Consider the following 57671-nt stretch of genomic DNA (forward strand, 5'->3'; position numbering starts at 1 on the left):
GGCAGTTCAGGCAGCGGCCCGCGGGCCGCTGCCTGACGCGCTACAGTTTGCCTTTTCTTCTTCATCGGCATATCCATGACTTTTACACCTCATGATATGCCTCGCCCACGAAATCACGGATAGGTCCCGCGACCGGAAGCCGACCACAGAAAAGCCGGAAAAAGCCCCAAAATACGGACACGGCGCCGCCGCCCCCTCACCCGGGAGGGCAAAACCAAAAACCTTCCGATAGAACCCGTCGCAATTCCGCAAGACGCTTGCGTCACCCTTACCTAAACTTGATCCTGTTGAACCCTCTTACGAAACCGAAAGGAACGACCATGACGACCTCGACCGTGACCCGCCAGACATTCGACGAAGTGATGGTGCCGGTATTTTCCCCCGCCCCGTTCGTGCCGGATCGCGCAGAGGGCTCCCGCGTGTGGGATACGGCCGGCCGCGAGTACATCGATTTCGCGTGCGGCATCGCGGTGACGTCGCTCGGCCACGGCCACCCGGAACTGCTGAAGGTGCTGGACGAACAAGGCCGCAAGCTCTGGCACATCGGCAACGGCTACACGAACGAACCGGTGCTGCGCCTCGCGAAGCGCCTCGAATCGCTGACCTTCGCCGACCGCGCATTCTTCGCGAACTCGGGCGCTGAAGCAAATGAAGCCGCACTGAAGCTCGCACGCCGCGTCGCGTTCGACCGCCACGGCGCCGACAAATATGAAATCGTGTCGTTCGTCCAGTCGTTCCACGGCCGCACGTTCTTCACGGTCAGCGTCGGCGGTCAGCCGAAGTACTCGGAAGGCTTCGGCCCGGTGCCGGAAGGCATCAAGCACCTGCCGTTCAACGACATCGAAGCCGCGAAGGCCGCGATCGGCCCGAAAACCTGCGCCGTGATCGTCGAGCCGGTGCAAGGCGAAGGCGGCGTGATCCCCGCCGATCCGGCGTTCCTGAAGGCACTGCGCGAAGCGTGCGACGCCAACGACGCCCTGCTGATCTTCGACGAAGTGCAAACGGGCGTCGGCCGCACGGGCCAGTTCTACGCGTACATGGACACGGGCGTCACGCCGGACATCCTGACGACCGCCAAGGCGCTCGGCAACGGCTTCCCGATCGGCGCGATGCTGACGACGAACGAACTGGCCGCGCACTTCAAGGTCGGCGTGCACGGCACGACGTACGGCGGCAACCCGCTCGCATCGGCGATCGCGGACAAGGTCGTCGAACTGATCGGCGACCCGGCACTGCTCGAAGGCGTGCGCGAACGCAGCGTGCGCCTGAAGGGCGCGCTGGAACGCATCAACGCACGCTTCGGCATCTTCAAGGACGTGCGCGGCAAGGGCCTGCTGGTCGGCGCGGAACTCACCGCCGCCTTCGACGGCCGCGCGAAGGACTTCGTCACCGCCGCCGCGGAGAACGGGCTGATCATGCTGATCGCCGGCCCGAACGTGCTGCGCTTCGTCCCGTCGCTGGTGATTCCGTTCGACCTGCTCGACGAAGGCGTGAAGCGCTTCGAGAAGGCAGTCGAGCAGGTGCTCGCGGCCCAGGAAGCCACCGCGCGCTGATCGGCGCGCCCATCGCAGACAGGAACGACGATGCTATTTGTTCGCCCCGGCAAACTCACGGATCTCGATGCGCTCGCGCACATGGCGCGCACCGCGCAGCCGGTCCTGCACTCGCTGCCGCACGACCGCGTGGCGCTCGAAGCGCGTGTGGCGCTCTCCGAGGATTCGTTTCGCGCGGACGTCGATTTCGCCGGCGAGGAGTTCTACCTCTTCGTGCTCGAGGATTCGTCGACCGGCAAGCTGCTCGGCACGGCGAGCATCGTGGCCGCGGCCGGCTACTCGGAACCGTTCTACGCGTTCCGCAACGACGCGCTGATCCACGCGTCGCGCGAGCTGCACGTGAACCGCAAGATCCACGCGCTCACGATGTCGCACGAGCTGACCGGCAAGAGCCGGCTCGCGGGCTTCTACGTCGATCCGTCGCTGCGCGGCGACGCGGCCGCGCACCTGATCTCGCGCGCGCGGATGATGTACATCGCCGCGAACCGCCGCCGCTTCACGCCGGAAGTGTTCACGCTGCTGCTCGGCGTGAGCGACGGCAACGGCGCATCGCCGTTCTGGGAAGCGGTGGGCCGCAAGTTCTTCGGCCGTAATTTCACCGACGTCGACATCGCCTCGGGCGGCCGCAGCCGCACGTTCATCGCGGAAGTGATGCCGGCCTATCCGCTCTACGTGCCGCTGCTGCCCGAAGCCGCGCAGCGCGTGCTCGGCGAGCCGAACGAAACGGCCTTGCTCGCGTACGACATCCATCTCGAGGAAGGCTTCGAGCCAGACCGCTTTGTCGACATCTTCGACGCGGGCCCGGTGCTGACCGCCCAGGTCGACCGCACCGCGTGCGTGAAGCAGGCGTCGGAGCGCGTCGTGCGCGAGGCCGCGCATCAGCGGGGCGACGTCGCGTACATGGTGTCGACGGGCAGCGGCGAGTCGTTCCGCTGCGTGCTGGCCGACCTGCCGGGCGACACGGCCGACGCGCGCGGCACCGACGCGCCGCTGGCCGGCGACGTGCGCGCGGCGCTCGATGTGAAGGAAGGCGATGTCGTGCGCTGCGTGCCGCTGCACCGCCGCGACGATGAAGAATTGAAGGGAGACGCAGCATGATCGTCGTTCGGGTCGTACAAACGGGCGACGTCGACGCGCTCGTGTCGCTCGCGCAGGAAACCGGGCCGGGCCTGACCACGTTCAAGCCCGACCGCGACGCGCTCGCCGCGCGCATCGAACGCTCGCGCCGCACGCTCGAGGGCAAGGCCGCACCGGGCGAGGCCGGCTACTTCTTCGTGATGGAAGAATCGAAGACGGGCGACATCGCGGGCGTGTGCGGGATCGAAACGCAGGTCGGCCTCGAGCAGCCGTTCTACAACTACCGCGTGAGCACGGTCGTGCATGCGAGCCAGGAACTCGGCGTGTGGACGCGGATGTCGGCGCTGAACATCTCGCACGACCTGACGGGCTACGCGGAAGTGTGCTCGCTGTTCCTGAGCCCGCGCTATCGCACGGGCGGCGTCGGCGGCTTGCTGTCGCGCTCGCGCTTCATGTTCATCGCGCAATTCCGCGACCGCTTTCCGGAGCGCATCTGCGCGGAACTGCGCGGCCACTTCGACGAGGACGGCACGTCGCCGTTCTGGCGTGCGGTCGGTTCGCACTTCTACCAGATCGATTTCAACGCGGCCGATTACCTCAGCTCGCACGGCCGCAAGTCGTTCCTCGCGGAACTGATGCCGCGTTACCCGGTGTACGTCGACCTGCTGCCGCAGGACGCGCAGGACGCGGTCGGCCTCACGCACCGCGATACGCTGCCGGCCCGCAAGATGCTCGAAGCGGAAGGGCTGCGTTACCAGAATCACGTCGACATCTTCGACGCGGGCCCCGTGCTCGAATGCCACGTCAACGACCTGCGCACGGTGCGCGAGAGCGTCGTCGTACCGGTCGCGATCGGTGTGCCCGACGCGCGGGACGATGCTCCCAAGTCGCTCGTGTCGAACACGTCGCTCGGCGACTTCCGCGTCGGCGTCGCGCCGGGCGTGGTCGCGAACGGCTCGTTCGTGCTGTCGGCCGACGATGCCGTCGCGCTCGACGTGAAGGCCGGCGATCCGGTCCGCGTGCTGCCGCTCAAAGTCAAACAGGGATAAACGAATCATGACGGAACTCTTCATCGACGGCGCCTGGGTCGCAGGCTCGGGCCCCGTCTTCGCTTCGCGCAACCCGGGCACCGACGCTGTGGCCTGGCAGGGCGACAGCGCATCGGCGGCCGACGTCGACCGTGCGGTCGCGAGCGCGCGCCGCGCGTTCGCCGGCTGGTCGGCGCTCGACTTCGAGGCGCGCTGCGAAATCGTCAAGCGCTTCGCCGCGTTGCTCACCGAACGCAAGGAAGCGATCGCGACCGCGATCGGCCGCGAGACGGGCAAGCCGCTGTGGGAAGCGCGCACCGAAGTCGCATCGATGGCCGCGAAGGTCGGCATCTCGATCCAGGCATATCAGGAGCGCACCGGCGAGAAGCGCCAGGACATGGCCGACGGCGTCGCGGTGCTGCGTCACCGCCCGCACGGCGTCGTCGCGGTGTTCGGCCCGTACAACTTCCCCGGCCACTTGCCGAACGGTCATATCGTGCCGGCGCTGATCGCCGGCAACACGGTCGTGTTCAAGCCGTCCGAACTTGCGCCGGGCGTCGCGCGCGCGACGGTCGAGGTGTGGCAGGCAGCCGGGTTGCCGTCCGGCGTGCTGAACCTCGTGCAGGGCGAGAAGGACACCGGCATCGCGCTCGCGAACCATCGGCAGATCGACGGGCTGTTCTTCACCGGCAGTTCGGATACCGGCACGCTGCTGCACAAGCAGTTCGGCGGCCGTCCGGAAATCGTGCTCGCGCTCGAGATGGGCGGCAACAACCCGCTCGTGATCGGCGAGGTCGAGGACGTCGACGCGGCCGTGCATCACACGATCCAGTCGGCGTTCCTGTCGGCCGGCCAGCGCTGCACGTGCGCACGCCGCATCTTCGTGCCGCAGGGCGCGTTCGGCGACCGCTTCCTCGCGCGTTTCGCCGACGTCACGTCGAAGATCACGGCCGACGTGTTCGACGCCGATCCGCAGCCGTTCATGGGCGCGGTGATCTCGGCCCGCGCGGCCGCGAAGCTGGTCGACGCGCAGTCGCGCCTCGTCGAGCGGGGCGCGAAGCCGATCATCGCGATGACGCAGCGCGATCCGCGCCTGGGCTTCGTGAATGCGGCGATCGTCGACGTGACGGGCGTCGCGAACCTGCCCGACGAAGAACATTTCGGCCCGCTCGCGCAGGTCGTCCGCTACACGAGGCTCGACGACGCGATCGAGCGCGCGAACGACACGGCGTTCGGCCTGTCCGCCGGCCTGCTGGCCGACGACCCGAAGGTGTGGGAGCACTTCCGCCGCACGATCCGCGCCGGGATCGTCAACTGGAACCGCCCGACCAACGGCGCATCGTCCGCCGCGCCGTTCGGCGGCACGGGCCGCTCCGGCAACCATCGCCCGAGCGCGTACTACGCGGCCGACTATTGCGCGTATCCGATGGCGTCGGTGGAAAGCACGCAACTGACTTTGCCCGCGAGCCTGTCGCCGGGCCTGCATTTCTGATCGAGGGAACGACGATGAACGCACAAGAAGCCAATTTCGACGGGCTCGTCGGCCCGACCCACAACTACGCCGGGCTGTCGTTCGGCAACGTGGCGTCGCTGAACAACGAGAAGTCGGCCGCGAACCCGAAGGCCGCCGCGAAGCAGGGGCTGCGCAAGATGAAGCAGCTCGCGGATCTCGGTTTCGCGCAAGGCGTGCTGCCGCCGCAGGAGCGGCCGTCGCTGCGCCTGTTGCGCGAGCTCGGCTTCTCGGGCAAGGACGCGGACGTGATCGCGAAGGCCGCGAAGCAGGCGCCCGAACTGCTCGCCGCGGCGAGCTCGGCGTCGGCGATGTGGACCGCGAACGCGGCCACCGTCAGCCCGTCGGCGGACACCAGCGACGGCCGCGTGCACTTCACGCCGGCGAACCTGTGCAGCAAGCTGCATCGCGCGATCGAGCACGAAGCGACGCGCCGCACGCTGTCGACGCTGTTTGCGGACCCCGCCCACTTCGCGGTGCATGAAGCACTGACCGGCACGCCGGCGCTCGGCGACGAAGGCGCGGCGAACCACACGCGCTTCTGCGCCGAATACGGCAAGCCGGGCATCGAATTCTTCGTGTACGGCCGTGCCGAATACCGTCGCGGCCCCGAGCCGAAGCGTTTCCCGGCCCGCCAGACCTTCGAGGCGAGCCGCGCGGTCGCGCATCGCCACGGGCTCGCGGAGGAAGCGACGGTGTACGCACAGCAGGACCCGGACGTGATCGACGCGGGCGTGTTCCACAACGACGTGATCTCGGTAGGCAACCGCGACACGCTGTTCACGCACGAACGCGCGTTCGTCAACAAGCAGGCGATCTACGATACGCTGACCGCCGCGCTCGACGCACGCGGTGCGCGCCTGAACGTGATCGAAGTGCCGGACGCGGCGGTGAGCGTGAACGACGCGGTGACGTCGTACCTGTTCAACAGCCAGCTGCTGTCGCGCGCGGACGGCTCGCAGGTACTCGTCGTGCCGCAGGAGTGCCGCGAGAACGCGAACGTCGCCGCCTATCTCGACCAGCTTGCCGCCGGCAACGGCCCGATTCACGACGTGCTCGTGTTCGACCTGCGCGAAAGCATGAAGAACGGCGGCGGCCCGGCGTGCCTGCGCCTGCGCGTCGTGCTGAACGAAGCGGAGCGCGCGGCCGTCACGTCGAACGTGTGGATCAACGACACGCTGTTCGCGTCGCTCGACGCGTGGATCGACAAGCACTATCGCGATCGCCTCGCACCGGAAGACCTCGCCGATCCGGCGCTGCTCGACGAATCGCGCACGGCGCTCGACGAGCTCACGCAGATCCTGCGCGTCGGTTCGCTGTATGACTTCCAGCGCTGAGGCACGGATGCCGGCCGCCGCGCTGCTCGACGACTTTCTCGCGTTCACGCTGGCCGGTGACGCGCCGGCCGAACAGGACGGCGCCTGCGCGGGCGGCGCGGTGCGCTGGCAATGGCTCGGCGACGGGCTGCTCGCGTTCGAACCGGCGGCGGCCGACGCCGCGGCGCGCGCGAGCGTGCTCGTGTCGGCCGGCGTGCATGGCGACGAGACGGCGCCGATCGAACTGCTGTCGATGCTGGTGCGCGATCTCGCCGCGGGTGCGCTGCCGCTCGCGTGCCGGCTGCTCGTCGTGCTCGGCAACGTGCCGGCGATGCGCGCGGGCGAACGCTATCTCGACGACGACCTGAACCGCCTGTTCAGCGGCCGTCACGCGCAGGTGCCCGCGAGCCGCGAAGCGCCGCGCGCCGCGCAGCTCGAAGCGGCCGCGGCCGCGTTCTTCGCGGCGGCGCCGGCGGGCAGCGCACGCTGGCACATCGACATGCATACGGCGATTCGCGCATCGGTGTTCGAGCAGTTCGCGCTGCTGCCGCACACGGGCACGCCTCCGACGCGCGCGATGATCGAATGGCTCGGCGATGCACGCATCGCGGCCGTGCTGCTGCACACGGCGAAGGGCAATACGTATTCGCATTTCACGGCCGAGCATTGCGGCGCGCTCGCGTGCACGCTGGAACTCGGCAAGGTGCGGCCGTTCGGCCAGAACGACCTGGCGCGCTTCGCGCCGGCCGACCGCGCGGTGCGCAAGCTCGTGTCGGGTGGGAGGGCGGAAGTCGACGCCGGTGGCGGCCATCCGTCGCTGCCGCGCGTCTTCACGGTGATCGACCAGATCACGAAGCAGAGCGACGCGCTCGAGCTGTTCGTCGCGGCCGACGTCGCGAACTTCACCGCGTTCGCGCGCGGAACGGTGCTCGCGCAGGACGGCGACTACCGCTACACGGTGACGCACGACGAGGAACGGATCGTCTTTCCGAATCCGACCGTGAAGCCGGGCCTGCGCGCGGGCCTGCTCGTGATCGATACGACACGCGAGACGATCGCCGCACTCGTCTGATCGACGCGCGATCGGCAGGCCGTGGCGACGCTCGGCTTGCGCATCGCTCCGCGGCCCGTTCATTTTTTTGCGATAACGCCCGCACGCCGCACGGCCGGCGCACGCGCCACGCTTGCGTATTTGCGACACCGTCTTGCAAGTTCGACGGGGCGCGCGGCGGCCGCCGGGCACGCAGCGCAGCATCGCGTCGCGCCGCCCGCTTTGCCATATCGGGCCGCGCGGATTGGTACAATCGCGGCCTTGCGGCTGTTGCGCCGCATCACGGCGCGGCAGCCGCATTGTCGTGGTCATCCGACCCTGCAATGATGCAAGCGCCCGTAGTTCCGGAACATTCGAGTATCGAGGAGAACACCAGATGAAGTTGGATTGGCGTAAAGTGGCCGCGCATGCGGTGGTGGCGGCATCGGCCGTGGCGGCAGGCAGCGCGTTTGCCGCGGATCTGAAGGAGATCCGGTTCGGCGTCGAGGCCTCGTACGCACCGTTCGAATACAAGACGCCCGACGGCAAGCTGACCGGCTTCGACATCGACATTGGCAACGCGGTGTGCGCGAAGCTGAAGACCAAGTGCGTGTGGGTCGAGAACGACTTCGACGGCCTGATCCCGGCGCTGCAGGCGCGCAAGTTCGACGCGATCAACTCGGACATGACGATCACCGACCAGCGCAAGCACGCGATCGCGTTCACCGATCCGATCTACACGATTCCGAACCAGCTGATCGCGAAGCAGGGCAGCGGCCTGCTGCCGACCCCGCAATCGCTGAAGGGCAAGCGCGTCGGCGTGCTGCAGGGCACGATCCAGGAAGCGTACGCGAAGAAGAAGTGGGCGCCGGCCGGCGTTGAAGTCGTGCCGTACCAGACGCAGGATCTGGCGTATGCCGACCTGAAGTCGGGCCGTCTCGACGCGACCTTCCAGGATTCGGAAGCCGGCTCGAAGGGCTTCCTGACGAAGCCGCAAGGCCAGGGTTTCGCGTTCGCGGGCGGCACGGTCAGCGACACCGAGATCCTCGGCTCGGGCGTCGGCTTCGGCCTGCGCAAGAACGACGCGGCGCTGAAGACGGCGCTCGATCAGGCGCTGAAGGAACTGAAGGCCGACGGCACGATCGACAACCTCGCGAAGAAGTACTTCAGCGTGCCCGTCACGCTCAAGTAAGCGTTGCGTTCGCGCGCATGCTGCAAAAAAACCGGCCGCTGATGCGGCCGGTTTGCTTTTGGGGAAGCGAAAACGCCGGAGGCGCGCCGGCCGTCAGCCGGCCGGCGCGGGAAAGAACCGCCCCAGTTCGCGCGCGAGTTCGTTGAGCACCGCCATCTCCTGCTGCGAGATCTTGCGCGCGGGTTGCGCGCCGGCCCAGTCGCCGTACAGCAGCGCGACGGTCGTCGTGCCGACCCGCACGGGCAGCAGCACGAACGCGCGCGTGTCGTCGAACGCGTCGAGATACCACGCGGGCAGGCGCTTCACCATCTTCGGCTCCTGCGCCTGCTCGATGAAGATGCCGACCGAGTTCGTGATCGCGAGATGAAACACGTCCGGCTCGAAGCGCTCGTCGAAGCGTAGCCGGTCGAGCGTCGTATCGACGCCGGGGCCGAAGCCGAGGCGCGCGGCGAACGTGCCGTCGTCGTGGCGCACGAACATCACGGTGCGCGTGAACGCGAGGCCGGCCAGCAGGCTTTCCGACGCGAGCGCGAGCACCGGCGTCAGCACGTGCTCGGACGGCAGCGCGCGCAGGTCGGCCAGGCCGGCTTCGAGGCAGGCCTCGGGTTCGGCCTGCGCGCGTGCGATCGCATCGGCGTTCGCACGCAGCTCGACGATTTCGCGCATCACGGTGTCGCTCGCTTCCTCGCGCGCGAGGCGCTCGGCGATCTCGACGAGCGCCTCGGATTCCATGTCCAGCTCGGCGCCGTAGTGCAGCGCGAGCGCCGCGATGCGCGCGTCGCGCTGCGGGCTGGCGGGCATGACGAGCGCGCCGGCGACGTCGGTCGAACAGCGACTGACCGCGCGCAGCCAGCGGATGCGCTCGGCCGGGCCGTCGTCGGCGGCCGGCTCCGCGTGGCGGGCGTCATCGTCTTCGTCGTCGAACGCGTCGGCGTGCGCCGCGTGATCGTCGTCGGCCATCCCGGCACGGATCACGTCGGGCAGCCGCCAGCGCGCGGCCGCCTCGAGGCCGATCTCGTCGAAACCGACGCCGAGCACGTCGACGCAGGCCGCCGATTCGTCGCCGTTCAGCTCGGCCGCGCGGCGCCGGATGCGGTCCCACTCGCTGTCGAGATAGCAGACCACCAGCAGCTTGCCGACCTGGCGCATCAGCGTGCAGACGACGGCTTCCTCGCCCGAGCGCAGTTCGGCGCGCTCGGTGAGCTTGCGCGCGACGCAGCCGGACAGCAGCGCGCGGTTCAGCTCCAGCTTCGCGTCGATGCGCCGCGGCGTGCTCTGGTGGAAATGGTCGACCAGCTTCAGCCCGACCACGAGATGGCCGACGGCGTCCATGCCGAGCACCATCAGGGCGCGGGTCACGGTGGTGATGTTGCCGCCGAACGCCATGTACATCGCGGAGTTCGCGAGCCGCAACACTTTCTGCGTGAGCGCGAAGTCCGACAGCACGACGCGCACGAGCGCGGTGAAGTCGAGGTCGTCGTTCTTCATCGCGGCCATCGTCGCGCGCAGCGATTCCGACAGCAGCGGGAAATCGCCCCGTTCGTTCATCCGGGCCCACAGCTTGTCGAGCAGCGCGGTGCGGGGCAGGTATTCGGTGGTTGACATACGGATCTGTCCGGTTCGCCGCGCGTCAGGCGGCGGCGTGCAGGTGCAGCTGCTGCGCCTCGAAGCGCCGCGCGAGCTCCTCGGACGGCAGCGCCTGGCAGACGAGCCAGCCCTGGATGTGATTGCAGCCCATCTCCGTCAGCAGCTCGCGCTGCGCCTCGGTCTCGACGCCTTCGGCGACGAGCTCGAGATCCAGTGTCTGCGCGAGGCCGACCACCGCCGACACGATCGCGCGATCGTTGCGCGACGTCAGCAGGTTCTCGACGAAACTGCGGTCGATCTTCAGCTTCGCGAGCGGGAAGCGCTGCAGATAGGCGAGGCTCGAATAGCCGGTGCCGAAATCGTCGATCGCGAAGCGGATGCCGAGATCGGTCAGCTCCTCGAGCAGCACCTTCGCGTGCGCGGGGTCGTGCATCAGCAGGCTTTCGGTGATTTCGAGCACGATGCGGCGCGGGTCGATGCCCGTCAGCGCGATCGCCTCGCGCACGCTCTGCGTGAAGCGCGGATCGCGGAACTGCTGCGGCGACACGTTGACCGCCACGTATTGCAGCGCGAGCCCCTGGCCGTCCCAGGCGACGAGCTGCATGCACGCGGCCTTGAGCACCCAGTTGCCGAGGTAGTTGATCAGGCCGATCGATTCGGCGAGCGGGATGAAGGTGGCCGGCGGCACGAGGCCGTGCACCGGATGGCGCCAGCGGATCAGCGCCTCGACGCCGACCACCGCGCCCGACTGGCTGCGCGTGATCGGCTGGAAATGGAGCGAAAACTCGCCGTTGCGCACGCCGTCGTACAGGTCGGCTTCGAGCTTGAGGCGTTCGGCGTCGGCCGGATCGTCGACGGGCGCATGGAACGCGAGCGCGTTGCCGCCCGACGCCTTCGCCTGCGAGAGCGCGTGGTCGGCGCGGCGCAGCAGCGGGCTGTGGTGCTGCGCCCGATGCGGCGCGGCACGTTCGTCGGGGTAGAGCGCGATGCCGATGCTCGCGGACAGGTGCACGGTCTGCCCGTGGTACACGTAGGGCTCGCGCACCGCGGCCTGCAGCCGGCGCGCGAGCGCGTCGGCGGCCTGGCTCGCCTGTGCGCGGTCCGGTGCGTTCAGCACGACCGCGAACTTGTCGCTCGCGACGCGCGCGAGCCGTTCGTTCGGCGTGACGAGCGCCTTCAGCCGCTGCGCGGTCTCGCGCAGCAGCGTGTCGCCCGCGTCGTAGCCGAGCGCGCGGTTGATCCGCTGGTAGTCGTCGAGGTCGAGCAGCAGCAGCGCCGCGCAGGTGCCGTGCTCGTCGGCGGTCTGCTGCGCGCGCATCAGCGCCGGCACGAGCGCGGACAGGTTGTCGAGGCCCGTCATCGGGTCGTGGTGCATTTCGTACGTGAGGCGTGCCTCGAGCGCGCGCCACGACGACACGTCGAACGCCGCGATCGCGAAGCCGTCGACGCCGTGGTGGCGGCTCTTGAACGCGCGGATCTCGACGTCCAGCGGGTAGGTGAGCGACTTGACGATGCACATCGTCGCCTTCTCGACCTGGCCGGAACGGGCGGCGCGTGCAAGCAGCCCTTCGAGCGCCGGGGTATCCTGTTCGGCGATCAGGTCGCGCAGCGTCAGCGTGTGCAGGTAGTCGCGGTGGTAGCCGATGAAGCGCAGGCTGGCGTCGGACACATACAGAAAGCGCAGCTCGCGGTCGACATGGGCGAGGAAATCCACCGTGCCGACCGTCTGTTCCAGCCAGTTGCGCACGGAATCGTCGCGGCGCGGCGCGACGGCGCGCGCGGGCATCAGCGCGCCGCCCGACCGAGCGAAGCGGCGCAGCGTATGCAAGGCGCTGCGCCAGGAGCCCTTGCGTGACGTCTGTTTCCTGTTGGCTTCCATGTTTCTCGCTGACGTGAAGGGCTGGAACCGGTTGTCCGGAAGGAATAACGGCAGACTGTCAGAAATCTTTAACGGGCCGGCCGCGCGCGGGGCTGTCGCGGTCCGGATCAACGAGGCAGGTGTTCGTCAGGCGAACGCCTGAGGGGCCTGCATCGAGGCTGACTTTATAAGAAATGAGGACGCAGATGAAGCGAAAACTGTTGCTGGGCGCCATGGCGGCGCTGATGGCCGGCCATGCGCTGCTGGCGCAGGCGGAACTGAAGCCGGGCGCCGCGGCGCCCGATTTCACGACGCAGGCGTCGCTGGGCGGCAAGACTTACACGTACTCGCTCGCGGACGCGCTGAAGCAGGGGCCGGTCGTGCTGTATTTCTATCCGGCGGCGTTCACGAAGGGTTGCACGATCGAGGCGCATGCGTTCGCGGACGCGGTCGACCGTTACAAGGCTTACGGCGCGACGGTGATCGGCGTGTCGGCCGACAACATCGACACGCTGACGAAGTTCTCGGTGAGCGAGTGCCGGAGCAAATTCCCGGTCGCGGCCGACCCGGACGCGAAGATCATCCGCGAATACGACGCGAAGCTGCCGGCGCTCGACCGGGCGAACCGCGTGTCCTACGTGATTTCGCCGGAAGGGAAGATTCTCTACGAATACACGAGCCTGTCGCCCGACAAGCATGTCGAGAACACGCTTGCCGCCGTGAAGGCGTGGGCCGACGCGCATCCGAAGCAGTAAGCGGCTGCCCCGCGCATGAAAACGGCCCGTCGTGCGGGCCGCGGGCACGGGCATGCGCCGCCTGCCGGCGGCGCGCAACGGGCCGTTATGCGCGCAACGCCTGCTCGATCGGCACGCTGCCGCCGACGAAGCCGACGATCTTGCGCGAAATGCCGAGCTTGATCGCCTCGATCGCGGCCCATGCCACGTCCTGGCGCGACACGGGCGGCGCGGGATCGAGCCACGTATCGGTCAGCGCGATCTTGCCGACGCCCGGATCGTCGGTGAGCGGGCCCGGGCGCAGGATCACGTAGTCGACGCCCGATGCGATCACGCGGTCGTCGCCTTCGCGCTTCATCTGCGAATAGTGGTGCAGCGCGTCCGGCCCCTGCTCGGGCCGGTACGCGGACAGCGAGCTGACCACCACGAGCTTCTGTGCGTTGTAGGCGAGCGCGTAGTCGGCCGCGCGGGCCACCGCGTCGCGGTCGACCTGCTCCTCTTCGGTCGCGCCGTCCGATTCGGCCGAGCCGGCCGCGTAGATCACGTGCGTGATGCCCTGGAAAGCGTGCGAGAAATCGTTCGTCAGATCGGCCTCGACGACCCGTGCGCCCGCCAGCGCATAGCCGTGCCGGCGCACGAGCGCCGTGACCTCGAACTCCGGCTGCTTGAGCAGCAGATCCGCGCAGGCCTGGCCCGTCCGGCCGGTCGCGCCAATCAGCAGTACCTTCGTCGTCATGAAACCGCTCCTTGCTCGATGCGTCATCCATCCAGATAGGGACGGACGACCGATAACTCAAGTGTAATGTCGAATTGACCCGGCGGCGGGCGCGTAATAAGGGGCGTACCGGCATCGGGCGTACCGGCGTCGGGCATACCGGCGTCGGGCATACCGGCATGCGCGGCCGGCGGTCATTCATTCACACGGATGCGGGAATGACGCGCCGACCGGCTATCATGTGCGCGATGCATTTTTCGCCGCCACGTGTGAATAACGCGGCGGCCCACCGGTTGGAGTACACATGGCATTACCCCTGGACAACGTCAGCATGGCCGTGTTCTGCGACTTCGAGAACGTCGCGCTCGGCGTGCGCGACGCGAAGTACGAGAAATTCGACATCAAGCCCGTGCTGGAGCGCCTGCTGCTCAAAGGCAGCATCGTCGTGAAGAAGGCCTATTGCGACTGGGATCGCTACAAGGGCTTCAAGGCGTCGATGCACGAAGCGAGCTTCGAGCTGATCGAGATTCCGCACGTGCGCCAGTCGGGCAAGAATTCGGCCGACATCCGGCTCGTCGTGGACGCGCTCGACCTCTGCTACACGAAGTCGCACGTCGATACGTTCGTGATCATCAGCGGCGATTCGGATTTTTCGCCGCTCGTGTCGAAGCTGCGCGAGAACGCGAAGAAGGTGATCGGCGTCGGCGTGAAGAAATCGACGTCGGACCTGCTGGTCGCGAACTGCGACGAATTCATCTTCTACGACGATCTGGTGCGCGAGCAGCAGCGTGCGCTCGCGAAGCGCGAACAGCAGCAGCGCGCGGGCAACGGCGGCGCGAAGCGGCCGGACGAGCCGTCGCGCAAGCACGACATGGACGCGCGCAAGGCCGAGGCGATCGCGCTGGCGGTCGAGACCTTCGACGCGCTCGCGTCGGAGCGCGACGACGTCGGCAAGATCTGGGCGTCGGTGCTCAAGAGCGCGATCAAGCGCCGCAAGCCGGATTTCAACGAGTCGTATTACGGGTTCCGCGCGTTCGGCAACCTGCTGGACGAGGCGCAGGCGCGCGGCCTGCTCGAAGTGGGGCGCGACGACAAGTCGGGCGCGTTCGTGTCGCGGGCCCGCCAGTCGGCGGCCGCCGAGCACGTTGCGGCGGGTGGTGAGGGCGGCGCGGCGCACCACGGCGGCCACCATGGCACACGGGCGGCGGAGCCGGTACCGGCCGGCCGCGAGGCGCGCCGTCGCGGGCAGCGGGCGGAATCGGTCGTTCACGAAAGCGCGCAGGTCGAGGCGGAAGACGCGGAGCTTGCCGAGGTCGCCGACGCGGCGCCGGCCGACACGCCCGAGACACCCGAAGCACCCGCGGTGGCCGACGCGCACGGCGACGCGAAGGATGGCCGCAAGCGCGCGCGCAAGAGCGCGGCGAAGAAGACCGGCGCGAAGAAGGGCGCGGCCGCGAAGGGCGCCGGTCGCCACGCGGCCGGCCAGCCGGACACCGCCGCGCAGGGCGACACGCCGCATGGCGGCGATGCGCACGCGCACGGCCAGCATGCGGACGAACCGCATCGCGACGCGGCGCATGACGAGCGGCACGCCGAGCCGGCGCCTCGCGCTTCCGGCGCTCGGGACGACGCCGCGCAACCGTCGCACGACGTGGCGCCGGTCGAAGCAACCGTCGACGCGACTCCCGAAGCACCGGCTGCCGCCAAGCCGAAGAAGCCGGCCCGCAAGGCGGCGCCGCGCGCGCGTCGTCCGCGCAAGACGACGGCCGCCGCCGAGTAACGGCGGCCGGGGCAGTCGTCCGGGTTTCGTCCGCAACCGGGCGACACCCGCGCCGTCCGGGCCGGCGCCATGCCGGCCTGTCGCGCTAGCCGTTCAGCACGTACGGCTGCGTCATCACTTCGAGGAAGTGACCGTCCGGGTCGTCGAAGTAGACGCCGCGTCCGCCGTTGTGGCGGTAGATGTCACCGGCTTGCCGCTTCGCCGGATCGGCCCAGTGCGGCAACCCGCGTTCGCGAAGGCGCGCGAGCACGCGATCGAAGCCGGCCTCGTCGATCAGGAACGCGTAATGCTGCGACCGGATCTCCCCCGCCTGTTCGTAAAAATCGAGCGACACGCCATTGTCGAGCGCGACGACCAGCATCGCGCCGAACGGCGTCGGCGGCGGCAATTCCAGCAGTTCGGTGAGGAAGCGGCTCGACGCATGCTTGTCGCGGCACCAGACGATCGTGTGGTTGAGCTGGACGTTCATGGCGGGTTCCCGGGAAGGGGACGGCGGTGGGCATGGACACACGATAGCCGATCGCGGCCCGTCCGCAAGCCGGGGCCGCGGCGAACCGGGCGGCACGCGCCATTCGTCGGCTGAAACGATCTGGACGAACGGCTACTTTTTCCGGAGCAAAGGTCATTGGCGCCGCTTTTTGCGCCGCCAAGAATTCCTGTCAAGCCATCGCCGTCATCCGCCGGATGACGAACGGGCGATGCGCAACAGGGAGACAGACGATGCGCTTCATGCTGAACGGCCAGCCGTTCGATTTCGACGGCGATCCCGATACGCCGCTCCTGTGGGTCATTCGCGACTCGGCCAGACTGACGGGCACCAAGTACGGCTGCGGCATCGGCGCGTGCGGCGCCTGCACCGTGCATCTCGACGGCGAAGCCGCGCGCGCGTGCGTGCTGCCGGCGGCGAGCGTCGCGGGCCGCGCGATCACGACGATCGAAGGGCTGTCGCACGACCGCTCGCATCCGGTGCAGCGCGCGTGGATCGAGAAGGACGTGCCGCAATGCGGCTATTGCCAGTCGGGGATGGTGATGGCGACGGCCGCGCTGCTCGCCCGCCACCGCAAGCCGACCGACGCGCAGATCGACGCGGCCGTCACGAACCTGTGCCGCTGCGCGACCTATCAACGCATTCGCGAGGCGATCCATGTCGCGGCCGGCTGACGCGGTGCGGGCGCAGCCCGTGCCGAACGCGGCGCGACGCGTGTTCCTGAAGGGCGGCGTCGCGCTGGCGGGCAGCCTGCTGCTGCCGCTGGCATTCGGCGAAGTCGTGCAGGCGGCCGGCGACGGCGCGCGCTTTCGCGAGATCAACGACTGGGTTCGCGTCGACGCGGACGGCCGGACGATCATCGGCTTGTCGCAGGCGGAAGTCGGGCAGGGCGTCCATACCGGGCTGCCGCAGGTGCTGGCCGACGAGATGGATGCCGACTGGCGCAGCGTGACGGTCGAGTTCGTCACGGGACGCGACGCGTACCGGATCGATGCCGCGAACGAGGCGCCGCAGCAATTCGTCGGCGCATCGATGTCGGCGACGATGTTCTATACGCGGTTGCGGATCGCGGGGGCGCAGGCGCGCTCGGCGTTCCTGCGGGCCGGCGCCGCGCGGCTCGGCGTGCGCGACACGCAGTGCGTGACGCGCGACGGCCGCGTTGTCCATCCGCCGAGCGGGCGTTCGCTGTCGTACGGCGCGCTCGTCGACGACGCGGCCAGGCTGCCGCACGATCCGCAGCCGCGCCTGAAACCGGCTTCCGCGCACACGCTGATCGGCCGTCCGCTGCACAAGCTCGACGTGCCCGCGAAGGTCGACGGCAGCGCGATCTTCGGCATCGACGTGCAGGTGCCCGACATGCTGGTCGGCGCGCTGACGATGGCGCCGACGCTGAACGGCAAGCCGAGCGGCGTGAAGAACCGCGACGCATTGCGCGCGATGCCGGGCGTGGCGGACGTCGTGGTCGCGAAGGACGCGGTGATCGTCGTCGCGCAGACCTACTGGCAGGCGAAGAAGGCGTGCGACGCGGCGGACATCGTGTGGGACGCGGGCCCGACGCCGGCATTCGACAGCACGACGATCCTCGCGCAGCGCAAGGGCGCGCTGCAGGCGGAGCACGCGGTGGTCGCGACGCAGGTCGGCGAGCCCGGGCGCCATCTCGCCGAGTCCGGCAACGTCGTCGAAGCCGACTACCACACGCCGTACATCGCTCACGCGACGATGGAGCCCGTCAATGCGACCGTGCACGTGCGGGCCGGCGAGATCGAGGTCTGGGGGCCGGTCCAGGGGCAGGACAAGGTGCGCTGGACGCTGTCGGCGCTGTTCGGCGTGCCGGCCGAGCGCGTGATCGTCAACACGACGTTTCTCGGCGGCAGCTTCGGCCGCAAGTACGTGCCCGATTTCGTCGTGCATGCGGCCGTCGCGTCGAAGGCGGTCGGGCGGCCCGTGAAGGTGATCCGCTCGCGCGAGGACGACATCCGTCACGGCTTCTACCGGCCGTGCGCGTCCGCGCGGTTTCGCGCGGCGCTCGGCCGCGACGGCCTGCCGGTCGCGCTGCATGCGCGCGTCGCCGGCCATTCGCTGTATGCGGCGATCAAGCGCGACCGCTACGACAAGGCGGGCGGCTGGGACGAGACGATGCTCGACGGCCTGTACGACCTTTGCTACGACGTGCCGAACCTGCTGGTCGATTCCGTCACGGTGATGCAGCCGATCCCGGTCAGCTTCATGCGCAGCGTCGGCAGCACGTCGACCGTGTTCTTCCTCGAAAGCTTCGTGAACGAGCTCGCGCATACGGTGCGGGCCGACCCGGTGCAATACCGGCGCGCGTTGCTGAAGCACGATGCGCTCGCGCTGCGCGTGCTCGATGCGACGGCCGCGCGCGCGAACTGGTTCGGCCGCGCGCCGGCCGGCCTGTCGCGCGGGGTCGCGTATTCGCTGTACACCGGGCGCGGCGGCGCGTTCAGCACGTACGTCGCGGCGGTCGCCGAGGTGCGCGTGACGCGCGGCAACGTGAAGCTCGAGCGGATCGTGTGCGGGATCGACTGCGGCCGCGCGATCAATCCGCTGCTGATTCGCGAGATGGTCGAGGGCGGCGTCGGCTTTGCGCTCACCAACACGTTCAGGAGCGAAATCACGTTCGAGCACGGCGCGGTCGTGCAGCGCAATTTCGCCGACTATCCGCTGCTTGGCCTGGCCGCGATGCCGAAGATCGAGGTGGTGATCGTCGACAGCGACCGCGATCCGCAGGGCTGCGGCGAGGTCGCGTTGCCGCCCGTCGCGCCGGCGGTGGCGGATGCGATCTGGCGCGCGACCGGCGAGCGGCCGCGTTCGATGCCGTTCGATACGCCGCTCGTGACCTGAACGACCCGATATCCCCCACCGGCCGGCGGCGCCCCGCGCGTCGCCGGTCAATAGCAAGCATAACTACACGATTGGTCTGGAGACTTCGATGAAAACCTTTCGCACGGCCGCGACGGCCGTCTCGTTCGCGGCCGCCGCCGCCGCATCGCCGGGCGCGCAGGCGCAGGGCAGCGTGACGCTGTACGGCATCGTCGACACCGGCGTGCAGTACTACAACCATGCGGCCGGCGGCGGCGCGGTCGCCGGCATGCCGTCGCTGACCGGCGAAGTGCCGTCGCGCTTCGGGTTGCGCGGCGTCGAGGCGCTCGGCGGCGGCTACCGCACGTTCTTCGTGCTCGAAAACGGCTTCGCGCTGAACTCGGGCGCGCTGAACTACGGCGGCCGCCTGTTCGGCCGGCAGGCGAACGTCGGCATCGATTCGCCGTACGGCACGCTCACGCTCGGGCGGCAGATGAACATGTCGATGCTCGTGCTGCTCAACGCCGACGTGATCGGCCCGTCGATTCATTCGATGGCCAGCTTCGACAGCTATCTGCCGAACGCGCGCAGCGACAGCGCGATCGGCTATCTCGGCCACTTCGGCGGCGTGACGCTCGGCGGTACGTACAGCACCGGGCGCGATGCGGCGGGCCCGGCCGGCCCGTCGGCCACGAACTGCGCGGGCAACGTGCCGGGCGACCCGGTCGCCTGCCGGCAATACACGATGATGGTCGCGTACGACGCACCGCAGTTCGGCGTGGCCGCATCGTACGACGTGATGCACGGCGGCACGGGCGCGTCGGCGCCGCTGTCGAGCCCAGGCTATACGGACACGCGCACGATCGTCGATGCGTACGTCAAGCTCGGCATCGCGAAGCTCGGCGCGGGCTGGATCCGCCGCAACACGGCGGCCGCGGCCCACGGCCAGTCGGACCTCTTTTTCGCGGGCGGCACGGTCTACGCGACGCCGGCGCTATCATTCGACGCACAGGCCGTGCGCTATCTGCTGCGCGGCCGCTACGACTCGAACCTGTTCGTCGGGCGCGCGAATTACAGCCTGTCGAAGCGCACGCTGGTCTATACGTCGGTCGGTTACATGACGAACAGCGCGTTCGGCACGTCGGCGGTGGCGGCAGGCGGCACGGTCGGCACCGGCCGCAACCAGGTCGGCGCGATGGCGGGCATCCAGCAGCGCTTCTGATGCGGCGGCGCGCTCCACGGAGACTTCGACGATGACGACCGATCTTCTCAGCGACGTGCTGACCGACCTGCGGGCCGATGCGGTCGTCACCGGACGCTTCACGCTGAGCGCGCCGTGGGCGATCCGCAAGCCGGCCGTCGCGGGCGCGCCGTTTCGCACCTGCGCGGGCAGCCCGTTCTTCCTGGCGATCGCGGGCGCCGCGCCCGTGCACGTCGAGCCGGGCGACTTCGTGCTGCTGCCGCACGGCGACGAGCACGTGATGGCGTCGTCGCTCGACGTGCCGCCCGTGCCGTTCGACACGCTGATGGCCGACAAGGGCATCCGGCCGCGCTTCGATACGCCGCTCGAGTTCGTCGCGGGCGGCGGCGGCGCGACCAGCGAGCTCTATACGGGGATCGTCGTGTATCGCGACATCGTGCGCAGCCCGCTGTTCTCGGTGTTGCCGACGCTGATCCACGTGCGCGCCAACGATGCGGCCGTCGCGCCGTGGCTCGCGAGCACGCTGCAGAGCTTCATCCAGGAATCGATGGCGTGCCAGCCGGGCTGGGCGGTCGCCGCGACGCGCCTGGCCGACGTGCTGTTCGTGCAGCTGCTGCGCGCGCATCTGCAATCGTCGGCGAATCACACGGGCTGGCTGCGTGGCCTCACCGATCCGCAGATCGGCCGCGCGATGGCGCTGATGCATCGCGACCCGCGGCGCAACTGGCAGCTCGCGAGCCTCGCGGCCGAGGCCGGCATGTCGCGTTCGCGCTTTTGCGCGCATTTCGCCGAACTCGTCGGCGAGACGCCGATCGGTCATCTGACCGCCTACCGGATGTATCTGGCGAGCGGCGAGCTCGCGAACGGCAAGCTGCGCCTGATCGAGATCGCCGAGCGGGTCGGCTACACGTCGGAGAAGGCGTTCGCGCGCGCGTTCCATCGCTGGTCGGGGATGGCGCCGCGCCGCTATGCGCGCAACGCACGGGACCTGTATGACCTTGCACGACATGGATGACCGCGCGTTGCGCCATTGGGTGCCGGCGCTCGCGCGCGGGCTCGCGATTCTCGAAGCGGTCGCGGCCGGGCCGTCGCTCCCGACCGCCGCGGACCTGGCGACGCGGCTCGACGTGCCGCGCAACTCGATCGCGCGGTTGCTGAGGACGCTGGTCCGGCATGCGTTTCTGGTCGTCGATCCGCACGGCCGCTATCGGCCGGGGCCGGCCGCCGCGCGGGTCGCGGCCGCGTATCTCGGCGCGCGGCCGGAGGTCGCGCACGCGCAGCCGGTGCTGGACGCGTTGTGTGCGCGCAGCGGGCTCGCCGCGCAGTTGCTCGGGCGGGATGGCGCGGAAGTCGTCGTGCTCGCGCAGGCGGCGCCCGACGGGGCCGCGTGCCTCGTCACGCGCGTCGGCGCGCGGTTCGCGGGGCGGATAGAGGACGCTGCGGACGACCAAAGCGACGCGGCCGACACGGGTGGTCGGCCCGTCCGGCGGTTTGGCCGGCAACGCGCGTCGTGGCAGGAGGCTGGCATCGTCGCGATGCCGGTGGATGCGGGCGGGGCGCTCGCGATCGGCGTCGCGCTCGATGTGCCGGGCGACGCACGATGGCGGCGGATACCGGCAATGATCGACGACGCGGCCCGGCGCCTGGCGGACGCGCTGGCCGATCCGGCCGAGGCCGAGCGCCGCTGAGCGCCGTCGGCCGTCGTCGCGGCCCACCGGCGTGGATGCCGGCTGCGCGCGACCTTCGCGGCGGCGCGGGCCGACGGCCGGGGCGGGGCGGTACGACATGCCCCGCCCCGTTCGCGTCCGGCCGCTCGCCGCTACTTGCCGTTACTCGCCGGCGACCGCCGGCCCGCCGGTATTGCCGCGGCGGTTGCGGCGCTTCTCGGCCCATACGCGGAACCGGTCCATGTACAGGTAGACGACCGGCGTCGTATAGAGCGTCAGCACCTGCGACATGACCAGGCCGCCGGCGATCGCGATCCCGAGCGGCGCGCGCAATTCGGCGCCGTCGCCGTTGCCGAACGCGAGCGGCAGCGCGCCGAGCAGCGCCGCCATCGTCGTCATCATGATCGGGCGAAAGCGCAGCAGGCACGCTTCGTGGATCGCGTCGAACGACGACTTCCCTTGGTTGCGCGTCTGGTCGATCGCGAAGTCGACCATCATGATCGCGTTCTTCTTCACGATGCCGATCAGCAGGATCACGCCGATCAGCGCGATGATGCTGAACTCGGTCTTGAACAGCAGCAGCGCGAGCAGCGCGCCGACGCCGGCCGACGGCAGCGTCGACAGGATCGTGATCGGATGGATGTAGCTCTCGTACAGGATCCCGAGCACGATGTAGACGGCCAGCAGCGCGGCGAGGATCAGGATCGGCTGATCGTTCATCGACTGCTGGAACGCCTGCGCGGTGCCCTGGAAGCTGCCGACGATCGTCGGCGGAACCCCGACCTGCGCCATCGTCTGGTAGATCACCTGCGTCGCCTGCGACAGCGACACGCCCGGCGGCAGGTTGAACGAGATCGTCGTCGCGACGAACAGCCCCTGGTGGTTGACCGACAGCGGCGTCGTGCTCGGCCCGAAGGTCGCGATCGCCGACAGCGGGATCATCGTCGACTTCGACGTCGACACCGACGCGCCCGACGACGCGCTCGACTTGCCGCTCGCCGCGATCGAGTTGAGCGCCTGGTTGCGCGCCGAGTCGGACGCGATCGCCGCGGCGCTTTGCGCGGCCGTGCCGGCGCTCGACGTGCCGGCCGAGGTCGCGACGAAGGTGCCGGCGGCCGCGTTGGTGGTCTGCGAGCCGTTCGCGCTGCCGCCCGACGTGCTGATCCAAACCTGGTTCAGCATCTCCGGGCTCTGCCAGTATTTCGGCGCGACTTCCATCACGACGTGGTACTGGTTCAGCGGGTTGTAGATCGTCGAGACCTGGCGCTGGCCGAACGCGTCGTACAGCGTGTTGTCGATCTGCGCGGGCTTGATGCCGAACCGCGCGGCCGTCGCGCGGTCGATCGTCACCATGGCCTCCATGCCGCCTTGCTGCTGGTCGGAGTTCACGTCGGTCAGCTCGGGGCGCTTCTGCAGCGCCTCGGTCAGCAGCGGCCCCCACTTGTACAGGTCGGCGGTCGAATCGCCGAGCAGCGTGAACTGGTACTGCGCGTTGCTCTGCCGGCCGCCGACGCGAATGTCCTGCGCGGCCTGCAGGAACGTGCTCGCGCCGGCCACGTCCGCCAGCCGCGGGCGCAGCTGCTGGATCACCTGGTCGGCCGACAGCTTGCGCTCGGTGCGGTCCTTCAGCGTGACGAACATGAAGCCGGAGTTGGTTTGCGTGCCGCCGGTGAAGCCCGCGACGCTCTTCACGTTCGGGTTGGCCTGCACGATCCGCATCATCTCGGAGAACTTCAGCTTCATCGCCTGGAACGACGTGGACTGGTCGGCCCGAATGCCGCCGATCATCAGCCCGGTGTCCTGCTGCGGGAAGAAGCCCTTCGGCACGACGACGTACAGGTACACGTTCAGCCCGATCGTCGCGAACAGCGTCAGCAGGATCAGGAGCGGCCGGCGCAGCGCCCACGACAGCGAGCGCTCGTAGCCGCGCTGCAGGCGCGCGAAACCGCGTTCGAGGAAACGCCCGAAGCGGCCCTCGCTTTGCGGGTCGTGCTGTTCGGGCAGCAGGCGCGCGCACATCATCGGCGTGACCGTGAGCGACACCGCGAGCGACACGGCGATCGCGAGCGACAGCGTCAGCGCGAACTCGCGGAACAACCGCCCGACGATCCCGCCCATCAGCAGGATCGGCAGGAACACCGCGACGAGCGAGATGCTCATCGACAGCACCGTGAAGCCGACTTCGCGCGCGCCGTCGAACGCGGCCTGCATCCGCGGCTTGCCGTTCTCGATGTGCCGCGAGATGTTCTCGAGCACGACGATCGCATCGTCGACGACGAAGCCGGTCGCGACGATCAGCGCCATCAGCGACAGGTTGTCGATCGAGAAGCCGAGCAGGTACATCGCGCCGAACGTGCCGATGATCGAGATCGGCACCGCGACGCTCGGGATCAGCGTCGCGCGCCAGTTGCGCAGGAACAGGAACACGACCATCACGACGAGGCTGACCGCGATCAGCAGCGTATGCTCGGTGTCCTTCAGCGATGCGCGGATGGTGGTCGAGCGGTCGAGCACCGGCGTGACCGTGATGTCGGCCGGCAGCGACGCGGTGAGCTGCGGCAGCGCCGCGCGCACGCGGTCGATCGTGTCGATGATGTTCGCGCCGGGCGAGCGATAGAGGATCACGAGCACCGCGCGCTTGCCGTTCGACAGGCCGAGGTTGCGCAGATCCTCGACCGAATCGACGACGTCCGACAGGTCGGACAGCCGCACGGCCGAGCCGTTGCGGTAGGCGACGACGAGGTCGCGGTATTGCGACGCCTGGGACGCCTGGTCGTTCGTGTAGAGCTGGTAGTGCTGCGGGCCGAATTCGATCGCACCCTTCGGCGCGTTGGCGTTCGCGGACGCCAGCGCCGCGCGCACGTCCTCGAGGCCGATCCCGTAGTGGAACAGCGACTGCGGTTCGAGCTCGACGCGCACGGCCGGGTTCGCGGAGCCGCTCACGGTGACCTGGCCGATCCCGTCGATCTGCGACAGCGACTGCTGCAGCACCGTGGACGCGGCGTCGTACAGCTTCGCGGGCGACGACGTCTCCGACGTCAGCGACACGATCATGATCGGCGAATCGGCCGGGTTGACCTTGCGGTACGTCGGGTTGCTCTTCAGCGCGGCGGGCAGGTCGGCGCGCGCCGCGTTGATCGCGGCCTGCACGTCGCGCGCGGCGCCGTCGATGTCGCGGTTCAGGCCGAACTGCAGGATGATCCGCGCATTGCCGACCGTGCTCGTCGACGTCATTTCGGAGACGTCCGCGATCGAGCCGAGGTGCCGCTCGAGCGGGCTCGTCACGCTGGTCGCGACCGTTTCCGGGCTCGCGCCCGGCAGCGACGCCTGCACCGAGATCGTCGGGAAGTCGACCTGCGGCAGCGGCGACACCGGCAGCTTGATGAACGCGAACAGGCCCGCGAGCGCGACGCCGAGCGCGAGCAGCGTCGTCGCGACGGGGCGGGTGATGAAGGGGCGCGACAGGTTCATCGGTTATGCGCCCGTGTGCTTGCCTGCATCGGCGCCCGGCCCGTGCCGTTCGAACCAGCCGCGCACGCGGCGCGCGAGCGAATCGAAGCCGAGGTAGATCACGGGCGTCGTGAACAGCGTCAGCACCTGCGACACGATCAGGCCGCCGGCGATCGCGATCCCGAGCGGCTGGCGCAGCTCGGAGCCCGCGCCGGAGCCGACGATCAGCGGCACCGCGCCGAGCAGCGCGGCGAGCGTCGTCATCAGGATCGGCCGGAAGCGCAGCAGGCAGGCCTGGTAGATCGCCTCGCGCGGCGGCTTGCCTTCGACGCGTTCGGCCTCGAGCGCGAAGTCGATCATCATGATCGCGTTCTTCTTCACGATGCCGATCAGCAGCACGATGCCGATGATCCCGATGATGTCGAGGTCGTGCCCGGTGATCATCAGCGCGAGCAGCGCGCCGACGCCGGCCGACGGCAGCGTCGACAGGATCGTGATCGGGTGGATGTAGCTCTCGTACAGCACGCCGAGCACGATGTACATCGTGACGACCGCCGCGAGGATCAGGAACAGCTGGTTCGACAGCGACGCCTGGAACGCGAGCGCCGCGCCCTGGAAGCGCGTCTGGAACGAGCCGGGCAGGCCGATGTCCTTCTCGGCGGCCTCGATCGCCTTGACCGCTTCGCCGAGCGACGCGCCCGGCGCGAGGTTGAACGAGATCGTCGTCGACGGGAACTGCGACAGGTGCGCGACCAGCAGCGGCGACGGCCGCTCGTGGAACGACGCGATCGACGACAGCGGCACCTGGCCGCCGCCGGCCGACGGCAGGTAGATGTCGTTCAGCGATTGCGCGTAGTGCTGCTCCTTCGGCTCCGATTCGAGAATCACGCGGTACTGGTTCGACTGCGTGAAGATCGTCGACACGATGCGCTGGCCGAACGCGTCGTACAGCGCGTTGTCGACGGTCGCCGGCGTGATGCCGAAGCGCGCGGCGCTCGGGCGGTCGATCTCGATGTACACCGACTGGCCGTTGCTCTGCAGGTCGGTCGCGACGTCGGCGAGCGACGGCTCCTGCTGCAGCCGCGCGACGAGTTTCGGCACCCAGGTCGCGAATTCTTCCGAGTTGGGGCTCGTCAGCATGAACTGGTACTGCGTCGGGCTGACCGTCGAGTCGATCGTCAGGTCCTGCACCGGCTGCATGAACAGCGAGATGCCGGTGATGTTCGACACGCGCTGCTGCAGGTCGCGGATGATCTGCGCGGCGGTTTCGGTGCGTTCGTCGCGGGCCTTCAGGTTGATCAGCATCCGGCCGCTGTTCAGCGTGATGTTGCTGCCGTCGACGCCGATGAACGACGTGAGGCTGTCGACGTTCGGATCCTTCAGGATTGCGGCCGCGAGCGCCTGCTGGCGTTCGGCCATCGCGCCGTACGAGATCGACTGCGGCGCCTGCGTGATCGCCTGGATCACGCCGGTGTCCTGCGCGGGGAAGAAGCCCTTCGGCACGAACACATAGAGCAGGGCGGTCAGCCCGAGCGTCAGCAGCGCGACGACGAGCGTCGAGCGCTGGCGGTTCAGCACCCATTCGAGCGCGACCGCGTAGCGCGCGATCACCCAGTCGATTGCCCGGTGCACGCGCGCCTCGAAGCGGTGGCTCTCCGGCGGCGGCGAATGGCGCAGCAGCTTCGCGCACATCATCGGCACGAGCGTGAGCGACACGATCGCCGAGATCACGATCGTCACCGCGAGCGTGATCGCGAATTCGTGGAAGAGGCGCCCGACCACGTCGCCCATGAACAGCAGCGGGATCAGCACCGCGATCAGCGAGACCGTCAGCGAGATGATCGTGAAGCCGATCTGCCGCGAGCCCTTCAGCGCGGCCTCGAGTCCCGATTCGCCTTCCTCGACGTAGCGCGCGATGTTCTCGATCATCACGATCGCATCGTCGACGACGAAGCCGGTCGCGATGGTGAGCGCCATCAGCGACAGGTTGTTCAGCGAGAAGCCGGCCATGTACATCACCGCGAGCGTGCCGATCAGCGACAGCGGCACCGACAGGCTCGGGATGATCGTCGCGTAGACGTTCGCGAGGAACAGGTACATCACCAGCACGACCAGCGCGACCGCGAGCAGCAGCTCGAACTGCACGTCGCGCACGGCCGCGCGGATCATCGTCGTGCGATCGGTGACGATCTCGACGTCGAGCGCGGCCGGCAGCGTTTCCTGCAGCTTCGGCAACTGCGCCTTGATCGCGTCGACGGTCGCGATCACGTTCGCGCCCGGCTGGCGCTGCACGTTCAGGATGATCGCCGGGTCCGCATTCACCCACGCGCCGAGCTTGGTGTTCTCCGAGCCGGCGACGACCGTCGCGACGTCGGTCAGCATCACCGGGCGGCCGTTCTTGTACGCGACGACCGCGCTGTTGTACTGGTCGGCGCTCGTCAGCTGGTCGTTCGCGTTGATCGTGTACGCGCGCGTCGGGCCGTCGAAGTTGCCCTTCGGCGTGTTGACGTTCAGGTTCGAGATCGTCGTGCGCAGGTCGTCGAGGTTCATCCCGTACTGCGCGAGCGCGGTCGGGTTCGCCTGGATCCGCACGGCCGGGCGGTTGCCGCCCGACAGGCTGACGAGGCCGACGCCGGCGATCTGCGAGATCTTCATCGCGAGGCGCGTGTCGGCCAGGTCCTGCACCTGCGTGAGCGGCAGCGTCTTCGACTTGACGGCGAGCGTCAGCACCGGTGCATCGGCCGGGTTCACCTTCGCGTAGATCGGCGGAGCCGGCAGGTCGGACGGCAGCAGGTTGCCGGCCGCGTTGATCGCGGCCTGCACTTCCTGTTCGGCGATGTCGAGCGGCAGGTCGAGCGAGAACTGCAGCGTGATCACCGACGCACCGGCGGAGCTTTGCGACGACATCTGGTTCAGCGACGGCATCTGCCCGAACTGGCGTTCGAGCGGCGCGGTGACCGACGACGTCATTACCTCCGGGCTCGCGCCCGGGTAGAAGGTCTGGACCTGGATCGTCGGGTAGTCGACCTCGGGCAGCGCGGCGAGCGGCAGAAAGCGCAGCGCGACGAGGCCGGCCAGCATGATCGCCGCCATCAGGAGGGCGGTGCCGACCGGCCGGAGAATGAAGAGGCGGGATGGATTCATCGAGCGGCCCGCGCGTTACTGGGCCGCGGGGGCCGCGGCTTGCGACGCGCCGTGCCGGTGTCCGCCGCGATGGCCGGCTGCACCGGACGCAGCCGATGCGCCCGACGCCGCGCCGGCGCCGTGCACGCCCGAGGCGCCTTTCGGCTTGTCGGCCGGAATCGAGATCTTCGAGCCTTCGCGCAGGCGGTCCGAGCCGTCGGTCACCACGCGCTCGCCGAGCGTCACGCCGCTGACGATGCTCGTGCGTTCGCCGTCGACCGGGCCGATCGTGACCTTGCGCACGGTCACCGTGTTGTCGGGCTTCACGACGTACACGAACTGGCCGATCGAGCCGGTCAGCACCGCGGAGGTCGGCACGATCGTCGCGTTGCGCAGCACGTCGACGAGCAGCCGCGTGTTCACGAACTGATTCGGGAACAGCATGCCTTCCTTGTTATCGAAGTTCGCGCGCAGCTTGACCGTGCCGGTGCTCGTGTCGATCTGGTTGTCGAGCGTCGCGAGCGAACCCGTCTCGAGCGGCACCGTGTTGTTGCGGTTGTACGCGGTGACCGACAGCTTCCGGCCCGCGTTCACCTGCTTGAGGATCTGCGGCAGGTTGTCTTCCGACGTCGTGAAGATCACGCTCATCGGCTGCAACTGCGTGATCACGACGATGCCGTTGGTGTCGCCCGGCGTCACGTAGTTGCCGGGGTCGACCTGGCGCAGGCCGACGCGGCCCGACACCGGCGCCGTGATGCGCGCATACGTGAGGTTCAGTTTCGCGGAATCGATCGCGGCCTGGTCGGTCTTCACCGCGCCTTCGTACTGCTTGACGAGCGACGCCTGCGTATCGACGGTTTGCGACGCGATCGAGTCCTGCGACAGCAGCGTCTGGTAGCGCTTCAGGTCGAGGCGGGCCGTCGCGAGCAGCGCCGCGTCGCGCGCATGCGTGCCTTCGGCGTTCTCGAGCGCGACCTGGTACGGACGCGGGTCGATCTGCGCGAGCACGTCGCCCTTCTTGACGATCTGGCCTTCCTGGAACGACACCGATTGCAGATAGCCCGACAGTTGCGTCTTCACCGTCACGTTCGCGAGCGGCGTGACGGTGCCGAGCGCGGACAGCACGATCGGCATTTCGCCCTGCGTCGCGGTGGCGACCTGCACCGGCTGCGGAACGTTCGCCATCGCGGCGGGGCCGCCGCGGCCGCGATGGCTGCCAGCGGCCGCGCTGGCGCCCGCGCCTTGCGCTGAACTGCCTGCCGCGGGCGTGCGGTTCCACGGATGCCACCACAGCAGGCCGCCGATGACGACGACCGCGACGGTGCCGAGCAGCAGCGTGCGGCGCGGGCGCCGTGCGGCGGCGGGCGCGGGGTCTTTCGAAGGGGGCGTGGGCTTTTGTTCGTTATCCATCGTGTTCTGTCAGGAAGACGGCGCGGCGTGCCGGAAATCGGACTGCTGGGCTGCGCGTGGGCGTGCGGGTGACGGGACGGGGCGGCCCGGCTCGGTCCGGGGCCCCGCCGATCCGCGCGGGAAAAGAGCGGTGCGCGCCGCGAATGCGGCGCGACGATGGGCATGATCCTACGTGCCGTCCCCGTTACAGTCCAGCGGTCTATCTTTCAACGGGTTACGGTCGTTACAGAACGCGACACGGCGATGACGAAACGATTACACGCCGATGCGCCGGGCCGGCGCGCCGCCGATTTCGCGGGTGATTTTCGCGATGCATTCCTGCAGCGCGGGCACCACGTGTTCCTGCAGCCATTCGGGCGGGCACTGGTGCGACGCGCCGCCGCAATTCACCGAATAGCGTTGACCCGACGGGCCGACGAAACCGGCCGCGACCGCATTGAGGCCCTCGCGCCATTCGCCGATCGCGATCGCATGGCCGTCGCGCATCGCTTCGTCGAGCGCGGGCGTGAGGCGAGCGGACACGTGCGGCCAGTCGTCGCCGGCGGTGGTGCGCAGCGATTCGAGCAGCAGGCGACGCTCGTCGTCCTCCAGCGCGGCGAGATACGCGCGGCCGACGGCCGTACGCGCGATGTCCATCCGCGAGCCGATCTCGAGGCGCGTGACGAGCACGGCCGAGCGCGGGCGGATCACGTCGATCGCGACCATGTCGAGGCGGTCGCGCACCGCGAGGTGCACGGACAGCGACGTGCGTTCGGCCAGCTCGATCATGAACGGCCGCGAACGCGCGCGGATGTCGAAGTTGCGCAGGAAGCCGTGGCTCAGTTCGAGCACCGACGCGGTGAGCACGAAGCGCTCGCTGTCGGGCAACTGGAACAGGAAGCCGGCGCTGACGAGCGTCGCGGTGATGCGCGAGACGGTCGGCTTCGGGATGCCGGTCAATTCGGTCAGTTCGCGGTTGCTGACGGGCGCGTCGGCAGCCGCGATACGGCGCAGCACGGCGAGGCCGCGGGCGAGGGCGGTGATCTCGTCGGGTGACGATTCACGGTCCCGCGACGCGGGAGGGGTTACAGTTGTCGACACGAGGGATTCTCTCTAATTCCGAAACTCGATTTCAATTTTGTTGGTATTGTAGGACTATTGTCAAAAGATGCATGTTCCGTGGGTGAACCGGTCATTGGATGAGATTTTACGGGTTCACCCTTGGTTTATTAGGAAAACGCTCAAATGAGCGTTGCCGGAAAGTGCATGAACCGGTGCAAATACCGCTTGACTTGTCGGGCGGAAACGGAAAGAATGTCTCACGTTTTCGAAACATCGTTTCAAGAGTTTAACCGGCAACGATGTTTCGCGCAGTCTCTCAGGTTCTAGCACGGCCCTCGGAATGGCTAGAACTTTTTTAGCGCCACGGTCTCCGTGGCGCTTTTTTTTGCCTGTCTTCCGACGGTCCGCCCGGACGCGTCGGCCCGTATTATCTCCTGATCGCCACAAATGCCCGTCCGGGCCAGTTTCGCGCGTGCTGGCACGCGCGATGGGCGCCGTCTGCACGCTTCCCGCACGCAAAAAAAAGCGCGACGCCCGCAGTGGGCATCGCGCGTGAAACGGCGTGGAGCGCCGACGAATGAACGGTGATGAAGAAAGGACGCCCGGTTAGGGACGCCCGGTTAGGGACGCCCGGTCAGGGACGCCCTGCAGGGCGCAACGCCCCCTCGCGCGAGGCGGTCAGTCCTTCGCGAGCTTGATGCTGGTCTGCTCGGCCGTCAGGTAGCCGACGCTGGCGCCGAAGCGATCCTTGTAGTTCGCGCGCACGAGCGGGTCGAGCGTCGGCTTGACCTTGTCGTGCAGCGGCGCTTCCCAGTCGCCCGCGTGCTGGAAGTTGCTCATGATGTAGGTCCAGCCGTTGATCTCGTCGACCGCGTGCAGGCCCGTCGATTCGGCGCCGGCCGGGCACGACAGCACGCGCGCGAGCGACTTCGTGTCGACGTTGTAGGCCCACAGGAAGTTGTTCACGTGCATGCCCGAGTCTTCGCCGATGAACAGCGTGCGCAGCTTTTCGGAGAACTTCAGGTTGTCGGGGTTCGCGATCTTGTCCGGGTTCGCGAGGTTGCCGAGCGCATCGGCCGCGGCGAGGTCCTCGCCGACCAGCGCGGCCGGCGCGCCCATGTCGACCGGCACCCATTCGCTGTCGATCGCGCCGCCCGTCGTGTCGCGCTGGCCGGCCTTCAGGTTCAGCGCGTAGACGGCGCCCGCGGCGATCTTCTTGTCGACCGCGACGTCGCGCGACACCGCGTTGCCCTTGACCATCGACGTTTCGATCCGCGACATCGCCGTGTAGACGATCTTGTCCTTCGCGTTCACGGTCGTGCCTTCGAGCTTCGTGAACGCCATGCTGCCGCCGAGCAGCGCCGCGTAGCGGTGCGTCTCGAGGAACGCGGCCGCCTTTTCCATCCCCGGCTTCACGCGCATCCAGTTGAACTTGCCGCCGAAGTGGATCTTCGTGTAGCTCGCATCGTTCGGATCGGTGGTCACCAGGTCCATGATGTCCGACGCCTTCAGCGTGTTCGCGAGCGTCTCGATCTCGATGCTGGTCGCGTGGCCGATCTTGATCCACGTCAGCGTCGCGGTACCCGCGCCGGCGGACGACGTCTGCGTCCACTTCGCGACGTACAGCGTGCCGGCCGACAGGTCGGCCGCCTTGTCGGCGACGAACATGAACAGGCCGCCGTTGGTCGCGTCGTCGCCCATCATCACGGTGCGCTGGTCGGGCATCACCTGGATCAGCTCGTGCGAGATGCGGCCGAGGCAGTAGTGCTTCTTCACGGTGCCGGTGCCGTCCGGGTTCACGGTGATCTCGGGCAGGTGGCCGTAGTGGTAGGGGTTCGCCTTCGTCTCGTCGCCGAACGTGTTCTTGCTGAACGCCTTGAACTGCGCGTCGGTCGCGGCCTTCGTCGCGTCCGGCTCGTATTCCTCGCTCGACAGGTGCGTGCCCCACGGCGACAGGCTCGCGCCGCAGGTGATCCACAGGCCGTGTGCCTTCGACGTGTCGACGTTGTGGTACTTCACGACCTTCAGCGCGCCGGTGGCCGGGTCCTGGTCGAGCGTGAGCACGGCGATTGGCGACGGCAGCTGGCCGTACTGCGACGCGCTCGCCTGGTCGCGCGTCGTGTATTCGAACTGCACGACCGCGAACACCGTGTTGCCCTTCACGCCGGGCACGTTCGCGTTCTTCAGCGTCAGGAGCGAGCTGCCGTCCGGGCAGTCGGAATAGAACTGGCGCTCCTTGCCGGCGACCGAGCGATCGATGATCGGCTGGTTGTTGATGTCGTAGTAGCCGCCCGCGAGCGTCGTGCCGCCCTTGCCGTCCGGCACCATGTCGCCCGTCACGAAGAACGGCCGGTACGCGAGCTTGAAGTTGCGCGACGAGCCGTCCGAGAACGACACCGACAGCGTCGAGCCGACCGTCGTCGTGGCCATCGCGGCCGCGTTGTCGAGCGTCGGCGCGGCCATCGCCGAGAATGCCGCCGACGTATAGGCAGCGGCGACCGGGGCCGGCGTCGACGCGGGATCGTCGTCGCCGCCGCAACCCGTCAGCAGGGCCGGCAGCGCGAGGCCGGAAAGGGGAAGCATCGGCGCGCCGGCGAGGATCTTCAGGGCCTGACGACGGGAAGCATTGGGCAACGCGGGCATGTGGAGTCCAGTTTCGGTTGTTGGAAGAATGGCCTTCGCGAAGCGGGCGAGCGGCAAGCTCCGCGAAGGCATATTGAAAACTGGACGGAAGTGTAAGGACGATAGATGAAAGTTTTTTGAATTGAAAACGTAATGACGCGTCCGGGGGCGTTCAGCGGGTCAATCGCGCTCGGGCGTGGCCGAGATGCGGTGGATCGACAGGTCGGCGCCGTCGAATTCGGCTTCGCGGTCGAGACGCAGGCCGACGGTCGCCTTCAGCGCGCCGTAGACGAGCGTGCCGCCCGCGCTCGCGAGTGCGATGCCGCCGAGCGTGCCGACGAGCTGCGACAGGAACGACACGCCGCCGAGGCCGCCGAGCGCCGGCTGCCCGAACACGCCGGCCGCGATGCCGCCGAGCGCGCCGCACATCCCGTGCAGCGGCCAGACGCCGAGCACGTCGTCGATGCGCCAGCGGTTCTGCACGCAGGTGAACATCGCGACGAACAGCGCACCGGCTGCGGCGCCCGTGACGAGCGCGCCGATCGGGTGCATCACGTCGGAGCCCGCGCATACCGCGACGAGGCCAGCGAGCGGCCCGTTGTACGTGAAGCCCGGGTCGTTGCGGCCGGCCATCCATGCCGCGAGCGTGCCGCCGACCATCGCCATCAGCGAGTTCACCGCGACGAGGCCGCTGATCTTGTCGAGCGTCTGCGCGCTCATCACGTTGAAGCCGAACCAGCCGACCGCAAGCACCCAGGCGCCGAGCGCGAGGAACGGGATGTTCGACGGCGGGTGCGCGGCGATCCGGCCGTCCTTCGCGTAGCGGCCGTGGCGCGCGCCGAGCAGCAGCACGGCCGGCAGCGCGACCCAGCCGCCGAACGCATGCACGACGACCGAGCCCGCGAAGTCGTGGAACGGCGCGCCGAACGCGTGCGTGAGCCAGGCTTGCACGCCGAAGCGCTCGTTCCACGCGATCCCTTCGAAGAACGGATAGATGAAGCCGACGATGATCAGCGTCGCGACGAGCTGCGGGTTGAACTTCGCGCGCTCCGCGATGCCGCCGGACACGATCGCCGGGATCGCCGCGGCGAACGTCAGCAGGAAGAAGAAGCGCACGAGCGCGTAGCCGTTGTGCTGCGACAGCGTGCCGATGTCGTCGAAGAATTCGACGCCGTACGCGATCGTGTAGCCGATGAAGAAATACGCGAGTGTCGACACCGAGAAGTCGACCAGGATCTTCACGAGCGCGTTGACCTGGTTCTTCTTGCGGACCGTGCCGAGTTCGAGAAATGCGAAGCCCGCGTGCATCGCGAGCACCATGACGGCGCCGATCAACAGGAACAGGGTGTCGACGCCGGATTTCAGACCATCCATGCCGTTACTTCCTTGCGCAAAAAACGGGCAAGGAATGCAAGTATCGAGCCAACCTGGTGAACGACTGCGTGAAATTGGTGCCCGGTTGCCGCGCGATGCGGCATTCCGGTGAATCGCGCACGGGATCGGGGCATGATCGAGGGCGAGCGACGGCGGTGCCGGCTGCACGCACGTGGTGCGGCGCGTGCTGAATTGGTGCGTACGACGAACGAAGCGGTGCGCGGCGTGCGCGGTCACGCACCGATCTGGCGCGTCAGTGGCGCGCGAACAGCGCGGGCGGCCGGCGCAGCCGCAGCGCGCACGCCGACCAGTAGGCGGCGACGGTCGCCAGCCCGAGCGCGGCGAACGCGAGCGCCGCGAAGCCCGCGAGCGACTGGCCGTCGCCGTCGGCGCCGAGGATGCCTTGCGCGACGATCAGCGCGGCCGTCCAGAAGCCGATCACGGCCTGCGTGAGCAGACGCGCGCACGCGATGCGGCGCGGACGCCCCGATTCGGCGAGGCGGCGCGCCGACGGCGCACGCAGGCACAGGAACAGGGTGGCGGCGAGCAGCGCGGCCAGGACGATGAGCCAGTCGACGAGGAAAGCCATAACGAGGAAAAGTGGGGGACACGTACGAAGCGGATTGAAGCGTGCCCACTTTAGAGGCATGGCGCGTGCGATTGAATCAGACGAATCCGAAATTGAAAGGCATTTTTAATGCCGGGTCGTGATTGGGCCTGTTCCACAGGCGGTATCATCGACACCGGTCCAACCACGAGGTCGTGCAACGCGCGGCCGGAGATTGCTGATGAACATGAAGACATCGCGGGCGCGTCGCGTGCCCGGGTCCGTGCTGGCGGCCGTGGCCGCCGGTGCGCTGCTGTTGCTCGCGGGCTGCGAGAAGTCCGGTACGCCGGTCGCGCAACCCGATACGGCCGCGAGCGCGGCCGCCGACGCCGCGAACAATGCGGCAAAGGCGCTCGACCAGGTGGCGAGCACCGTCAACCAGCAGATCAACGCGGCGAAGGCCGGTATCGCGTCCGCGGCGTCGGCCGTGCCGCCGTTGTCCGCGAGCGGCCTCGCGTCGGCCGCGCAGGCGCAGATCGACGCGGCGGCGTCCGCGGTCGTCGCGCATGCGGCTTCCGAAGCGGGCGCGAAGATCGCCGAAGCCGGCAAGAAACTCCAGCAGTGGAGCCAGCAGAGCGCCGCGGGGGCCAAACCCGCGAGCGGTGAATGACGCGGGCTTGCACGATCCGCAAAATGTAATTATTATGGTTACACATGTCGCCGGTTGCGGGTCGGGCCGGCGTCGCCGAGTGAGTCAGGAATGAATACCAGCAGCCGGTTCGCGTTTGCCGTTCACGTGCTTGCCTTGCTGTCGATGCAGGAAGGCGTACCGTTGTCGTCCGACATCATCGCGGGCAGCGTGAATACGAATCCGGCGCTGATTCGCCGGCTGCTATCGATGCTGGCGGCCGCAGGCCTGACCACGTCGCAGCTCGGCGCGGGCGGCGGCGCGCTGCTGGCGCGCGAGCCCGGCGAGATCACGCTGCTCGACGTGTATCGCGCGGTCGACGATGCGCAACTGTTCGCGCTGCATCGCGAGGCGCCGAATCCGGCATGTCTCGTCGGGCGGCACATTCAGAGCGCGCTGACCGGCTATATCGGCGACGCGCAGCGCGCGATGGAGGCGTCGCTCGCCACGCGCACGCTGGCCGACGTGACGGCCGACATGCTGGATCTGGAGCAGCGCACGCAACGGGCGGCGCGCGCCGGCGGGTGACCGGCGCCGGGTGCCACGGGTATCCGGCGGCAGGCAGGGCGGGAAGCCGGACGGCGCGTACGCGCGGCGATCGGCACGACGGGGGCTTTGCCCCGTTTTTTTCGGTCTTATATGTAATTGAGTGTGTTACACATTTTCATTTCTGGAGAATCGATATGACGCAACGTTCATTGAATATCGCGCTGTTCGGCGCCACCGGCATGATCGGCACGCGCATCGCGGCGGAAGCCGTGCGGCGCGGCCACCGCGTCACGGCGCTGTCGCGCCATCCGCACGCATCCGTCGACGGCATCACCGCGAAGGCGGCCGATCTGTTCGACGCGGCCAGCATTGCGGCCGCGCTGCCGGGCCATGACGTCGTCGCCAGCGCGTACGGCCCGAAGCAGGAAGACGCGGTGCAGGTCGTCGCGGCCGCGAAGGCGCTGGTCGCCGGCACGCGCCAGGCCGGCCTGAAGCGGCTCGTCGTGGTGGGCGGCGCCGGTTCGCTCGAAGTCGCGCCGGGCAAGCAGCTCGTCGACACCGAAGGATTCCCGGAGGCATACAAGGCGCAGGCGCTCGCGCACCGCGATGCGCTCGACTACCTGAAGACGGTCGCCGATCTCGACTGGACCTTCTTCGCGCCGGCCGCGCTGATCGCGCCGGGCGAGCGCACCGGCACGTTCCGCACGGGCGTCGGCAAGCTGATCGTCGACGCGCAGGGCAACAGCAAGATCTCGGTGGAAGACTACGCGGTCGCGTTCGTCGACGCACTCGAGCAGGACAGCTTCGTGCGCGAGATCGCGACGGTCGCGTATTGAGCGGCATGACGGCCGGCGGGCGGTGAGCGCCGGCCGGCCCGGCGCGACGTGCGAGCCGCGACGCGCAGTCAATTTCAGGCGATGCCACCCCGGCGGTGGCGTCGCCTGTTTCGTTTGGCGCGGCGGACGAATCGTCTGCGTGCCGGATCGGTATTTACACCGGTCGACGCGCCGCGGCAGTTTTCATATTGTTCCCCGTTGGGCAGGATGAATAGAATAAATTTCTATCGACGAGGGAATGGAGAAATGGACGCCATCGATCGCAAGCTGCTGGAGCTGCTGCAGGCGGATGCCACACTGCCGATCGCGGAACTGGCACAGCGCGTGAACCTGTCGCAGACGCCATGCTGGAAGCGCGTGCAGCGGCTGAAGGAAACCGGCGCGATTCGCGCGCAGGTCGCGCTGTGCGATCCGCGCAAGCTCGGGGTCGGCACGACCGTGTTCGTCGCGATCCGCACGAACCAGCACACCGAGGAATGGGCGCAGCGTTTCACGCAGGCGGTGCGCGACATGCCGGAAGTGGTCGAGGTCTACCGGATGAGCGGCGAGACCGATTACCTGCTGCGCGTCGTGGTGGCCGGCATCGACGACTACGACCGCGTCTACAAGCAACTGATTCGCACGGTGCCGCTGTTCGACGTCAGCTCGTCGTTCGCGATGGAGCAGATCAAGTATTCGACCGCGCTGCCCGTGCGCGATCTGGCCGAGCCCGCCTGACGGGCACCCCGCCGCGCCGGCCGCGCGGCTTCAGCGGCCGCGCGCGAGCGCGCGTGCGCGTTCGTCGGCCAGCGCGTCGCGGCGCACGAAATCCGCGACGAACGGGCTGGCCGGATGATGGTGCAGCGCATACGGCGTATCCCATTGCGCGAGCTGCCCGTCCTTCATCACGCCGATCCGGTCGGCGATCGCGAACGCTTCCGCCTGATTGTGCGTGACCAGGATCGCGGTGTGGCCCGTGTGCTTCAGGATGTCGCGCAGCTCGAACGCGAGCCGCTCGCGCGTATCGACGTCGAGATTCGAGAACGGCTCGTCGAGCAGCAGCAATTCCGGCGACGGCGCAAGTGCGCGCGCGAGGGCGACGCGCTGCTGCTGGCCGCCCGACAGTTCGTGCGGATACGCATCGCCGGAATCGGCGAGGCCGACGAGTTCGAGCATCTCCGCGACGCGCAGGCGCCGTTCGGCCTTCGGCAGGCGCCGCAGGCCGAACGCGACGTTGTCGGCCGCGCTCAGGTGCGGAAACAGCGCGTAATCCTGGAACATCATGCCGATGCGCCGGCGCTCGGGCGGCACGTCGAGCGACGGCGCCGCGACGGGCGTGCCGTCCAGCACGATGCGTCCCATGCGCACCGGTTCGAAGCCGGCGATCGCGCGCAGGACGGTGGTCTTGCCGCAGCCGGACGCGCCGAGCAGGCAGCCGATGTCGCCGCGCGGCAGCGCGAGGCTCAGGCCGTCGACCACGGTGCGGCGGCCGTGCGGCGTGTCGTAGGCGACGCAGAGGTCGTCGAGTTCGAGCAGGTTCACGGTGTCAGGCTCCGATCTTGTGGCGGGTGCGAGCGAGCAGGATCACGGGCACGAGCCCGGCCAGCACGATCGCGAGCGCGGCGACCGCGCCTTCTTCATAGGTGCCGCGCGCGGCTTCCGCATACAGCCAGGTCGCGAGCGTGTCGAAATTCAACGGGCGCAGCAGCAGCGTCGCCGGCAATTCCTTCATCGCGTCGACGAACACCAGCAGCGCGCTCGTCGTGAGCGCGGGCCGCAACAGCGGCAGGTGAACGCGGCGCAGCGTGCCGCCGGCCGTCTCGCCGAGCGAGCGCGCGGCCTGTTCGAGCGACGGCGGAATGCGTGCGAGGCCGGCCTCGATGCCGCCGGCCGGGATCGCGAGGAAACGCACGGTATAGGCGATCACGAGCGCGGTGGCCGAGCCCATCAGCAGCAGCCCGTCGCGGCCGAGCGCCGCGCCGAACAGCCGGTCGGCCGCCGCGAACGGAATCAGCAGGCCGATCGCGAGCACGGTGCCCGGCACCGCGTAGCCGAGGCTCGCGATCCGCGCGCACAGGCGGGCAGGGCCCGTACGGGCGCTGTCGCGTTGCGCGCGGGCGGCCCACGCGACGACGAGCCCGCACGCGAGCGTCGTGGCGGTGGCGGCGGTCGCGATCGTCAGCGTGTTCGCGAGCCCGGTCATCAGTTGCGCGGAGACGCCGCCGACGAGGTGCAGCCGCTTGGCCGTTTCGACCGCGAGGTACGCGGCCGGCGCGCCGAAGCCGAGCAGGACGGGCAGCCAGCCGAGCACGGCGGCGCCCAGCGCGGCCGCGCCGGTCAGGCGGCGCGGCGCGATCGGCCGCATGCGCCGGCCGTGCGCATAGCGCTGGCGGCGGCGCCCGTAGCGTTCGAGCGCGATCATGCCGACGACGATCGCGAGCATCGCCAGCGCGATCTGCGCGGCGCCGGCGAGATCGGAGCGCGTGATCCACGTCGTATAGACGGACACGGTCAGCGTCTGCACGCCGAGAAATTCCGACGCGCCGATATCGTTCAGCGTTTCGAGCAGCGCGAGGCTCACGCCGACCGCGATCGCCGGGCGGGCCAGCGGCACGACGACGCGCCAGAACGTCGCGAGGCGGCCCGCGCCGAGCGTGCGCGCGGCTTCGAGCAGGCTCGCGGACTGCGTGACGAACATCGCGCGCGTGCTCAGATAGACATAGGGATACAGCACGAAGCCGAGCACGAAGATCGCGCCGGGCAGCGAGCGCAAATCGGGCAGGCGGAACTGGCGCGGGCTGTCGAAGCCGAGCAGCCAGCGGATCGCGCCCTGCACGGGGCCGATCGGATGCAGCAGGTCGAGATACGCGAACGCGACGATGTAGGTGGGCACCGCGAGCGGCAGCAGCAGCGCCCAGGTCAGGATCCGGCGGCCGGGAAAATCGTAGGCGGTGACGAGCCATGCGCAGCCCGTACCGACGACGGACACGATCGCGCCGACGCCGGCGAGCAGCAGCAGCGTATTGACGAGCGCGTGCGGCAGCACGAATTTGGCAAGATGCCGCCAGTGTGCGAGATCGGCGTCGAACGCGGCGGCCACGAGCACCGCGAGCGGCGCCGCGACCGCCGCGGCGATCGTCAGCGCCGCGAGCAGCCACAGGCTGCCCGCGCGCGGCCGCAGACGCGGCCACGGACGCGGGCCGCGCGGCTCGCGGCAGGCGTCGGCGGGCGAGGCGTCAGTTGTCAAAGCCGACCTTGTCGACGAGCTGGCTTGCCTGCTTGCGATGCTTCGCGATATCCGCCAGCGGCAGCGGATCGACCTTCAGCGTGCCGAAGCTCGCGATCACCGGGTCGAGCTTCACGTTCGCGCGCACCGGGTATTCGTAGTTCGCCTGCGCATACAGCGCCTGCGCTTCCGGCGACACCAGGTATTCGAGCAGTTTCACCGCGTTGGCCTTGTGCGGCGCATGCTTCGCCACCGTCGCGCCACTGATGTTCACGTGCGTGCCGCCGCTCTTCGCGTTCGCGAAGGTCGGGCGCACGACCTTGATCGCGTCGCCCCATTTGCGCGCATCGCTGCCCGGTTCCGCGTGCTTCATGTGGCCGACGTAGTAAGCGTTCGCGAGGCCGACGTCGCAGATTCCGCCGAGGATGTCGCGCGCGACGTCGCGGTCGCCGCCGGTCGCCTTGCGCGCGAGGTTCGCCTTCACGCCGCGCAGCCATGTCTCGGTTGCGGCCTCGCCGTCGTGCGCGATCATCGCCGCGACGAGCGCGGTGTTGTACGGATGCTGGCCCGAGCGGATGCAGACCTTGCCCTTCCATTTCGGATCGGCGAGATCCTCGTAACGGAACGCATCGACCTTCAGGTCTTTTTCGACGTACAGCACGCGGTCGCGTAACGACAGCGCGTACCAGTCGCCGTTCGTGGCGCGCAGGTTCGCGGGAATCGCGTCGTCGAGTGCCTTCGAGCGCACCGGCTGCGTGACGCCGCCGTCGACGAGGTCGAGCAGGTTGCCGACGTCGACCGTCATCAGCACGTCGGCCGGCGACTGCGCGCCTTCCGCCTTCACGCGTTCGAGCAGGCCGTCCTTCACGAACACCGTGTTGACCTTGACGCCGCTCTGCTTCGTGAACGCGTCGATGAGCGGCTGGATCAGCTTCGGCTCGCGGGTGGTATACAGGCTCACTTCCTCGGCCGCCTGGGCAAGCGGCGCGAAGGCGGCTGCAGCCAGGGCGAGGGCGCCGGCGAGCGGCAGCAGGCGGGTGCGCGGATTCGACATGAAGACTCCGGTGGGGCAGGTGGACGAGGGAGCGTTCCGGGGCGCGCCTGCCGCCCGAGCGATCCGGAACATTACAAAATGAAAGACTCAGGATTCTAGATCGAAATGGGAACGATTAACAAACGAAAGCTTGCGGAAAGCGGCGGGGAGGACAGGGACGGGCGATCGGAACACCGGGCGGCGCAGCGCGGGCGCAAGCGCGTAGAATGCCCGCTTCGACGAATTTGACGGAGCAGCACCGACCATGAACGATCAGCGCAAGAAGAACCCAGTCCGCAACGTGAGCATCCTGATCGTCGTGGCCGTGCTGCTCGTGATCGGGACGATCCTGTACAACGCGATTTCGCAGAAGCACGCGTACGACGAGGCCCATCCGGCCGAGGCCGCGAGCGCCGCATCGCACTGACGTGCCGGGGCGCAGGCCGGTCGGGCCGCGCGTGCGGGGAGGCGAACGGGGTCGATCCGCGGATTCTCGCGCGACGGGCGCCGCGCGGAACCGGGACAGTAGAAAGCGCGCCGGAACCGGCGCGCCGCACTCGCAGGTCAGCCGTGCGTCAACGTGACGCAGCGGCGAATTTCGGGCGGATCCGTGCGTAGAACACGGCCGCGAGCAGCGCGAGCCACGCCGCGCCGACATACAGCGCCACGCGCGTATCGTCGAACCAGCCGAGCATCACGATCACGAAGCCCATGAATGCGATCGTCAGCACGGGCGCGACGGGCCACAGCGGCACCTTGAACTTCAGCGCGGCGACTTCGGCGCTCGACAGACGGCGACGCATCGCCACCTGCGACAGCAGGATCATCAGCCAGACCCACACGGTCGCGAACGTCGCGATCGCGGCGACCACCAGGAACACGTCCTTCGGCATCAGGTAGTTGAGCAGCACGCCCACCAGCAGCGCGCCGGCCATCACGAGCACCGTGACCCACGGCACGCCGTGGCGCGACGTCGTCATCAGCACGCGCGGCGCCTGACCCTGCCGCGCCATCCCGAACATCATCCGGCCCGCGCCGAAGATGTCGCTGTTGATCGCCGAGATCGCCGCGCTGATCACGACGAGGTTCAGGATCGTCGCGGCCGACTTCACGCCGAGCGCCGAGAAGATCTGGACGAACGGGCTGCCGTCGCTGCCGACGCCGGTCCACGGGCTGATCGACATCAGCACGACCATCGTCAGCACGTAGAACAGCAGGATGCGGGCGGGCACCGCGTTGATCGCGCGCGGAATCACGCGTTCCGGGTCCTTCGCTTCGCCGGCGCTCATCCCGATCACCTCGATGCCGCCGTACGCGAAGATCACGACCGACAGCGACGCGATCAGCCCGCCGACGCCGTTCGGCAAGAAGCCGCCGTGATTCCACAGGTTCGCGAACGTCGGCATGTCGGCCGAATGGCCGAAGTGCATGCCGGTGAGCAGGATCGCGACGCCGCCGCCGATCATCGCGACGATCGCGCCGACCTTGATGATCGACAGCCAGAATTCGAGCTCGCCGAACACCTTCACGTGGCACAGGTTCAGCCCGCAGATGATCGCGACGACGCCGAGCACCCAGATCCATTGCGGGACATCCGGAAACCAGAAGCCCATGTAGATGCCGAACGCGGTGATGTCGGCGATCGCGACGATCACCATTTCGAGCGTATAGGTCCAGCCCGTGACGAAGCCCGCGAACGGGCCGAGGTTCTCGGTCGCGTAGTGGCCGAACGAACCCGCGACGGGCTCGCGCACGGCCATTTCGCCGAGCGCGCGCATCACCATGTAGACGGCCGCGCCGCCGAGGACGTACGCGAGGATCACGGCCGGGCCCGCGAGCTGGATCGCGGACGCCGAACCGTAGAACAGGCCCGTGCCGATCGCCGAGCCCAGCGCGAGAAAGCGGATGTGCCGCGCGCTGAGATGGCGCTGCAAGTTTTTCATCGAGTCTCCGATATCGTTATGCGACGAACCGGGCGAGCAGGGCCGGCCCGATTGGCTCAAGTTGTCTATACAACTTGAATGTGAACGAATGATAACAAGCCGGACCCGGTGACCGGAATCGGGTATTCCCTGACTGGCGCGTCGAACGGAATGGGGCGTGGGGCGCTCGCGCGCCGGATGCGCGGGCCGCGTGGAGCGGGTGGGGTATGTTTCGGGGAATCGTTGAACCGGGGTGCGCCGGTGGCCGATCCGCGGCGCGCGCGGGTCGGCCTGCCGGCGCGGGGATGCGGGGTCAGGCGGGCAGGCGGATCACGCTCGCATCCTTGCGGATCAGCAGCGACGACGCGAGCATCTGCTTGCACTGGTGCGCGAGCACCTTCAGGTCGTGCGTGAGCTCCGCGCCGACCGCGTCGGATTGCTCCGCGGACACGACCATCGCATCGAGATCGCGCGTGATCTGCTTCGACGCTTCGAGCTGATCGGCCGGCGGCGGCTCGCCGGCTTCCGCCTTCTCGAGATTGTCGAGCACGGCGGCGAGGCCGCGCTGCAATGCGTCGTCGTGCACCAGGCCGCCATCGGCCGCGCATGCGCTGCGGATCAGCGGCGCGGCGGCCGTGATCTGCGCGCCGAGCACGTGCGTCTGCACGAGCAGGTCGTTCAGTTCGGGCACGAAGCGCTGGTGCGCCTTCGGCTCGATCATCATCCGCTGGAATGCCTGCCCGAGATTCGCGAACGCGATGTGCACGTCCTTGCGGGCGAGGCGGTAGCGGTAGTCGTCGTCGAGGCTGGTCACGGGCGCCTCGACCGCGGCGGCCACGCCCGCGACGACGGCCGCGCCGTCGGCGGCCGGCACCGGCGGCGGCGACATGCCGCGCCCCGCGCGCCACACGGCCTCGAAATACTTGCGCGTGGACGTCAGCATGTCGGTGACGAGCTTGCCCATCAGCCGGTATTCCCAATACGGGAACAGCCGGCTCGCGGCGATCGCGATCATGCAGCCGACCACCGTGTCGATCGCGCGCTCGCCGATGATCCGCATGCTGCCCGGCGCGAGCAGGTGGAACATCAGCAGCACGTACGACGACGTGAACACGACGCTCGCCGCGTAGTTGAACAGCAGCAGGCTGTAGCTCATCACCATCGATCCGAACATGATCGCGATCAGCAGGTGCGGCTCCTTCACCGTGTAGATCAGCGCGATGCTCGCCGCGCAGCCGATCAGCGTGCCGATGATCCGCTGCGCGTTGCGCTGCTTGGTCAGCGAGTAGCCGGGCTTCAGGATGATGATGGTGGTCATCACGATCCAGTAGGCGTTCGTGAGCGGCAGCAGCCGGCCGATCCAGAAGCCGACCGCGACGGCGATCGTCACGCGCAGCGCATGGCGAAAGCTCGGCGAACGCATGTTCAGGTTCGAGAAAATCAGCAGCGGCGACATGCGGCGGCGCTGCAGGAAGCGCGTGAGCGCCTTGTCGATCTTCAGTTCGGTCTGCTGCGGATCGGCGTGGCCCGACAGGTTGCGGCGCATCCGGTCGATCAGGCGCGTCGCGCTCCAGATGCGCCGGAACGTCGCGAGCACGGCCGCATACGCTTCCGCGTTGGTGGCCGCGAAGTTCTTCTTGCGCATCAGCTCGATCTCGTACTCGATCGCGCGCAGTTCGGCCTTCACGCTGATGCGCGAATGCGGCGCGCGGTTTTCGAGCACCGCGAGGCCGATTTCCTCGAGATCGGCGGCGGCCTTGCGGATCAGGTCGCGGTAGAAAATGATCAGGTCCGTGCCGCCGAACGTGTTGCGCACCAGCGGGTAATCGGTGTGCGCGCCGACGAACAGCTCGTGCAGGTCGACGCTGTTGATGAACAGGTTGTACATCGTCGTGCGGCCGGGATCGAGCTTGCCGCGCCGCAGCTTCGGCAGGTTGCGCAGCACGATGTCGCGCGCGGTTTCCTGCGTTTCGACCGCGGTGATCTGCCGGGCGACGAGATTGCGGTAGCACTCGTCGAGATCGGCGTCGAGATCGTAGAACTGCGCGCGGGCGAGCAGGTAGTCGGCGCACGCGAACAGGCTTTCGGCCAGCGCCTGCTGCTCGATCCGGCGCGCCTGCCATTGCGACACGAGCGTGGCCCAGTACGTGTACCAGAGGCCGCCTGCGAGAATCCAGCCGGCGTTGACGAACGCCTGCAGCGGCGTGAACTTCTCCTCGAGCGTCATCACCATCATGAACAGCGTCGCGAAGCTGATCTGCGGCCAGCGGTTGCCGTAGACGACGATCAGCGACAGCACGAACGTGAGCGGCACGATCGTGAGCCACAGCGCGAAGATGTTCGGTGTCGCGAGGCCGGTGGCGAGCGCGGCCAGGAAGCCGATCACGCTGCACGCGAGCATTTCGTTGTGTTTGTACTTCAGCGGGCCCGGCATGTCGACGACGCATGCGCCGAGCGCGCCCGTCGAGATCGTGAAGCCGAGCTCCCGGTTGTGAAACACGATCAGGCACAACACGGCCGGCAGCGACACGCCGACCGCGATCCGCAGGCCGCCGAAAAAGTACTGGCTGTAGAAAAACTTTCTGATTTCGACCGAATAGCGCATCGATGGGCTGAATGGCAGACGAAGACGCCCGGGGGCGGCGTATTGACTGGCGACGAGTCTATCGTATTTCGCGGCTCGCAAAAGCTGGCTTTCCGGACGATGGTCGCGGCTGCAGCCCTTTGCTATCCTTGGTCATTGTGTTCGCCCGGCCCCGTCGGTGCGAGGTTCCGACGCCCGCCTCATGCTCCATCTCTTCTATTCGAACCGTCACGAAACGCTGGCCGACGCGCTGCTCGAGGATCTGGCCGCGTTCCCGGCCCGCAACGGCCCGTGGGCGCCGCAACAGGTCATCGTGCCGAGCGCGGCGCTGCGTCGCCGCCTCGAGCTCGACATCGCCGCGCGCAATGGCGTGTGCGCGAACGTCGAGTTCACCTATCTCGCGCAGTGGCTGTGGGCGCAGATCGGCCGTGTGCTGACGGTGCCCGCGCGCTCGCCGTTCGCGCCCGACCGGCTGGTGTGGCGCTGCTACCGGCTGTTCGCGCAGTCGGCCGATGATGCGCCGTGGCTCGCATCGCCGCGGCTCGCCGCCTATCTGTCGGCGTCCGACGACGCGATGCGCTACGAGCTGGCCCATCGTGTCGCGGCCGTGCTCGATCACTACCTGACCTATCGCCCCGAATGGCTGGCCGCGTGGCAGGCCGGCGAGTCGGTGCTCGCGGGCGACGGCGCGCCGCGCGGGATCAGCGATGCCGCGCGCGACGACGAGCGCTGGCAGGCCGCGCTGTGGCGCGCGCTGCTCGCCGAGCTGAGCGACAGCGGCACGCCGCCGGCGCACCGCTTCCTCGTCGAAGCGCGCCATCTCGATGCCGATACGGTTGCGCGCGCCGACTGGCCCGAATCGGTCAGCGTGTTCGCGCTGCCGACGATGCCGCCGCTGCACGTCGCGCTGTTGCGCGAACTGTCGCGCTGGATCGACGTGCGCGTCTATGCGCTGAACCCGTGCCGCGAATTCTGGTTCGACATCGTGACCGCCGCGCATGCCGAGGCGCTCGATGCGGCCGGGCGGCTCGACTATCAGGAAGTCGGTCATCCGCTGCTCGCCGAATGGGGCAGGCAGACACAGGCGCAATTGCACATGCTGCACGAGCTGACTGAAAGCGCGGCGTCGGGCGATGCGTCGCGGTTCGTCGAGAATCCCGCGCCCACCTGGCTCGCGCGCGTGCAGAACGCGATCCTCGAATTGCAGCCGGAGGCCGAAACCGGCGACACGCCGGTCGAGCGCGGGATCGAGGTGCATGTGTGCCACAGCCTCGCGCGCCAGCTCGAGGTGCTGCACGACCGGCTGCTCGCGTGGTTCGACGCCGATGCGAGCCTGCAGCCGTCCGACGTGCTCGTCGCGGTGGCCGATCTGGCCGCGGCCGGGCCGCTGATCGACGCGGTGTTCGGCACGGCCGGCGCCGGCGGCGCGCGGGTGCCTTACCGGATCACCGGCCTGCCGCCGTCGCAGGCGAACCCGGTCGCGCGCGTGCTGCTCGACTGGCTCGCATTGCCGGAGCGGCAGGTCGGCGCGCCGGAGCTGGTCGAATGGCTGCGCGTGGATGCGGTGGCCGCGCGCTACGACATCGATGCGGCCGCGCTCGAAACGGTGCAGACCTGGCTCGCGGCCGCCGGCGCGCGGCGCGGGCTGTCGCCGCGCGCGAGCGACGACGCGGCCGTGCCCGCGCCGCGCCATACGTTCTCCGATGCGCTCGCGCGGCTCTTTCTCGGCTATGCGATGCCCGAAGGCGCCGCGCCGATCGGTGCGTGGTTGCCGATCGAGGCGGCCACGGGCAGCGAGGCGGAACTGCTCGGCCGGCTTGCACGGTTCACCGACGATCTCGACGGCTTCGCGCGGCGGCTCGAGGAGTCGCACACGCCGCGCGGCTGGAGCGAACTGTTCGCCGACACGCTCGCGCGCTTCTTCGATTCGGGCGCCGCGTATGCCGACGCGCTGGCCGGCGTGCGCGACGCGCTCGATGCGATGCTGGCCGCGATGACGGAGGGCGCGCCCGACGAGGCGTTGCCGGCGGCCGTCGTCCGCGCGGGGCTCGCCGCGGCGCTCGACGATCCGGCCCGCGGCGGGGTGCCGTGGGGCGGCGTCACGTTCTCGTCGCTGACGAGCTTGCGCGGGCTGCCGTATCGCGTCGTCTGCCTGCTCGGGATGGACGACGGCGTGCTGCCGAGTCTCGCGCGCGCGGACGAATTCGACCTGATGGCCGTGCTGCCGAAGCTGGGCGACCGGCAGCGCCGCGACGACGAGCGCAATCTGTTCCTCGACCTGCTGCTGGCTGCCCGCGACCGGTTGCTGATCGCCTATACGGGCCGCAGCATCCGCGACAACGCGCCGTTGCCGCCCGCGGCGCTCGTCGACGAGCTGCTCGATCATCTGGCGCTCGTCACGGCCGGGCCCGACGCCGCACCGGATGCGGTCGAAGCCGCGCGGCGCGCGTTCATCGTCGAGCATCCGCTGCAACCGTTCGCGGCCGCGTATTTCCAGCCGGGCAGCGAACTCGTTTCGTACGACGCCGAGCGGGCCACGCTCGCGTCGCTGCTGGCCGCCGAAGCATCGCGCGATGGGCCGCGCGAGCAGCCGTTCTTCGCGCAGCCGCTGCCGGCCGAACCGGTCGAGCCCGTTGCGTTCAGCGAATTCGAACGTTTCTGGCGGCATCCGGCACGCGCATTGCTGCGCGGCCGGCTCGGCATCGTGCTGGCCGACGCGCAGGCCGAACTGCTCGATACCGAGCCGTTCGCGCTGGATTTTGCCGGCAGCGACGCGCTGGCCGAGCGTGTGCTGCCGCTCCTGATCGAAGCGGGCGACGGCGGCGTGTACGATCACGCGCTGCGCATCGCGGACGCGAGCCCCGAACTGCCCGGCGGCGCGACGGGCGCGGTGTGGCGCGACCAGGCGCTCGGTTCGATGACGCAGCTTGCGTCGAACGTGCGTCGTGCGCTGGCCGACGGCATCGAGCGGCGGCCGTTCTCGCTCACCGTCGTGCCGAAGTGGCCCGACGCCGAACAGGCGCTGTTCGGCGCCGACGACGCGATGCTGGCGGCCGACGCGGTGAGTGCGCCGCTTGAACTGCACGGCACGCTGAACCGGCTGACGCCGGCCGGGCAGGTCATCTATCGCTATGCGCGGCCGAGTGCGCGCGACTACCTGTCCGCGTGGCTCGCGCATCTCGTCTACTGTGCGATCGAGCCGGGCGGCCCGCGCCGCACGCTGTGGTTCGGCAGCGGCGGTGCGTTCGAGCTGACGCCCGTCGCGGCGCCGCTCGAGCGGCTCGCGCCGCTTGCCGCGCTGTTTCGCGCGGGGCGGCGCATGCCGCTGCGGTTTTTCCCGCGGAGTGCATGGGCGCGGGTGTCCGACGGCGAGGCGAAGGCCGCGAGCGTGTGGATCAACGAGCGGGTCGTGAGCGAAGCCGACGATCCGGCCATCGCGATCGCGTGGCGTGGCGCGCATCCGTCGCTCGACGAACCGTTCGGCACGCTCGCGCGGCTCGTGTTCGAGCCGCTCGTCGAGCATCTGAAGGAGGTCGCATGAGCGCCGTGTCGCAGCCGCAGGCGCTCGAACTCGACGTGTTCGCGTGTCCGCTCGACGGCGTCAATCAGATCGAGGCGTCGGCCGGCACCGGCAAGACCTGGAACATCTGCGCGCTGTATGTGCGCCTGCTGCTCGAAAAGGATCTCGGCGCGGACGAAATCCTTGTCGTGACCTTCACGAAAGCGGCGACGGCCGAACTGCACGAGCGGATTCGCGGCCGGCTCGCGCAGCTCGCGCATGCGCTCGATACGGGCGACGACGGTGGCGATCCGTTCATCGCGCGCCTGCTCGAGACCACGCTCGGCGACGGCGGCGCGCTCGATCCCGAGACGGCCGTGAAGCGAATCCGGCGCGCGTTGCGGGCGTTCGACCAGGCCGCGATCCATACGATCCACGCGTTCTGCCAGCGCGCGCTGCAGGAAGCGCCGTTCGCGGCGGCGATGCCGTTCGCGTTCGACATGGAGGCCGACGATGCGTCGCTGCGCTTCGAGCTCGCGGCGGATTTCTGGCGCACGCGTGTCGAACCGGCGGCCGCGCGCTGGCCGGGCTTCGCGACCTGGCTCGTCGAATCGGGGGCCGGCCCGGCCGCGCTCGATGCGCAGCTCGCACGCCGGCTGAAGAAGCCGCTCGCCGCGCTGCGCTGGGACGGCGTGGCCGAGCCGGACGAAGCGGCGGAAGCGGCCGCAGCCGAATGCTTCGCGGAGGCCGCGCGGATGTGGGCGGCCGAGCGTGACGCGATCGATGCGTTGCTGCGCGCCGCGCAGCCCGTGCTGAATCAACGCTCGCACAAGCCGGACGCGGTCGCTGACGCGCTCGCCGCATGGACGGTGCATTTCGAGCAGGGCGACGCGACGGCCGCGCTGCCGAAGGCCGCGCTGAAGCTCACGCAAACCGCGCTGACGAAGGCGACCAAGAAAGGCGGCACGACGCCCGCGCACGCGTTCTTCGACGTGGCCGACGCGCTCGAAGCGGCCGTGGCCGCAGCCGAGGCCGCGCAGCGCGCCCGCTGGCTCGCGCTGATCGCCGAATGGCTCGACATGGCGCCGGCCGAGCTGGCCGAGCGCAAGCGCACGCGACGCGTCGTGTCGTTCGACGATCTGCTCGCGAACCTGTATCACGCGCTGCACGCGCATCCGTGGCTTGCCGAGACGCTGCGCGCGCGCTATCCGGCCGCGCTGATCGACGAGTTCCAGGATACCGATCCGTTGCAGTTCGCGATCTTCGACCGGATCTTCGCGCCGGGCGGCCCGCTGTTCCTCGTCGGCGATCCGAAGCAGGCGATCTACAGTTTCCGCGCGGCCGATCTGCACACCTATCTCGCCGCGCGCGCACGGGCGAGCGCGTGCTACACGCTCGCGGTCAACCAGCGCTCGACGCCTGCGATCGTCGATGGGTGCAACCGCTTCTTCCTGTCGAATCCGCGCGCGTTCGTGCTCGACGGGCTCGACTACTACGCGGTGCGCGCCGGCACGCGCGTGCGCGCGCCGTTCGTCGACGAAACCGATCCGGGCCCGGCCGGCGATTTCCGGGTGTGGGCGCTGCCGGGCGGCGAAGGCACGCTGCTCAAGCGCGAAGCGCAGGCGCAGGCCGCGCAGGCTTGCGCGGCCGAGATCGCGCGGCTGATGCGCGGCGCACGCGAAGGGCGCGTGCGGTTGGGCGACACGCCGTTGTCGCCGGGCGATATCGCAGTGCTCGTGCAGACGCACCGGCAGGGTAGCCTCGTGAAGCGCGTGCTGGCGACGTGGGGCATCGGCAGCGTCGAGCTCGCGCAGGCGTCGGTGTTCTCGACCGGCGACGCCGAGCAGCTCGAACGCGTGCTGGCGGCGATCGATGCGCCGGGCGACCTGCGGCGTTTGCGCGCGGCGCTCGCCTCCGACTGGTTCGGCCTCGATGCCGGTGCGCTGTGGCGCATGGAGCAGGGCGACGGCGGCGCGCCACCCGGCGCGTCGGCGGCCGACAGTGCCGATGCGATGAGCTGGGTCGAGCGCTTCTCGCGGTATCGGTTGCTGTGGCGCGAACGCGGCTTCGCGGTGATGTGGCGCACGTTCACGCGCGAGCTGCGGATCGCCGAACGGCTGATGGCCGGCGCGGACGGCGAGCGCCGCGTGACCGACATCAACCATCTGGCCGAGTTGACGCAGGCGCGTGCGTCCGCGCAGCCCGGCATCGCACCGACGCTGCGCTGGCTCGCCGCGCAACGGCTCGACGGCGGCGGCGAGGAAGCGCAATTGCGGCTCGAATCCGATCGCAATCTCGTGCAGATCGTCACGGTGCACAAGTCGAAGGGGCTCGAGTACGCGATCGTGTTCTGTCCGTTCCTGAACGACGGTGCGCTGCGTGAGCCGCCGTCGTCCGCGTTGCCCGATGCGCGCGAGTATCACGACGAGGCGGGCGATGCGGTGCTGCATTACGGGTGCGATGACGAAGCGGCCGCGCACGCGGCGCGGCAGGCATTGCGCGAGCAGGCCGCGGAACGCGCACGGCTGGTCTACGTCGCGCTCACGCGCGCCGTGTATCGCTGCTATGTCGTCGCCGGGCCTTACCTGTCGTCGCGCTCGACGCGCGAAGCGCGGCGCAGCGTGCTCAACTGGCTCGTCGCCGGTGCCGGCCATGCGTTCGACGCGTGGCTCGACGAGCCGCCCGACGAAGCCGCGCTCGAGGCGGCATGGCGCGCGCTCGCCGGCGGCCCCGTGTGCGTCGCGCCGCTACCCGTGCCGGCGCGCCGCGAGCGTGTCGCGGCCGGGCACGACGCATCGCAGACGCTCGCCGCGCGTCATGCGACGCGCGTGCTGCGCGATGCGTGGCGGATGGCGAGCTTCAGTTCGTTGACCGCATCGATGGCGCGCGAGGAGGCGGGCGTCGCGGCCGTGCCCGACGACGAACTGCGGCCCGATCACGATGCGCTGGCCGCGGTGACGCCGGACGGCGAACTGATATTGGCCGATACGGTCGCGGCCGAGCCGCCGGATGACGACATCCTCGTGTTCCCGCGCGGCGCGGCGGCCGGCGAATGCCTGCACCGCCTGTTCGAGCTCAGCCGGTTCACGGAGCCCGAGTCGTGGCACAAGGCCGCGCTCGGCGCGCTGCACGACCGGCCGGTCGAGGCCGAGCCGGCGCTTGCCGCGCGCCTGCCGGCGATGATGGCGCGGCTCGTCGACGACGTCGTGCACACCGAGCTGGTGCCGGGCATGCGGCTCGTCGATCTCGATCCGGCGAAGCGGCTCGACGAAATGGGTTTCCTGTTTCCGGCGCCGTCGCTCGACCTGATGGCGCTGCGCCGGCTGCTGGTCGCGCACGGCTATCCGGACGTTGCACTGGAGGCGGGCACGCTCGCCGGTTTCATCAAGGGTTTCATCGACATGATCGTCGAACACGACGGCCGTTTCTGGATCGTCGACTGGAAGTCGAACCACCTCGGCACGACGCCGGACGCCTATGGCCCGCGCGCGCTCGACATTGCGATGGCCGATCACGCGTATCACCTGCAGGCGCTGCTCTATACGGTCGCGCTGCATCGCTACCTGCGCGGCCGGCTGCCCGATTACGACTACGACACGCACATCGCGGGTTACCTGTACCTGTTCGTGCGCGGCGTGCGGCCCGGCTGGCGCAGCGGCGGCGAACCGGCGGGCGTGCATGCACGGCGGCCCGCCCGCGGGCTGGTCGACGCACTCGACCGGATGATGGAAGGGGGCCGCGCATGACCGCATCCGACGACATGCTCGAATTTACCGGCGGCCTCGTCGCGCGGTTGCCCGAGCCGGCCGATTTCGGCATCGCGCTCGCGGAAGGCTTCGCGCGCCGCATCGGCGATCTCGCGCGGCGTGCCGGTGCGCCGTCCGCATCGGCACGCTGGGCGGCGCGCGCCGCGTTCGCGACGAGCCGCGCGACCGCCGGTGGCCACGTGTGCGTCGCGCTTGCTGCGCTCGCGCAGCGTTACGAAGCGCCGCTCGACGAGGTCCGCGCGGCGCTTGCCGCGAGCGGCGTGGTCGCGTTCGGCACGCTGGCACGCGGCGACGAACGACCGCTGATCGTCGACCGGCACGATCATCTGTACCTGTCGCGCTATTTCGACTACGAACGGCGGCTCGCCGATGCGCTCGTCGCGCAGGCGGGCGTCGCCGCGCCGGACGAAGGCCTGTCGCCCGACCGGTTGCGCGACAGTCTCGCCCGTTACTTCGGGCCGGCTACCGGCGAAGTCGACTGGCAGCGCGTCGCGGCGATCGTCGCGCTGACCGGCCGCGTGACGATCGTCAGCGGCGGGCCGGGCACGGGCAAGACGACGACCGTCGTCGGCGTGCTCGCCTGTCTGCTCGACGCGCATCCGGAGCTGCGCATCGCGCTGGCCGCACCGACCGGCAAGGCCGCGCAGCGGATGCAGGAGGCGCTGCACGCGCGTGCGGGCGATCTGCCACCCGAGCTCGCGGCGCGCCTGCCCGACACGTCGTACACGCTGCATCGGTTGTTGGGCGGCGGCGGGGCGGCCAGCTTCCGGCATCATCGCGACAATCCGTTGCCGTACGACCTGATCGTCGTCGACGAGGCGTCGATGATCGACGTCGCGCTCGCCGCGCATCTGCTCGACGCGCTCGCGCCGGGTGCGCGGCTCGTATTGCTGGGCGACAAGGACCAACTGGCCGCGGTCGAGGCCGGCGCCGTATTCGCGGAGCTGAGCGCGCGGCCGGCGTTCACCGCCACGGCGCGCACGCGCATCGCGCAGGCGCTGGGCGTCGACGAGGCGGCGTTCGTCGCCGCGTTGCCGGTGCCGGACGAAGCGGCGCCGGCAGCGGTTCCCGTTGCGAATCCGGTGCCCGCTGCCGCACGGGCACCGGCGCCGCCATCGGCATCCGCTCCTGTTTCGCGCAGATCGGCATCTCGGTCGAAAGTCGATACGCGGCAGGCATCGCTGTTCGACGACGAACCGCAGGACGATGAAGTGTCGTCGACCGACATCGCGCCGCCGCCACCCACCGAGTCGGCACCGCTCCTCGATGCCAGCGCATCGGACGATACGCCCGCCTGGATCGAGGCCGACGAACTCGCGTGGCTCGACGCCGTCGAGCTGCCGCCGTTCGATGCGGGCGACGCGGCGCTCGCATCGGTGACTGCTGCATCGCCGTCGGCAGGTGAAGCCGCCGCGGCTGCCGCGTCCGCCATCGCGCCCGCTGCGGCGCCGCTCGCGGACTGCGTCGTGTGGCTCGAACGCAATTACCGCTTCGGGCTCGATTCGCCGATCGGACGGCTGTCGCTCGCGATCCGCCGCGGCGACGTGCAGGCGGCGCTCGATGCGCTGCCCGCCGACGATTCGGCGGCCGCATCGTTTCACGACGATGCGGGCGACACGCTGGCGTCGTCGACGGTCGAGCGGCTCGCCCGGCGCTTCGGCGCATACCTCGACGCATTGCGCGACGCGCTGGCCGCACCGGTGCCCGATCCGTTGCCGCTGTTCGACGCGCTCAACCGGTTCCGGATCCTGTGCGCGACCCGCAGCGGTTCACGCGGCGCGGAGCACGTCAATGCGCTGGTGGCCGCGCACGTCAGGCATGCGGCGCGCGTGCCGCTCGCGGTCGGTGCGCACTGGTTCACCGGGCGGCCGATCATGGTCACGCGCAACGACTATGCGCTCGGGCTGTTCAACGGCGACATCGGCATTGCATTGCCCGACGCAGATGGTGTGCTGCGCGTGTGGTTCCGGCGCGCGGACGGCACCGCGCGCGCGGTGTCGCCGGCCGCGCTGCCGCCGCACGAAACGGCGTTCGCGCTGACGGTGCACAAGTCGCAGGGCTCGGAATTCGACGAAGCGGCGCTCGTGTTGCCCGCGTCGTTCGGCCGGGTGCTCACGCGCGAGCTGGTCTATACGGCCGTCACGCGCGCCCGCACGCGCGTGCAGGTAATCGGGCCGCGGCGCGTGCTGGCGCAGGCGGTCGCGACGCGCACGCAGCGCGATTCGGGGCTCGCGGCCCGCGTCGACGAGGCGCTCGCCCGGCGCCGCACGGAGGCTTCGCGATGATGATCCGCTACACGCTCGATCCGGCCGAGGTCGAATGGACGGCCGTGCGCGCGCAGGGCGCGGGCGGCCAGAACGTGAACAAGGTATCGAGCGCGATTCACCTGCGCTTCGACATTCGCGCGTCGTCGCTGCCGCCGGTCCTCAAGGAGCGGTTGCTCGCGCTGTCCGACCAGCGCATCACCCGCGATGGCATCGTCGTGATCAAGTCGCAGGAATACCGGACCCAGGAGAAAAACCGCGAGGCCGCGCTGGCCCGGCTCGATACGCTGATCGGCAGCGTCGCGTACACGCCGCGCGCCCGGGTCGCCACGCGGCCGACGCGTGCGTCGAAGGAGCGGCGGCTCGAGCACAAGTCACGCCGCAGCGTGGTGAAGTCGGGACGCGGGAAGGTGATCGACTGACGAGCGAGGGGCCGGTGCCGGTCGCCGGCGAACCTGCGACGCGCGCGCTAAGTGCGCCGGCTAGCGCATCACGGTTCCCGCGCTGTCGAGCACGAAATCGACGCAGAACACGACGAGCCGGCTCTGCGCGCGGATCGCGACGGCGGCCGTATAGCAGTCGCGGCCTTCCGTCAGCGAGAAGTGCGGGCCCATCAGCGCGACGCGCCCGGGCGCGGCGATTGCACGCTGGAAATACGGGCGCCGCGACCAGTTGCTGTGGGTTTCCGGGAACAGCGGCGCGAGACGGGTGACGCTCGCCTGGCTGTCGTCGAGCGGGGCGCCGATCGACGGCAGGAACTGTTCGCCGGTCTCGTCCGTGACGAACACGCGGCGCGCGGCCGGCACCGCGAATACGCGTTGCGCGGCGTCGTGCAGGTTGCCGCTTGCCGAAAACGCGGCTGCGCCGCCGAGCACCAGCCGTTCGATCGCGTCGAAGCCGGGCTGTTCGGCGACCGCCGGCGTGTGCCGGCGCGCGATGAAGCGTCGCCACGCGGCGTCGAGCATCGCGGGCGCCGCCGCGCTCGCGTGCGCGATCGACGCGTCGGGCTGGCCGAACTGGAAACCCTGCACGAAATCGATGTCGGCTTCCATCAGCGCCTGCAGTGCGTCGTCGCTTTCGACGCCTTCGGCCAGCACCATCGCGCCGGCCTGGTGCAGCATCGACACGAGGTGATGCATGATGCGGCGATCGTCGGCCGAGCCGGTCGAACGCTCGACCAGCGAGCGGTCGAGCTTCACGATGTCGGGCCGTGCGCGCCACACGCGGTCGAAGTTCGAGAAGCCGGTGCCGAAGTCGTCGATCGCGATCAGGAAATCGCGATGCTGGATCATGTCGATCGTGCGGGCGAGCGCGGCTTCGTCGCGCGCCGGCTGCTCGACCACTTCCAGCACGATGCGATTCGGCGGCAGCGCGAAATGCCGGCATAGCGCTTCGACGAACTCGCGCTGCACGAGGCCCGTATCGAGCACGCGCGGCGTCACGTTCAGGAACAGCCAGCCGTCGCCGATGCCTTGCGCGACGAAGTTGGCCGTGTGCAGGCAGCGCGCGAGCCGGTCGAGCAGCAGCGCGTCGGCGTCGCCGCGCGTCTTGTCGAACAGCGCGGTGGGCGACACCAGCGTGCCGTTCCCGTCGACGACGCGCAGCAGCGCCTCGTAGCCGACGACGCGCTTGTGCGTGATCGACAGCACGGGCTGGAACACGCTGCGCAAGGTCGTGGTGCGATAGGTGGCGAGCCAGCCCTGGGGTGTCGGCGTGAGGCGTTCGAGCAGGGCGTCGAGCGACAGGTCGCGGGTGGACTTCATGTCAACGGTGCCCGGGAGCGGACGGCGGGGCGGCGGCGCATCGCCACGCCGATGCAGCCGCATGCGCAGGCGGACGCAAAAGAACGTGGGGCATCGAGACCGCCTTCTGCGGATGAGTTTTCCGAGTGTAACGGGATTGCCGCGGCGCGCGTATCAGGGTAACTCCAGACGCAAACGGTACACCGCGATTCCGGCCCGTGCCCGGCGGTGCAGCGAGGGGCGCCGCGTGCATGCGCGCGGTGCATGACCGTCGCGAAACGAAGCGCGCCGCAGCGGCAGATGACAATCTCGCGACAGGGCCTCGGCATGACCGTGCGTCGCCGCGGCGCGACGCGCAGGCTGATGCGGGAAATCCCGGCGGTGGCCGCCGCCGTCAGACGAATGGGGCGAATGCCCGCGCGTCACGATGCGATTCGCAGCCCGTCGGCACACCCGCGTCGCTTCGCCGCCGGCATTACCGCGTGACGGGCGGCCGGCGGCAGTTCGTGCGCCCGGCGCG

The 57671-nt window shown here is 69.1% G+C and carries 41 protein-coding genes; 24 read left to right on the top strand and 17 right to left on the bottom strand.

What is annotated here, in order from left to right; all coding sequences use genetic code 11:
• Window positions 1–320: 320 nt before the first annotated feature.
• From H0X90_RS05195 to H0X90_RS05225, 7 genes are all read left to right on the top strand, one after another.
• Window positions 321–1553 (top strand): aspartate aminotransferase family protein, encoded by a 1233-nt coding sequence (locus H0X90_RS05195; RefSeq protein ID WP_069232377.1) that lies wholly within the window; start codon window positions 321–323, stop codon window positions 1551–1553.
• Window positions 1554–1583: 30 nt separating this feature from the next.
• Window positions 1584–2651 (top strand): arginine/ornithine succinyltransferase subunit alpha, encoded by a 1068-nt coding sequence (aruF, locus tag H0X90_RS05200; protein WP_006497698.1) that lies wholly within the window; start codon window positions 1584–1586, stop codon window positions 2649–2651.
• Window positions 2648–3679, top strand: a complete 1032-nt coding sequence (gene astA / locus H0X90_RS05205) for an arginine N-succinyltransferase (protein ID WP_006488741.1) — start codon at window positions 2648–2650, stop codon at window positions 3677–3679. The genes aruF and astA overlap by 4 nt, the downstream gene beginning before the upstream one ends.
• Before the next feature lie 7 nt (window positions 3680–3686).
• A complete protein-coding gene (gene astD / locus H0X90_RS05210) occupies window positions 3687–5150 on the top strand; it encodes a succinylglutamate-semialdehyde dehydrogenase (protein WP_077189604.1) in 1464 nt (487 codons plus the stop codon).
• Window positions 5151–5164: 14 nt separating this feature from the next.
• On the top strand, window positions 5165–6505 hold the full coding sequence (astB, locus tag H0X90_RS05215; RefSeq protein WP_006488742.1) for an N-succinylarginine dihydrolase: 1341 nt from the start codon (window positions 5165–5167) through the stop codon (window positions 6503–6505).
• Window positions 6506–6512: 7 nt separating this feature from the next.
• Window positions 6513–7556: a succinylglutamate desuccinylase gene (astE, locus tag H0X90_RS05220; protein WP_012492443.1), complete on the top strand. Its 1044-nt coding sequence runs from the start codon at window positions 6513–6515 to the stop codon at window positions 7554–7556.
• A 355-nt stretch (window positions 7557–7911) separates the two neighbouring features.
• Complete coding sequence (locus H0X90_RS05225; RefSeq protein WP_006490898.1) at window positions 7912–8706, top strand: ABC transporter substrate-binding protein; 795 nt, start codon at window positions 7912–7914, stop codon at window positions 8704–8706.
• Window positions 8707–8799: 93 nt separating this feature from the next.
• Here H0X90_RS05225 and H0X90_RS05230 read toward each other — a convergent pair whose 3' ends face one another.
• The gene (locus tag H0X90_RS05230) at window positions 8800–10311 is read right to left on the bottom strand and encodes an HDOD domain-containing protein (RefSeq protein ID WP_006497692.1); all 1512 of its coding nucleotides are present in this window, start codon (window positions 10309–10311) and stop codon (window positions 8800–8802) included.
• Between the two features lie 25 nt (window positions 10312–10336).
• Window positions 10337–12079, bottom strand: a complete 1743-nt coding sequence (cdpA, locus tag H0X90_RS05235) for a cyclic di-GMP phosphodiesterase CdpA (protein ID WP_012492445.1) — start codon at window positions 12077–12079, stop codon at window positions 10337–10339.
• 278 nt (window positions 12080–12357) lie between these two features.
• Between cdpA and H0X90_RS05240 the strand changes: the two genes are divergently transcribed.
• Window positions 12358–12906, top strand: coding sequence for a peroxiredoxin (locus H0X90_RS05240; RefSeq protein ID WP_006497688.1), 549 nt, complete (start codon window positions 12358–12360; stop codon window positions 12904–12906).
• A gap of 85 nt (window positions 12907–12991) precedes the next feature.
• Here the strand turns inward: H0X90_RS05240 and H0X90_RS05245 are convergent, their stop codons facing one another.
• Window positions 12992–13621, bottom strand: coding sequence for an SDR family oxidoreductase (locus tag H0X90_RS05245; RefSeq protein WP_034200810.1), 630 nt, complete (start codon window positions 13619–13621; stop codon window positions 12992–12994).
• 283 nt (window positions 13622–13904) lie between these two features.
• Between H0X90_RS05245 and H0X90_RS05250 the strand changes: the two genes are divergently transcribed.
• Window positions 13905–15380, top strand: coding sequence for an NYN domain-containing protein (locus H0X90_RS05250; RefSeq protein WP_058901284.1), 1476 nt, complete (start codon window positions 13905–13907; stop codon window positions 15378–15380).
• 85 nt (window positions 15381–15465) lie between these two features.
• Here H0X90_RS05250 and H0X90_RS05255 read toward each other — a convergent pair whose 3' ends face one another.
• Window positions 15466–15849 (bottom strand): VOC family protein, encoded by a 384-nt coding sequence (locus H0X90_RS05255; RefSeq protein ID WP_034200808.1) that lies wholly within the window; start codon window positions 15847–15849, stop codon window positions 15466–15468.
• Between the two features lie 251 nt (window positions 15850–16100).
• On the opposite strand from H0X90_RS05255, the gene H0X90_RS05260 reads away from it, so the two are divergent.
• The 5 genes from H0X90_RS05260 (at window position 16101) to H0X90_RS05280 (ending at window position 21576) form a co-directional block, all read left to right on the top strand.
• A complete protein-coding gene (locus H0X90_RS05260) occupies window positions 16101–16541 on the top strand; it encodes a (2Fe-2S)-binding protein (RefSeq protein ID WP_006491242.1) in 441 nt (146 codons plus the stop codon).
• On the top strand, window positions 16525–18729 hold the full coding sequence (locus H0X90_RS05265; protein WP_077189605.1) for a xanthine dehydrogenase family protein molybdopterin-binding subunit: 2205 nt from the start codon (window positions 16525–16527) through the stop codon (window positions 18727–18729). Before H0X90_RS05260 ends, H0X90_RS05265 begins: the two co-directional genes overlap by 17 nt.
• 88 nt (window positions 18730–18817) lie before the next feature.
• Window positions 18818–19909, top strand: coding sequence for a porin (locus H0X90_RS05270; protein ID WP_034200806.1), 1092 nt, complete (start codon window positions 18818–18820; stop codon window positions 19907–19909).
• 31 nt (window positions 19910–19940) lie between these two features.
• Window positions 19941–20903 carry an AraC family transcriptional regulator gene (locus H0X90_RS05275; RefSeq protein ID WP_077189606.1) on the top strand — a complete coding sequence of 321 codons (963 nt, stop codon included), beginning with the start codon at window positions 19941–19943 and terminating at the stop codon, window positions 20901–20903.
• Window positions 20881–21576, top strand: a complete 696-nt coding sequence (locus H0X90_RS05280; RefSeq protein WP_060263103.1) for a helix-turn-helix domain-containing protein — start codon at window positions 20881–20883, stop codon at window positions 21574–21576. Before H0X90_RS05275 ends, H0X90_RS05280 begins: the two co-directional genes overlap by 23 nt.
• Window positions 21577–21717: 141 nt before the next feature.
• Here the strand turns inward: H0X90_RS05280 and H0X90_RS05285 are convergent, their stop codons facing one another.
• From H0X90_RS05285 to H0X90_RS05315, 7 genes are all read right to left on the bottom strand, one after another.
• Entirely contained in the window at window positions 21718–25026 is a 3309-nt protein-coding gene (locus H0X90_RS05285; RefSeq protein ID WP_006490735.1) for an efflux RND transporter permease subunit, read from the bottom strand.
• Between the two features lie 3 nt (window positions 25027–25029).
• A complete protein-coding gene (locus tag H0X90_RS05290; protein WP_077189607.1) occupies window positions 25030–28149 on the bottom strand; it encodes an MdtB/MuxB family multidrug efflux RND transporter permease subunit in 3120 nt (1039 codons plus the stop codon).
• Window positions 28150–28164: 15 nt separating this feature from the next.
• On the bottom strand, window positions 28165–29538 hold the full coding sequence (locus H0X90_RS05295) for an MdtA/MuxA family multidrug efflux RND transporter periplasmic adaptor subunit (RefSeq protein ID WP_048989222.1): 1374 nt from the start codon (window positions 29536–29538) through the stop codon (window positions 28165–28167).
• Window positions 29539–29793: 255 nt separating this feature from the next.
• Window positions 29794–30618 (bottom strand): IclR family transcriptional regulator, encoded by an 825-nt coding sequence (locus tag H0X90_RS05300; protein ID WP_006497679.1) that lies wholly within the window; start codon window positions 30616–30618, stop codon window positions 29794–29796.
• A 639-nt stretch (window positions 30619–31257) separates the two neighbouring features.
• Window positions 31258–33222, bottom strand: coding sequence for a PhoX family phosphatase (locus tag H0X90_RS05305; RefSeq protein WP_060263105.1), 1965 nt, complete (start codon window positions 33220–33222; stop codon window positions 31258–31260).
• A gap of 159 nt (window positions 33223–33381) precedes the next feature.
• A complete protein-coding gene (locus H0X90_RS05310; RefSeq protein WP_006483862.1) occupies window positions 33382–34575 on the bottom strand; it encodes an ammonium transporter in 1194 nt (397 codons plus the stop codon).
• 253 nt (window positions 34576–34828) lie between these two features.
• Window positions 34829–35164: a hypothetical protein gene (locus H0X90_RS05315; protein ID WP_006493329.1), complete on the bottom strand. Its 336-nt coding sequence runs from the start codon at window positions 35162–35164 to the stop codon at window positions 34829–34831.
• A 199-nt stretch (window positions 35165–35363) separates the two neighbouring features.
• On the opposite strand from H0X90_RS05315, the gene H0X90_RS05320 reads away from it, so the two are divergent.
• The 4 genes from H0X90_RS05320 (at window position 35364) to H0X90_RS05335 (ending at window position 37852) form a co-directional block, all read left to right on the top strand.
• Window positions 35364–35792, top strand: a complete 429-nt coding sequence (locus tag H0X90_RS05320; RefSeq protein ID WP_006484403.1) for a hypothetical protein — start codon at window positions 35364–35366, stop codon at window positions 35790–35792.
• Window positions 35793–35882: 90 nt separating this feature from the next.
• Window positions 35883–36338 carry an Rrf2 family transcriptional regulator gene (locus H0X90_RS05325; protein WP_006484400.1) on the top strand — a complete coding sequence of 152 codons (456 nt, stop codon included), beginning with the start codon at window positions 35883–35885 and terminating at the stop codon, window positions 36336–36338.
• A 155-nt stretch (window positions 36339–36493) separates the two neighbouring features.
• Window positions 36494–37135: an NAD(P)-dependent oxidoreductase gene (locus tag H0X90_RS05330; protein WP_006497676.1), complete on the top strand. Its 642-nt coding sequence runs from the start codon at window positions 36494–36496 to the stop codon at window positions 37133–37135.
• Window positions 37136–37381: 246 nt separating this feature from the next.
• Window positions 37382–37852, top strand: coding sequence for an Lrp/AsnC family transcriptional regulator (locus H0X90_RS05335; RefSeq protein ID WP_006484401.1), 471 nt, complete (start codon window positions 37382–37384; stop codon window positions 37850–37852).
• A gap of 30 nt (window positions 37853–37882) precedes the next feature.
• Here the strand turns inward: H0X90_RS05335 and H0X90_RS05340 are convergent, their stop codons facing one another.
• Genes H0X90_RS05340 through H0X90_RS05350 form a run of 3 tightly spaced genes read right to left on the bottom strand, consistent with a single transcriptional unit; the run spans window position 37883 to window position 41394 of the window.
• Window positions 37883–38656, bottom strand: coding sequence for an ABC transporter ATP-binding protein (locus H0X90_RS05340; protein WP_048989219.1), 774 nt, complete (start codon window positions 38654–38656; stop codon window positions 37883–37885).
• 4 nt (window positions 38657–38660) lie between these two features.
• Window positions 38661–40295 (bottom strand): iron ABC transporter permease, encoded by a 1635-nt coding sequence (locus tag H0X90_RS05345; RefSeq protein ID WP_227739795.1) that lies wholly within the window; start codon window positions 40293–40295, stop codon window positions 38661–38663.
• 55 nt (window positions 40296–40350) lie between these two features.
• Entirely contained in the window at window positions 40351–41394 is a 1044-nt protein-coding gene (locus tag H0X90_RS05350) for a Fe(3+) ABC transporter substrate-binding protein (protein WP_006490794.1), read from the bottom strand.
• Between the two features lie 244 nt (window positions 41395–41638).
• Here H0X90_RS05350 and H0X90_RS05355 point away from each other — a divergent pair, with 244 nt between their 5' ends.
• Complete coding sequence (locus H0X90_RS05355; protein WP_006476417.1) at window positions 41639–41800, top strand: hypothetical protein; 162 nt, start codon at window positions 41639–41641, stop codon at window positions 41798–41800.
• 148 nt (window positions 41801–41948) lie between these two features.
• Here H0X90_RS05355 and H0X90_RS05360 read toward each other — a convergent pair whose 3' ends face one another.
• A complete protein-coding gene (locus H0X90_RS05360) occupies window positions 41949–43316 on the bottom strand; it encodes an amino acid permease (protein WP_060211585.1) in 1368 nt (455 codons plus the stop codon).
• 292 nt (window positions 43317–43608) lie between these two features.
• Entirely contained in the window at window positions 43609–45900 is a 2292-nt protein-coding gene (locus tag H0X90_RS05365) for an FUSC family membrane protein (protein ID WP_006493074.1), read from the bottom strand.
• A gap of 181 nt (window positions 45901–46081) precedes the next feature.
• On the opposite strand from H0X90_RS05365, the gene recC reads away from it, so the two are divergent.
• The 4 genes from recC to arfB are packed head-to-tail and all read left to right on the top strand — an operon-like array spanning window position 46082 to window position 55831.
• Window positions 46082–49420, top strand: a complete 3339-nt coding sequence (recC, locus tag H0X90_RS05370; protein WP_077189609.1) for an exodeoxyribonuclease V subunit gamma — start codon at window positions 46082–46084, stop codon at window positions 49418–49420.
• Window positions 49417–53124: an exodeoxyribonuclease V subunit beta gene (gene recB / locus H0X90_RS05375; protein ID WP_077189610.1), complete on the top strand. Its 3708-nt coding sequence runs from the start codon at window positions 49417–49419 to the stop codon at window positions 53122–53124. Before recC ends, recB begins: the two co-directional genes overlap by 4 nt.
• Window positions 53121–55430, top strand: a complete 2310-nt coding sequence (locus H0X90_RS05380) for an AAA family ATPase (RefSeq protein WP_077189611.1) — start codon at window positions 53121–53123, stop codon at window positions 55428–55430. The genes recB and H0X90_RS05380 overlap by 4 nt, the downstream gene beginning before the upstream one ends.
• Window positions 55427–55831 (top strand): alternative ribosome rescue aminoacyl-tRNA hydrolase ArfB, encoded by a 405-nt coding sequence (arfB, locus tag H0X90_RS05385; protein WP_006483724.1) that lies wholly within the window; start codon window positions 55427–55429, stop codon window positions 55829–55831. The genes H0X90_RS05380 and arfB overlap by 4 nt, the downstream gene beginning before the upstream one ends.
• Before the next feature lie 60 nt (window positions 55832–55891).
• On the opposite strand, the gene H0X90_RS05390 is transcribed toward arfB, so the two are convergent.
• Window positions 55892–57172, bottom strand: coding sequence for an EAL domain-containing protein (locus H0X90_RS05390; protein ID WP_006483719.1), 1281 nt, complete (start codon window positions 57170–57172; stop codon window positions 55892–55894).
• A gap of 243 nt (window positions 57173–57415) precedes the next feature.
• On the opposite strand from H0X90_RS05390, the gene H0X90_RS05395 reads away from it, so the two are divergent.
• Complete coding sequence (locus H0X90_RS05395; RefSeq protein WP_155123394.1) at window positions 57416–57637, top strand: hypothetical protein; 222 nt, start codon at window positions 57416–57418, stop codon at window positions 57635–57637.
• Window positions 57638–57671: the final 34 nt, after the last annotated feature.

The organism is Burkholderia sp. 9775_39 (assembly GCF_015712225.1).
GTDB lineage: Bacteria > Pseudomonadota > Gammaproteobacteria > Burkholderiales > Burkholderiaceae > Burkholderia > Burkholderia cenocepacia.

Excerpts from the sequence above, each read along its gene's own strand:
- H0X90_RS05225 (WP_006490898.1), top strand. The coding sequence starts at position 7,912 with ATGAAGTTGGATTGGCGTAAAGTGGCCGCGCATGCGGTGGTGGCGGCA.
- H0X90_RS05310 (WP_006483862.1), bottom strand. The coding sequence starts at position 34,575 with ATGGATGGTCTGAAATCCGGCGTCGACACCCTGTTCCTGTTGATCGGC.
- H0X90_RS05195 (WP_069232377.1), top strand. The coding sequence starts at position 321 with ATGACGACCTCGACCGTGACCCGCCAGACATTCGACGAAGTGATGGTG.
- H0X90_RS05245 (WP_034200810.1), bottom strand. The coding sequence starts at position 13,621 with ATGACGACGAAGGTACTGCTGATTGGCGCGACCGGCCGGACGGGCCAG.
- H0X90_RS05270 (WP_034200806.1), top strand. The coding sequence starts at position 18,818 with ATGAAAACCTTTCGCACGGCCGCGACGGCCGTCTCGTTCGCGGCCGCC.
- H0X90_RS05315 (WP_006493329.1), bottom strand. The coding sequence starts at position 35,164 with ATGGCTTTCCTCGTCGACTGGCTCATCGTCCTGGCCGCGCTGCTCGCC.
- H0X90_RS05335 (WP_006484401.1), top strand. The coding sequence starts at position 37,382 with ATGGACGCCATCGATCGCAAGCTGCTGGAGCTGCTGCAGGCGGATGCC.
- H0X90_RS05265 (WP_077189605.1), top strand. The coding sequence starts at position 16,525 with ATGTCGCGGCCGGCTGACGCGGTGCGGGCGCAGCCCGTGCCGAACGCG.
- astE (WP_012492443.1), top strand. The coding sequence starts at position 6,513 with ATGCCGGCCGCCGCGCTGCTCGACGACTTTCTCGCGTTCACGCTGGCC.
- cdpA (WP_012492445.1), bottom strand. The coding sequence starts at position 12,079 with ATGCCCGCGCGCGCCGTCGCGCCGCGCCGCGACGATTCCGTGCGCAAC.
- H0X90_RS05280 (WP_060263103.1), top strand. The coding sequence starts at position 20,881 with ATGACCTTGCACGACATGGATGACCGCGCGTTGCGCCATTGGGTGCCG.
- H0X90_RS05275 (WP_077189606.1), top strand. The coding sequence starts at position 19,941 with ATGACGACCGATCTTCTCAGCGACGTGCTGACCGACCTGCGGGCCGAT.
- H0X90_RS05255 (WP_034200808.1), bottom strand. The coding sequence starts at position 15,849 with ATGAACGTCCAGCTCAACCACACGATCGTCTGGTGCCGCGACAAGCAT.
- H0X90_RS05330 (WP_006497676.1), top strand. The coding sequence starts at position 36,494 with ATGACGCAACGTTCATTGAATATCGCGCTGTTCGGCGCCACCGGCATG.
- H0X90_RS05320 (WP_006484403.1), top strand. The coding sequence starts at position 35,364 with ATGAACATGAAGACATCGCGGGCGCGTCGCGTGCCCGGGTCCGTGCTG.
- H0X90_RS05350 (WP_006490794.1), bottom strand. The coding sequence starts at position 41,394 with ATGTCGAATCCGCGCACCCGCCTGCTGCCGCTCGCCGGCGCCCTCGCC.
- H0X90_RS05325 (WP_006484400.1), top strand. The coding sequence starts at position 35,883 with ATGAATACCAGCAGCCGGTTCGCGTTTGCCGTTCACGTGCTTGCCTTG.
- astA (WP_006488741.1), top strand. The coding sequence starts at position 2,648 with ATGATCGTCGTTCGGGTCGTACAAACGGGCGACGTCGACGCGCTCGTG.
- astB (WP_006488742.1), top strand. The coding sequence starts at position 5,165 with ATGAACGCACAAGAAGCCAATTTCGACGGGCTCGTCGGCCCGACCCAC.
- H0X90_RS05240 (WP_006497688.1), top strand. The coding sequence starts at position 12,358 with ATGAAGCGAAAACTGTTGCTGGGCGCCATGGCGGCGCTGATGGCCGGC.
- arfB (WP_006483724.1), top strand. The coding sequence starts at position 55,427 with ATGATGATCCGCTACACGCTCGATCCGGCCGAGGTCGAATGGACGGCC.
- H0X90_RS05380 (WP_077189611.1), top strand. The coding sequence starts at position 53,121 with ATGACCGCATCCGACGACATGCTCGAATTTACCGGCGGCCTCGTCGCG.
- H0X90_RS05355 (WP_006476417.1), top strand. The coding sequence starts at position 41,639 with ATGAACGATCAGCGCAAGAAGAACCCAGTCCGCAACGTGAGCATCCTG.
- H0X90_RS05365 (WP_006493074.1), bottom strand. The coding sequence starts at position 45,900 with ATGCGCTATTCGGTCGAAATCAGAAAGTTTTTCTACAGCCAGTACTTT.
- H0X90_RS05360 (WP_060211585.1), bottom strand. The coding sequence starts at position 43,316 with ATGAAAAACTTGCAGCGCCATCTCAGCGCGCGGCACATCCGCTTTCTC.
- H0X90_RS05295 (WP_048989222.1), bottom strand. The coding sequence starts at position 29,538 with ATGGATAACGAACAAAAGCCCACGCCCCCTTCGAAAGACCCCGCGCCC.
- H0X90_RS05290 (WP_077189607.1), bottom strand. The coding sequence starts at position 28,149 with ATGAATCCATCCCGCCTCTTCATTCTCCGGCCGGTCGGCACCGCCCTC.
- H0X90_RS05390 (WP_006483719.1), bottom strand. The coding sequence starts at position 57,172 with ATGAAGTCCACCCGCGACCTGTCGCTCGACGCCCTGCTCGAACGCCTC.
- H0X90_RS05260 (WP_006491242.1), top strand. The coding sequence starts at position 16,101 with ATGCGCTTCATGCTGAACGGCCAGCCGTTCGATTTCGACGGCGATCCC.
- H0X90_RS05305 (WP_060263105.1), bottom strand. The coding sequence starts at position 33,222 with ATGCCCGCGTTGCCCAATGCTTCCCGTCGTCAGGCCCTGAAGATCCTC.
- recB (WP_077189610.1), top strand. The coding sequence starts at position 49,417 with ATGAGCGCCGTGTCGCAGCCGCAGGCGCTCGAACTCGACGTGTTCGCG.
- H0X90_RS05250 (WP_058901284.1), top strand. The coding sequence starts at position 13,905 with ATGGCATTACCCCTGGACAACGTCAGCATGGCCGTGTTCTGCGACTTC.
- H0X90_RS05230 (WP_006497692.1), bottom strand. The coding sequence starts at position 10,311 with ATGTCAACCACCGAATACCTGCCCCGCACCGCGCTGCTCGACAAGCTG.
- H0X90_RS05395 (WP_155123394.1), top strand. The coding sequence starts at position 57,416 with ATGACCGTCGCGAAACGAAGCGCGCCGCAGCGGCAGATGACAATCTCG.
- astD (WP_077189604.1), top strand. The coding sequence starts at position 3,687 with ATGACGGAACTCTTCATCGACGGCGCCTGGGTCGCAGGCTCGGGCCCC.
- H0X90_RS05285 (WP_006490735.1), bottom strand. The coding sequence starts at position 25,026 with ATGAACCTGTCGCGCCCCTTCATCACCCGCCCCGTCGCGACGACGCTG.
- recC (WP_077189609.1), top strand. The coding sequence starts at position 46,082 with ATGCTCCATCTCTTCTATTCGAACCGTCACGAAACGCTGGCCGACGCG.
- aruF (WP_006497698.1), top strand. The coding sequence starts at position 1,584 with ATGCTATTTGTTCGCCCCGGCAAACTCACGGATCTCGATGCGCTCGCG.